We start from the raw sequence: 57,671 nt of genomic DNA on the forward strand, positions 1-57,671 counted from the left end.
CGATCACCCTCTCAGGTCGGCTACGCATCGTCGCCTTGGTGGGCCGTTACCCCGCCAACTAGCTAATGCGCCGCAGGCCCATCTGTAAGTCATAGGTTGCCCCATGTTTCATGATCTCTCCATGCGAAGAAACCAGCTATCCGGTCTTAGCTACCGTTTCCGGTAGTTATCCCGATCTTACAGGCAGGTTGCCTACGTGTTACTCACCCGTCCGCCGCTAACCTATTCCCGAAGGAACAGATCCGCTCGACTTGCATGTATTAGGCACGCCGCCAGCGTTCGTCCTGAGCCAGGATCAAACTCTCCATTAAGGGTAGTTCGACTTGCTCAAAATTTACTGCTAGCGAGAATTTTCATTCTCTATTTAACACTCACTCGTTGTTCAGTTTTCAAAGGGCAATTGGGGTCCGACAGACAACTGTAACACCCTGTCGTTCCTTGTCACCTCGTTTAGCGGCGACTTTTATAAGATACCACATTCACCTAGAACAATGCAAGCTTTTTTTCTTACCAATTTCACTTCTGCTTGAATTGCTTGCTACCGAAGGACAAGTCCTTCTCAGCGGCGAAGACTAATTTATCATATAGACGACACTAAAGTCAAGCATGTTTTCAAATAAAATTTACACCCATTAACCAAGGACCGGGAAGCATTCCGCTCCCGGCCCTTCCTCCATCACTATCGAAACCGCTATTCGATCATTCCTTCTTCAGGGCTGCTTGCCGAAGCATATCGCTTCTTGGCAATTCGGCCTGCCAGAAACCCTTTGCGCCCGGCCTCTACAGCCAGCTTGAACGCCTCAGCCATAAGCGCAGGCTGCCGAGCGCCGGCCACAGCAGTGTTCAACAGCACGCCGTCTGCTCCAAGCTCCATAGCCAGCGCGGCATCTGCCGGTCCGCCGATGCCTGCATCCACGATAATCGGCACTTTGGCTTCCTCGAGAATAAAACGCAAATTGCCCGGATTAACGATCCCCTGTCCTGAACCAATAGGAGAAGCCCCTGGCATAACGGCAGCTGCGCCCGCCTCCTGAAGCTTCCGGGCCAGGATCGGATCATCCGAAGTATAAGGAAGTACGATAAAGCCTTCTTCCACTAAAATCTTGGTCGCCTCAAGCGTTCCTACCGGGTCTGGAAGCAACGTTTTCGGATCGCCGATGACTTCAACTTTAATCATATCACATAACCCCGTCGCTTTGGCCAGACGAGCTATGCGCACCGCTTCTTCGACGGTATACGCTCCCGCGGTGTTAGGCAGCAGGGTGAATTTTTTCAGGTCGAGCGTTTCCAGAAAATTAGGCGCGTCCGGATTATCGATCGGCAACCGGCGGATGGCAAAGGTAAGCACTTCCGCCTCGGATACGCGAACAGCCTCTTCTTGGATATCGAGCGAGGAGAACTTGCCTGTGCCAAGCAGCAGCCGGGACTTGAATTCATATGGACCGATCTTTAAGATATCATTCATGGATAAAGTCTCCTTCACATTTAACTTAGCAGAACATTTCATTTGTAACATTCATATCTTTACATGAAAAACGACTAGCCCCCGCCCACGAAATGGACAATTTCCAATTGATCTCCCGTGTTCAGTTGCGTGCTTTCATACGCCTGACGATCTACGATCGACCGATTTAACTCGACGACCAAAATCTTTTGTTCCAGTTTATAAAACGCCAGCAGCTCGGCAACCGTTGTGACGCCGCTTACTTCCCGCGCTTCTCCGTTTACAATCAGCTCCATATTCGTCCCCCCTTTCAGCTGCGCTCTCCAAAGCTAAGTCATAGCACCCTTCCGGCGGCTGCAGCACCAATTAATCATTGCGGCACACGCAAAAAAAGCCAGCCTGCGCAGGCTGACTTCATGCTCGGTTACTTGTCAAGGCAATCGAGCACTTCGTCCACTTCCCTACGCTGGCATCATCCAGGACAAGCTTCGAGGCCATACATTCCCCAAGCCGTCAAACAGGTTCCAAGGGTCAAAGAAATGCTTCTTTATCTCAGCCCCGCATCATGGGGCTCCCCTAGTGGCTATGAAATTGTTCTTCTGAAATTATATCACACCGCTTCGCCTTTGACATCCCGGTAACGCAGCTCAAGCAGACTCAGATCGGGATCAGCCGTATGCACGACCTCGACGGCCAAAGCTTTCTTCACCAGCTTATTCAGCAGCAGAGGAAGCTCTGTCCCGATATGCGACAGTTGGGGCTGTCTTTGCAGCTCCTGAATGCTCCATGCTTCCTCCCGGCTTGCCAGAAGCGTCAGAAGCGGCTTGCAGCAACGCTCCATCTTGGACATGACGGAGAACTCACAGGCAAGCAGGACAAGCTGCACTCGCTGCTTCAATGTTTCGCTGCTGAGCGTCAGCTCTTCGTAGAGCTTGTACACGCCGGGATTGATTGTCTTCACCTGACTCCATACCGTAATCTCCGGGTGATAGCCGGCCTCCACAATGACGATCCGCGCCCAGTGCTGAAGCGCCTCGAGAATATTATTGTAAGCATCAAGCAGCTGCTCGCTGACCAGATAATCCTTACTTTGCAGATAGCTGCGGTGGAATTTGGAGAATTCGATCAGCAGCTTGTGCTCCCTCAGTTCTTCAGGAAACTCCAGCACCCGATGCCGAAGGCCCTCCAGATACATCTCGCGATCCAAAAGTATCTCCCCTTTTAAGATCCAATAAAGAACATTTCGTTGTTCGCCATGAACAACCTGATCGTTCAGCTGCTCCGGGGTTGTCCATCTTTCTTGTATACGCAGATGGTCTTTTATATAATGAATTTGTCGATTGGCTAGTTCGGCTTGACGACTGACGACCAATAACAGATAATCAAAGCCGTCAGTTACCGACGAGTAAATAGAAGGATTGTCAACCGCCAGTACGCCCAGCACGGCTTCGTCCCGCCGGAGCCTATTTACATGCTGTTGCTTCAAGGATTCCATGAATGAAAGTGCCCCCTGACCATGGAATGCGTAAGTTTTTATTTTCCGTAAGAACTATTTCTACACGCAGAAGCAGTTTCCTGCAATTATTTTGTGACTACACTCACAATTCTCGAATGAAAGAAGTGACAATCGTGCGATTTAAATCAAGCAAGGCAAACGAATTCAGACTTTGGGGCCTGCTGCTGACAATGGGCGGCATGCTGCTGATGATTTTGGGACTGGCCGGTATCGTATTCGAATGGGGAGCGGCCGGCAGACTGATTGCGGCAGTCGGCATGGTGATCGGAGCTATTCTCATGCTGGTCAGCATGGGCATCTATTTCGCTGCCGGCATGATGTCGACAAGCGCTGTCGTCGTCGTATGTCCGGAGTGCGGCAAGCCTACCAAAATTATCGGCAAGACGGACCGGTGCATGTTCTGTAAAACGATATTATCCATCGATCCGGCTCATGCGCCCCAGGATGGCGCCCGGCTCGCTCAGCCTTCGGAACCGGGCGGTCCTGTCGTCCAGGAAAGCTCCAATCCCCCGTCTTAAGCTTTCTTATCAAGGCTGGCCAAAGGAACAACTAGGCCAAGCAGGTACATGGCAAAAGCGGCATGTCCGGATTCCCGGAGCATGCCGCTTCTATTTTGTGCGGGATGCAGAAAAGCTCCCGCCCCACCATCGCTATTGCCGGCCTGTCAGCGCGCCGCCTTATTTGACCAGCTCTTCCTTTATCCAGCTCCACGCTTCGGGGAGTTCAAATCCTCTGCGCCATGAGGCGACCCCCGCAAGATCATATTTCTTTATAAGCGCTATCCGCGCGCGAACGCTGGTCTCATCTTCGATCCAAATTTTGTTCAGCTTGCCGTCTTCCTTGTACTCGATATAATGCTGCCCGGTTTCCTTCGAAAACTGGGGCTTCAGCTTCTGCTCGCGTATAATGCGCTGAGGCATCTCCATAAAGACCGCGCGGGAGCTGACGGCCGTTTTGCCGTCCTTCACAGTCTCCGTCCAGACCCGGGTATAAAACGGTATGCCCAGCACCAGCTTGGACGGCGGGATCTTGTCTTGCTCCAGCAATCCACGGACGGAAGCCTCCACCCAAGGCAGCGACGCGACCGAGCCAGCCTTGGGGCTGCTTGCCCAATGCTCGTCATAAGCCATCAGCATCATATAATCCACGGACTCAATCAATGCTTTGCGATCGTAAAACATCGACCACATCTCATTGGTCGACCGGGGCGTAACGTCCATCGAGACGACCAGGCCCTGCTCATGAAGCAGCGGCGTCAGCTCGCGGACAAATTGCACAAGATTCTGCTTGTCCGCAAGTTCCACATTTTCGAAGTCGATATTGATGCCCTCAAGCCCGTACATCTGCGAGAAAGCGAGCAGCTGCTTGATCATCTTCATCCGCTTGTCATAAGTTGATAAAGCGGCAGTCGTCCGCTTCGGATCAAACCCGTTGCTGAACAATCCCCAAATATGATAGCCGTTGTCTTTCGCCCATTTTACATACGCGGGATCGGCCAGGTTCTGCAGATTGCCTTCTCCATCCTGCAGATGGAACCAGGTCGGGCTCACTACGTTTACGCCGGGCATCGCGGAAATTTTGGAGGTGTCGGGATTTTTGCTGACAACATGCTCCCAGGTAAGATTAATCTTGCCTGTTATCGGCCGTTTCGGCTGAAAGCCCGGCTCGGTCTTGACCGGAATCTGCTCTTCCCTGTCAAATATGGCGTCGGCTTTGCGGACATATCCCATGTAACCATTCGTCAGCTGCACCCGGTACCAGTCCATCTCTTCGCCCCAAACCATGATGCTTTCGCCTTGCTTCAGATCAGCGAAAATGGGGGCTTTGATCGAAGGGTCGCGGCGCATCGCAATCGTCTTGTCCGGCTTGCCGGCATAGGTCACCGTACGCAGCCAGCGTATGCTGTCCCCTTCCCTGAACATCAGGACAGCCCCCGTTTCTTCGGATTCCCTAAGGTCAATACGATAGAAGCTGAGCAGGGGATCGATAGGAAGATAAAGCTTGCCCCCCGATTTCTCCAGCGGAAATTTTAATGTAAAAGGCTTCTCGTTTACGAGGCCGGTCAATTGGCTGGTTTGAAGACGAATGACTTTATTTTGCGTCGTAATAATCGTAGATTCCGTCGCCTGCTCGTAGATGACCGACGGATCGATTCTCTCCTGCACGGTATCGAAGGATAGCTTGAGCGACTCCTTCTTGCCGAGCGCCGGGTCCTGCAGCATGCCTCCTTTATAGAAAACAGGCTTCGGATTGCCCTGGAAAGTTGGCGGTTCGTGCTTGCTGCTCGGAACAAAGTTAATCCAGTAATAAATGGCTAGTATCGCAGCTGCCGCAAGGGCCAGAAACAGCAGAATTCCTCTCAGAACACGCCGTTTTCTCCGGCCATATGGATTCCTATTCATGAATTCACCTCGGTAAGCAATCGCTGGTTTGTTAGAATGTCATAAAAATAAGACGTATCCGATCCGCAAAATTCGCGCTACCGAACACGTCCATTTAACTCGGAATGGATTTATGAGAGCGTGCTGCTCATGCAGTCGGCACATACCCCGTATACTTCAACACGGTGGCTCTTCACCTGGAACCCTGTCAGCTCCCCCGCTGCCTGCTCCAGCTCATCAAGCGGCTTGTAGGCAAAGTCCACGAGCTTGCCGCATTCTTCACATAAGGCATGATAATGATCGGACATATCGGCATCGAACCTGCTGGCATGATCGCCATAAGTCATCTCGCGAACAAGACCCGATTCTATAAACACCTTCAAATTATTATACACGGTGGCTACGCTCATGCTAGGAAACTGAGGCGACAACGCTTTGTAGATGTCATCGGCCGTCGGATGGGACAACGTGTTCAGCAAATAGGCCAGTATGGCGTGGCGCTGCGGCGTCATCCTTACGCCCATCGTCTTCAGCTTGTTTAGCGACTGCTCCAGCGTATTCATGGTGTTCACCGCCTAACCGGAAAAAGTATATCACTTTATTCTACCCGGTCGGCGGAAAGAATGTCAATTCGCGCTTTGGATCTGCAAAGCGCCTTTGGTATGGGCGTAAACCCGGTAAGTCCCTTCGCCCATGGAGCCGGTTATCGATTTCTTGGCTACGGTTAGCGGAAGATTGCTCTGAATGCTGCCGAAGCCTCCCTCGCCTTCAACCGTATAGTTTCCGTCAGCAGGCAGGGTCAGATTAATTTTGCCATGCTCGCTACCGATATCCCAGTCTCCGCTTATCCGCGAGGCGGCAATCTGGACGGAAGCGCTGACACTCTGCGTGCGAACTTTGCCCAATTCCCCATCCACCCAGATGGAACCGTTGATCATCTCCATATCGATGTCACCGCTGTGTCTGGCAATAACCGTCTCGGCGTTCATGGCATTGAGCTTGGCAGAGCCGCGATGACCCGACACTTCAAGCGAACCGTTCGAGAGGTGAAGAGACAGCTGCCCTTCCGTATTCTCGGCTTTCACTTGGCCGTTGGTCGCTCTCAGTTCCACTGTGCCGGACAGCTCCTTGACGGAAATTTCGCCATTAACCGCCTTCGCAGCAAATGAACTTGAAAGCAGCTTCGAGGCTTCGATATGTCCGTTGGTCAGCTCGACATCCCAGGCAGCGCGGAAACCGGCAGGCACCGTAATGACCAGATCCATACGCGGCCTGCGCTTGCCTAACAATTGCGAGCCGTATTCCCTCGGAACAGTGCGGATCTCCAGCGTGTCACCGGCCACACTATGCTCCAGCCTGGACGCCTCGGCAACTTTGGCGGCATCGTCTTCGTTCTCTGTGTTGACATACACGGTAAGCGAAATTTCCATTCGTTCGACATCGCCCGGCTTAATCGTCATATTGCCGTTGGTGTTCACAAGCCGGACTTGGGCGATATCCGCCGTTACCGGAATTTCCGTCAGCTCCTTGTCGAATTTCTTGCCGTCGCTGAATGCCTCCACGATGCTGGCGATATTTGTGCCGCCCAATCCTTTGAATCCTTCCAATCCCTTCCAAATGCCAGGCACTTGAACGCTCACGATGACGATAGCCGCTATCATCACTGAGAAAATGATGCCTCCGAGATCCAGCCGCTGCGGACGTCCGTCTTGACTCTGGCGCTTGTTGCACCATATATATTCGAGTCCGAGCATAATAAAGAGTACCGGCCACCACTCAGCAAGTCCGGGAGTAAGCCTTGTGTCCGCAAGCTTATCGATCAATAAAGCTCCGCCAACAACGATGAGCACAAGGGCAGCCGTATATCGGCCTACCTTTAACATACGTAACACTCCCTATTTTTTCATCGATTCCTTGAAGAAAAGCAGCAGGCCGAGGGCGATTAGCAGAAGGGCCCCGAAGGTAGAGCTCAAAAAGTCAAAGATATGATCCAGCCACCCCGGTCTGCCGGCTGCCAGAAACAGCACGATGCCCGCTATGATCAGCAAGTAGCCGAAGGTAAAGCCTCTTTTGACTTTGCCGCGCGGACGCGCCGTATGCGGGGTCGCCTCGAATAGTATATTGCTGTCCGGATAATCAAGCGGTCCTCCGTAGCCGTTCACCCGGTCCGTCTGCTGCAGCGCATCGAAAATATTATAGAAATAAATGATCGGCGACAGCAGGCAAAATAAAACGATAAGCGGGATGCTTTGGCTGAGCGAAAAGTAGATGACAGCAAAGACATCCAGCATAAACAGCATCATAATGCCTAACCCTCGCTGCATCAATCCCAAATACAGCTGCCCGGTGCCCGGTATGAAAAAAGATAAAATACCGGCTACCCACTTGTTCTTGCGCAGCCGCATGGCCGTATATGGATCGGAAGGCCGTCCCGAGCTTTTTCCCCATCGCTCCAGTCTCTCCCGCAGAAATTCGTCCTCGAGCATGTCCTCCGACTTGTCCTTGGCATTAGTCTGATGATTCTCCATTGTGTCTTCCCTCCTTATGACAGCAGATGGCGAGAAACCGCCTCCACCGCTTGGGACAGCTGGGATGCGCCTAAGCGAACTCCGCTCTCCAATTCCTGTGTACTTAGTGAGCTGATCTTGCCGACAATACCGGAAGCGATAAACAGATAAGTGGCCGCAATAGCCAGCATCCCATTGGTCAATTCCCGCTTCCATCCGGGACCGGACACCGGAGAACCTGTAACAGGCCTTGCCTCTGTCCGCCCTGCTGAAGAAGCCCCATCCTCCGCAGGCGCTGCCTGCCCTCCGTTCAGATCGCGGAGCACGCGCCCGACCAGCTCATCCGGCGCCTTCAGCAGGGGGAGCTCTTCGAGAGCAAGCTCGATGTCGAGCAGGGCCGACAAACGGCGTCTGCAGAATGCGCATCCGCTCAGATGCGCCCGTATGCGGCGCGAATCCAGTTCGGAGCAGCGTCTATTCAAATCCATTAACAGTTCTTGATCGTTCGGATGCTTGCCAGCCATGCCCTGCCACCTCCAGCCACTTTTGTTTGAGCAGCGACTTTCCTCTGTACAGCCTGGTCTCGACCGTCTTGACCGGCAAGCCGGTCGCATCGGATATTTCCTGGTAAGTCAACTGCTTATAGTGATACAAATAAAGAATAAGCTTGTATTTATCGGGGAGTGCCGCTAGCAGCTCCTGAACCGTCCGCCGCTCTTCCCGCTCCAGCGCCAGAGCCTCCGGCTCCTCCTTGCGGTCGCCGAACCAGCCCTTCACTTTATCCAATATGGCTTCGTAAGGTCTTCGCTTGCAGGAACGCCGATAATCCAGGACAAGATTAACCGTCAGCCTGTAGATCCACGTCTTCAGCTGCGAGTCGCCGCGAAACCCACCGACAGCCCGAAACAGCTTGAGAAATACCTCTTGAGTCAAATCCTCGGCAGTTTCCCGATGTTCCACCATACGGTAAATCAGCGTATATACGTAATCCTGGTAACGCTCCATCAGGATGCGGTAGGCCGCCTCATCACCTTGACGGATCTGGTCGACCAACTGTTCATCCGTCATGCTTTCCATCGATTCACCGCCTTGGCTCCTTCTCTTATTAACTTAGACGCTGGCCAGCGCGCTTTCCCTTCAAATCTCGGCGAAAGACTTCCATTCTTTCGGCTAGTCCATGGATACGGCTCGAATCCCTTCAATCCCCAGCAGTTCCTCGATCGTCTGCGCCGCATGCGTTTTTTTGGTCAGCCTCAGATCCAGCGTAATCTGCATCATGCGGATGTCTCCGCCGTCACCGGGTATTTCCTCCACCGACCATTTTTTGATATCGCAGCCTTTGCCGGCCAGCAAATGAGAAACCCGGCCCAGCAGACTTGGGATATCGGCGGCTTCGATCCGCAGGCTGCGCGTTTTTTTGTGCGCCATATAACGTTTCTCCACCACATGCAAACCGAACAAGCTGATCAGGGCAAGCAAGCAGGCGAGGCCCGCCGCATAATAAAATCCCGCCCCAATGGCAAGTCCGATGGCCGCGACCACCCACAACGAGGCGGCCGTGGTGAGTCCCGTAATCGCTTTTCCTGTATAAAGAATTGTCCCCGCTCCCAAAAAGCCGATCCCGCTGATAACCTGCGCGGCCAGACGGGCAGGGTCTCTCTGCACATTAGCCAGTTTCGTAAATTCCGAGAAACCGTACATGGAGAGCAGCATAATTAATGTCGAGCCTAGGCATACGAGCATATGCGTACGCAAGCCCGCCGCCCGGCTGCTCTGCTCGCGCTCGAAGCCGATCAAACCGCCTAGCAGCATCGAAAGCAGCAGTCTTAAGGTGATATGAAATAAATCTATACTCCAGGGATCGTTCATAACTAAAAAGGCCTCCTTCTGAACCTGCTGAATGTGACCCTTATTTTATCACGAACTGCTGCTTTCTTTGCTTATTTTTCATAAAAAAAAGCCGCGGAGTCAGGACTCCGTCAGCTTGATAAATTGGGTCATCGTAATGCCGGGCGCAAGCAGGTGCATCCGGGATGGCTCGAACCCATGCTTTTCATATAAGGCTACCGCGGGAATATTGCCCGTCCCCGTCGAGACGATAATGGCTCCTCCCGGCGGGGCGAGGCTCTCCACATACTGCAGCAGCTTCCCTGCGATGCCCATCCGAAAGCAATCCGGATGCACCATCATCCGGCAGATCGTCAATTCCCTGGCGCTTTGCCTGCAGGATACGGCTCCCGTGAGCCTTGCGCCCGTATAGTGGCCGAAAAAAGTTTCGCCCGATTCCCGAAGCGTTTGCGGCGAATCCAGCAGCGGAGGGATTTCTTCGAAACCGATCAGCTCGGCTTCGATCCGATAAGCCAGCTGCTGCAGCTCCAGCAGGGGCAGCAGCTCGTGAAGATTTTCAAGATCGATTGGCCGGATCATCTGCGTCCCTCCCCCGTTCATCCGCACGGCATGGCTAACCGCCGATTCGCCCGCATCCGCATTGCTTTACCCTATTAACGGTTAAGGCGGTCTATAATTAGCTTGTTTACCAATCCCGGATTGGCCTTGCCTTTGGTTTCCTTCATGATCTGTCCGACCAGGAAGCCGATAGCCTTGTCCTTGCCGGCCTTGAAGTCGGCGACCGATTGCGGATTTTTCTCCACGACCTGATCGACGATTGCCGCTATCGCGCCTTCATCGCTGATCTGAACAAGACCTTGCTCCTCCACGATGGCCTGCGGGCTTTTGCCTGTTTCCATCATCGACTTGAAGACGGTTTTGGCGATTTTACTGCTAATCGTCCCTTTCTCGATCAGACCGATCATCTCGCCTAAGCCCTGGCCGGTGATGGGCACATCCGCCAGCTCCAGATTGTTCGCATTCAGGTAGCCGAGAAGATCGCCCATGATCCAGTTGGCGACAGCCTTCGCATCCTGCGTATAATTCAGGCTTTCCTCGAAGAAGTCAGCTACCTTCATGGAAGAGGTGATCACTCCCGCATCATAGCTCGGCAGGCTGTACTGCTCCATATAACGCTTCTTGCGGGCGTCCGGAAGCTCGGGGATGGAATCGCGCACCCGCGTCTTCCACTCCTCGTCGATATGCGCCGAAACCAGGTCCGGGTCCGGGAAATAGCGGTAATCATGCGCCTGCTCTTTGCTGCGCATCGTCAGCGTTTTGCCTTGAGCCTCGTCCCAGCGGCGCGTCTCCTGAACAACCTCTTCCCCGCTGTCCAGCACGTCGGCCTGCCGCCACTCCTCGTATTCCAGACCGCGCTGCACGCCCCGGAATGAGTTCATGTTTTTCAGCTCGGCCTTCGTGCCGAACTTCTCCTGGCCGAACGGGCGCAAGCTGATATTCGCATCGCAGCGCAGTGAGCCTTCCTCCATCTTCACGTCGGAGACATCGCAATATTGCATGATCGCTTTGATCTTCTCCAGATAAGCGCGCGCCTCCTCCGGCGAGCGCAAATCCGGCTCGGACACGATCTCGATCAGAGGCGTGCCGACCCGGTTGAAGTCGACGAGCGAGGCATAGCCGCCATCGACATGCGTGAGCTTCCCGGCGTCCTCTTCCAGATGGACGCGGGTGATGCCGATCCGCTTCGTAACGCCGCCGACCTCGATCTCGATCCAGCCATGCTCGCCTACCGGCTTGTCGTATTGCGAGATTTGATAAGCCTTGGGCGAATCGGGATAAAAGTAATTTTTGCGGTCGAACTTCGTATCGGTGGCGACCTGACAATTCAGCGCCATCGACGCTTTGATGGCGTACTCCAGCGCCTGCTTGTTAAGCACAGGCAGGACGCCGGGATGCCCGAGGCAGACCGGGCATGTATGGGTATTAGGCGGAGCTCCGAAAGAAGTGGAGCAGCCGCAGAAAATTTTTGATTGGGTGTGCAGCTCGACATGCACTTCAAGGCCGATGACGGTCTCATACTTTTTGGCCGATGCTTGTTGGTTACCAGTTGCCGCTGTCATATGGGGTTGCTCCTTTCCTTAAAGCTGCGGGCGCTGCTTGTGAAACTCCGTACGCTGTTCGAAGGCGTGAGCCGCGCGCAGCACCGTCGCTTCGTCAAGCGCCTTGCCGATAATTTGCAGACCGACCGGCAGGCCGTCGGCCATGCCGCACGGAACGCTGATCGCAGGAACCCCCGCCAGGTTGACCGGGATCGTCAAAATATCGTTCAAATACATCGTAAGCGGATCATTTGTCTGCGAACCGATCTTGAACGCCGGCGTCGGAGCCGTCGGGCCTATGACTACGTCATAGTTCTCGAACACCTGATCAAAATCCCGCTTGATCAGCGTGCGCACCTTCTGAGCCTTCAAGTAGTAAGCGTCGTAGTAGCCGGAGCTGAGCGCGTACGTGCCGAGCATGATCCGGCGCTTCACCTCGTCGCCGAAGCCTTCGCTGCGGCTTCTGAGATACAGGTCCAGCAAGTTTTTAGGGTTGTCCGCTCTGACCCCGTAACGAACACCGTCGAAGCGGGCCAGGTTGGAGGAAGCTTCGGAGGAAGCGAGGAGATAGTAGGTCGCAACCGCATATTCGGAATGGGGCAGCGACACTTCCTCGACGACGGCGCCAAGCCCTTCCAGCGTTTTCAACGCGGCCAGCACCGCTTCCTTGACCTTCGGATCAATCCCGGTTCCCAAGTATTCCTTCGGCACGGCTACCCGCAGTCCTTGCACATCGCCGGTCAGCGCGCTGAGATAGTCGGGCACCTCCGTGTTCAGCGAGGTCGAATCGGACGGATCATGTCCGGCGATCGCCTGAAGCAGGTAGGCGCTGTCCTCCACATTTTTCGTCAGCGGGCCGATCTGGTCCAGCGACGATGCGAAGGCGACCAAGCCATAACGCGACACGAGGCCATAGGTCGGCTTAAGTCCGACAACGCCGCAATAGGAAGCCGGCTGGCGGATCGAGCCGCCCGTATCCGAGCCCAGCGAGAAGAAAACCTCGCCAGCCGCGACGGAAGCTGCCGAACCGCCGCTGGAGCCACCCGGCACGTAGTCGGTGTTCCATGGGTTGTAGGTCGGGTGAAAGCTGGAATTTTCGTTGGAGCCGCCCATGGCGAACTCGTCCATGTTCAGCTTGCCGATCGTCACTGCATCCGCTTCCCGAAGCTTCTTCACTACCGTGGCATCATAGATAGGATTGTAATTGCGCAAAAATTGGCTGGCGCAAGTCGTCGTCAGCCCTTCGGTCACGATGTTGTCCTTGACTCCGATCGGCAGCCCGAACAGCAAGCCCCGGGATTCGTCCGAGCCCAGCTTCGCGTCAAGCTCCCCGGCTCTGGCGAGCGCGCGCTCCTCATCCAGCGTCAGAAATGCCCGGACCTTGCCGTCCACCTCGGCGATCCGCTTATACGATTCGTTCACCAGATCGGTGACGGTAATCTCTTTGGCATGCAGCTTGTTATGTACTTCCTGTAGTCGTAAGTTAAACAGAGACAAGCCTGAATCCTCCCTCCAAATGTTGCTTTCCTATTCCAGTACCGCCGGAACTTTGATCTGTCCGTCCTCTTCGTCCGGCGCATTTTGCAGCACCTTGTCCAAATTCAGAGAAGGCTTCACCACATCTTCGCGCATAACATTCACAAGAGGCATCGCATGACTGGTTGGCTCCACGCCTTCGGTATCGAGCTGTTCAAGCTGCTCCGCATACCCCAGAATCGCATTCAACTGCTCTGCGAACTTCTCTTTCTCCTCCTCGCTGAGCTCCAGACGGGCCAGTGCCGCCACATGCTCAACGTCCTTAACGGTAATACTCATATCCTGCACCTCGCTTGTTGGCTGATCATTCCTATTATTATAGCTCAGTTGCCGGGCTAACTCAATGGACAAGCCGCTCTCCTGCGGCGGGCCGCGGCGCTCCGGGCCGCGGTTCACGGTATGGTCCCAGGCATGTTCCTCGGCAGACGCTGCGCAGTGACTCTGCCTGAAACTTTTAAGAAAACCTGACCATCGGTCAGGTCCGTCAAGATCTCTGCGTACGTTTCCCCGCTTTTGGCGCGTGGGAAGGAATGAATATGGGATTCCAACCGCTCTTGAAGTCATGTCCCATTGGAACTGAGATATTGAAAAAAAGCCGGCCCCCCGCAAGGAAGGACCGGCCTCGGCAGCGCGCCGCCAGCGGCGGCTGATTATATCCAGGCTTTCAAGTGAATCTGACGGATAAAGTCCTGATTGGACTGCACCTCTTTGCTTGCTTCTGCCGGCGCTTCCTCGACTTCCCCGTTCATAATGCGGCGGAACAGCGCCGAATTTTTCGTGGCGAGCGCGAAGTCGATCAGCGCCTCCCGCTCGATCCGGTCGGCTTCCTGCCTCAGCAGCGTTTCTTCCAGCTCAACGTCGGCTCCCGGCACAAAATGATGTTTGTTGGTCTTCGGAACTCGTACGACGTAATCAAATACATTATCCGCATTGCGGTCGTAAGCAATGATATATCCGTACTCGCCGACAGGCAGGTTTTGCTCAAAGCTGTCTCCGACAATAATGACCTTCTGCCCTAAACGCAGCATGTTCGTTCCCCTTTCGCTTATCCGTTCCCTGCTTTGATTCATGCTAGTACCGGCGCGATTCCTGAATAGATGACTGGTGCGTAGACTTGTGTAGGAATAGATCATGAATCCGGCTTGCAACGTGTAAGTAGCTAAATTTATTTTTTAGCATATCATTTTTTGGTAGGGTAAGCAATGAAATCGATAGGAACGATGCCCTTATCCTTCGTCAGCCGACAACGGCGCTTCTTCCGTACGGCTCAGCCTGCGGAAATCCCGGGGCGACATGCCGCTCATTTTTTTGAACATCCGGTTGAAGGAGTTGATGTTCTGGTACCCCGACTCCTGCGCAATGTCCTGGATTTTCTTGCCCGGCTGCTCCAGCAGCATGCGCTTGGCCTTGTCGATCCGCACATTGTTGATGTAGTCGACGAAGTACTCGCCGGTTTTCTCTTTGAAATAGGTAGACAGGTAGCCGCCCGTAATATGAAGCTTCTCGGCGACAATATCCAGCGTGATATCTTTCTGGTAATGGGCTTGTACATATTCCGTGACGAAATCGATGATCGGATCGCCGTTTTTTTGTTTGCCGGCAATCTCTTCGCAGGCCGCTGCAAGCAGTTGACTGAAGAACATCCGGTACTGCCGGCTGGAATAAAAGCTTTGCAGCGAGCCAAGCTCCCCGATGACCGACTCGGTCGCCTGCTCGTCCAGACGAAGCGCGTGCAGCGTCTTGCGCACCTTCTGCACGATATCGATCGTGAACTCGCGATATTGGCGCACCGTTCCCTGCCTGCGCTCAAGCTGGGCGAGATGGCGGTCAAGCAGCTGCAGCAGCTCCTGGGCGTTGCCTGCTCGGAGGTTTGTATCGAACTGTCTCTCCTGGGCGGGCGCGAGCAGATGTGACCACTCGCGGCTCGCGCATTCCTTCACCACCTGGGTTTCCTCGTTAAGTATCCTCTCCTGCAGCAAACTGACGGTCTGCTCGTAGGCCGCCGTGTAGTCCGATGCCTCGGGAAACATCCGGGAGACGGCCACCGTGACGAAATAGCCGTCCGCGTCCTGCTTCATGGCCTCCAGCAGCCGGTGGAGGCATGCGTCCAGGCTCGCGTCGTCGATGTCATACACAACGGAGAATATCAACCGGCTCTCCGCCTGGAAAGTCAACGAACGGGGACATTCCAGAGAGAGCGCCTGGTTAATAAATTCACGGATGAAGTAAGTCAGCCTCTCCGGTCCCTGGCGCATTTCCTCCCAGAATCGGGCCCTGTAGCTGATCTCGAACACGATAAACCGGAATGCCTGCTGGCCTAATCCCTCCAAAGCGCCATGAGATCCGTTATATATATTTTTCAGCTTGTCCAGATACCGATACGCGCGCAATTGCGTCGTCTGGTGCATCAAATCCCGTTCGATCGCCGCATTCGCCTTCTGCATGTCGTCCAGCTTGCGGCCGATCAGCTGAAACTCGCGGATGCGGGTGCGCACCTGACCGACCGCCCCTTCGATCCCTTGAATCGAATTGATGATTTGCTTGACCGGATTATTGAAGCGCAGGCTGAACACGACCGAGACGAGCACGCTGACCAGCAGCGCCAGCGTCAGCAGGAGCAGCAGCGTCAGATTGAGCCGGGATACCTGCTCGGAGATGCTCTCGCCCGGCACCGCGCTCACGTAAGAAAGCCGGCTGGTCAAGTCTGTACGGTGAAAATAATACGTATTGTCAAACAAGCCGTAGGACTGGTCCGGCGGCATCATAGCCCGCAGATTCTCAGGTCCGGGACCGCCTGCCGAGAAAATCACGCGGTCGTCCTCATCCATGATCGTAAAGCTGGGGCTGGCGGAACGGTTAAAAGCGTTAAACAGCTTGCCCGCATCGAGCATAGCTACGATATAGAAGTCATCATTTTGCCAATGCTTGACGATATAGGGAATGAACGTGCCTTTGTCCGTGGGGGCGCCTGCCGGGTAGAACGGATACTCGACGAATCGCGAGGCAGGAAAAAGCTTGGAAGAATAAGGCTTGGCGAACTGCTCCTGCCAGAAGGACAGCGGGTAGTCCTCGCTTGCGTAAACCTTTTCGAAAAAGGTTGCCTTCTCATTCGTTCCCACCTTGCTCAGCACCTGCGGATCGTCCTTGAACACAAGCACCGCATTATCCACATACAGCAGCGGATTGCTGATGACCCGGGTCAGCTCCTGCTTCACAAGCTGATAAGCCTCGAATCTGGCATTGCCTGCGCTCCCGCGCAGCAAATCGACGTGGTCTTGGAAATAGAGCGCATACATCTGCTTCTGCACCAGCTCTACATGCTCCTCATACCTCTGGGAAGCAAACTGGATGTTCTGCTCGTTGTATCGGATAATTTCATTGCGAATATTCGTCTGAAAAAAAGAGAACGACCAAAAATTAAAGGAAACCAGCAGCAGGATGACGGTCAGAAATCCGAGCAGCAGCCGGATGAGCATACTTGACCCTTTGGTCTGCGAACCTGCAAACGGACGCATCCCCTTCCCCCTCCCCATCTCTTCTTTCCGAGTTTCTGTTAATGATACACGAGAGCCCTTCCCGTGAAAAGACATTCATGGGACCGCCAAGTACGCATATTTTCGAAAAATGTTCATATTTCCGGAATTTATAAATTTGGAAAAGAATACGGAATTGCTATCGTTCTCATTCCATCCCGCCCATGCTACGATAACCCCACAAACCGCCTGCACCAACGCTTGCCCAACCGAATCGCCCCGTCCCAGCCATGAGGCGATTCCAAAATAAGATGATGGAGGGATACGCGAGATGAAAAGCATAACAACGGCGTCCGGGCCGGAAGCACTCGCTCCGGCCAAACGACAAGCCGGCCGCACGCTATGGAAACGGGCCGTGCAGAGCAAATATCTGCTCATTATGTTCACTCCATGCCTGCTCTACTATTTGATCTTCAAGTATTTGCCGATGGGCGGCATCGTGATCTCCTTTAAGGATTACAGCCTGTACAAGGGCATCTGGGAGAGCAGCTGGGTCGGGCTCAAGTTTTACAACATGTTTTTCCAGAGTCCGGATTTTTGGACGCTGCTGCGCAATACGTTTCTGCTCGGCTTGTACAAACTGGTGTTTGGATTCCCCGCGCCGATTATTCTTGCCCTGCTGCTTAATGAAGTCAAAAACGCTTTTTTCAAGAGATTCGTGCAAACCGTCAGCTATCTGCCTCATTTCATATCCAATGTCGTCGTGGCCGGCATGGTCGTGATGTTCCTGTCGCCGACCAGCGGCATCGTCAACCGTTTCATCGAATCGCTTGGCTTTGACGCCATTCACTTCATGGTCCGTCCCGAGCTGTTCCGGACGATTTACGTAAGCTCGGAGATTTGGCAGCATATCGGGTGGGAGACGATCATTTATTTGGCCGCGCTCACGTCGATCGACCCGGCGCTGTACGAAGCGGCCGATATCGACGGCGCAAGCCGCTGGAACAAGCTGTGGAGCGTGACATTGCCCGGGATCGCGCCGGCCATCATCATTCTGTTCATTCTGAACGTCGGACGGGTGCTGGAGATTGGCTTCGAGAAGGTATTCCTGCTCTACAATCCGGCTACCTACAGTACGGCCGATATATTGAGCACATACGTATACCGGACCGGTCTCATCAACGGCAACTTCAGTTATGCCGCAGCCATCGATATGTTCACCGGCATCATCTGCCTGATCTTTATTTACGCAGCCAACACGCTCAGTCGGCGGCTGTCCGAAACCAGTCTGTGGTAGAAGGAGGCGAATTTCTGTGAAGAGAAAGCTGTCCCTGTTTGCATGCATCAATTCGCTTATCCTGCTGGGTGTCATCATGGTGACGTTATACCCGTTCATCCATATGGCCGCCGTATCGCTGAGCAGCAACGTCCATGTGCTTCGAGGCGAAGTCAGCTTGCTGCCCAAGGGCTTCACGTTCGATATGTACAAGGTCGTGCTGAACGACCCCCGCATCGGCAAGGCGTACTGGAACACCTTCGTTTATGTGACGCTCGGAACCGTCATCTCGCTGATCGTCACCTCCCTCGGCGCCTATGCGCTTGGGAAGAAAACGATGCTTTTCCACCGCGGCTTTACCTTACTGATCATCTTCACGATGTTTTTTAGCGGCGGCATGATCCCCACTTTTCTAATCGTCAAGGAGCTGGGCATTATGGACACCGTATGGGGAATGGTTTTGCCCGGCGCGGTCAGCACATGGAACCTGCTCATTATGCGCACTTTTTTTGCCAATGTTCCCGTGGAGCTTGAAGAATCCGGAAAAATGGACGGCTTGAACGATATCGGCGTATTCTTTCGTATTGTCGTTCCGGTGTCCCAGGCGGTATTCGCCACCATCGGCCTGTTCTACGCCGTCGCCATGTGGAATAACTTCATGCTGCCGCTGCTGTATCTGCGCAATCCGGACCTGTTCCCGCTGCAGGTCATTCTGCGCAATATCGTGCTCGCCGGCCAGTTAAACCAAGCCGATGCGGCCGCCGTCGGAGCCGACAGCGTCATCCTCGAAGAATCGCTCAAGTACGCTACCATTATGGTATCTACCGTTCCCATCCTCTTGGCTTACCCGTTCCTGCAGAAGTATTTCGTGAAAGGCGCGATGATCGGGGCGGTCAAGGGTTAGCTATATAGATCTTGAGGCATCGGGAATCTTCATTCATACCCAGCATCGCCTTCATCAAACACAAAAAGGAGAGGTTGAAACATGAAGAATTGGACTACCAGGCTTGGAAGCGTCGCCCTCTGCACATCTCTTGTCGCCGGTTGTTCGGGAACGGCATCCCCGCCGCCCAGCGCAAACGGCGAGACGCCGCAGGGCAGCGAAAAAACCAAAAACACGTTCACGATGCTGATGGTCGATCATCCGAACTGGCCTTACAACAAAGACTGGGTCGTCTGGAAATGGATCGAGGAAAAAACCGGCGCTACCTTCCAGGTGCAGCTGCCCTCCGGCGAGCTGAAGGATACGATCAACCTGAATGTCGCCTCCGGCAATATGCCCGATATCACCTTCTTCACCGGCCGGGCCGATGCGGACAAGTTTGGACAGCAGGGCGTACTCGCCAATATTCTCGATTACATCGACAGCATGCCGAATTTGAAAAAATGGCTGGAGAAATACCCGGGGATTGCCAAGTCCTCGCTGGCTGCGAACGGGGCCATGTATATGCTGCCCAATGAAGGATTCGGGGAAACAAACAGGCTGATCTGGATGTACCGCGAGGATGTGTTCAAGAAGCATAATCTGAACCCGCCCTCCAACTACGAGGAATTAATCGAGGTCTCGAAAAAGCTCAAGGAGCTGTATCCCGGCAGCTATCCGTTCTCTTTCCGCACCGGTCCCAGGCTCGCCATCCTGGACTACGCGTCCGCCCAGTTCGGCACGCATAGCGGCTTTTTCCTGGATGAGAAGACAGGTAAGCTGCGCTATGGCCCGACGGAAGACGGCTACAAGAAGATGGTCGAGATGTTCCACCGGTTCCATAAAGAAGGCATCATGCCTCCCGATTGGCTGACGGTGAATGTGCAGCAGTGGCAGAACATGGTGTCTACGGACAAATCCTTTATGATCTTTGACTATATCGGCCGCCTTGATCTGTTCAACATTCCGATGCAAAAAACGAATCCGGAATTCAAGCTGGCGTTCATGACGCCGCCGGAAGGGGTGCCCGGCTTCAAGGTCAATCCCTACATTCACTTTATCGAATCGGGCATGACGATCTCCGCCCGTTCCGGCAAAATCAAGGAAGCGCTGCAGGCCTACGACTGGTTCTATTCGGAGGAAGCGAAAACCTTGCTCAGCTGGGGCAAGGACAACGAGATTTATACGAACGAAAACGGACAACGGAAGCTGAAGCCGGACTATCTCGATGTAACTGATGTGCGCAAGAAAACCGGTCTCGCCACCAATGGCGCCTATACCTGGTTCGACTACGACGCTCACCTCGCGCCGGCCACGCCGGGGCAGCGCGAAGCGTACGATCAGGCGCGCAAGCACGACAGCGTCTTCCGCGTCAAGCCGCAGTACAACGAAAGCGAGCTGACGACCGTATCCATGCTTCAGTCGGCGGTCGACAAGCACCGCGAGGAGCAAATTACCCGCTTTATATTGGGCGAGCGCAGCCTCGACCAATGGGATCAATATGTGGCGGAAGCGAAAAAGCTCGGTCTCGACGAGCTGACCAAGCTGACGCAAACCGCTTATGACCGTCTTCGTTAATCCGGGCCGCAGCCCGAAAAAGACCGCTTCTGGGAGGATAAACGGATGAATCCGCTAACGCTTGGCCCTGTCGAACCGGATGGCGGCTGGTGCTTTTTCGCCGACCCCCGGGCCTTGTACTTTGCCGGCAAGCGCCGGAGCACCTATGTCGGCTGGTTATCGGCCGAAGGCGATGTGCGAGTCGGCCGGTACGATCACGCGCTCGACCAGTTTGAGTCCGTGCTGCTTCACGCGGGTCTGCATAAGGACGATCATGCGAACCCTGCGCTTTATATCGACGCCGAGGGCCGTATAACGGTATTTTATTCGGCCCATAACGGCCCCGAGATGCTATACCGCACGACAGAGCGCCCGGAGGACTTGTCCTCCTTCGGGCCTGAGCATTCGCTTCCGGTCAATACCGGTGGCGGCAAAGGGTATACGTACCCGAATCCGGTGTATTTGCGCAAGGAGCGGCAGCTGTATTTATTTTGGAGGGGCGGCAACTTCAAGCCGAACTTCAGCCGCTGTCCCGATCTTGGCGGCAACCGCTGGTCCGAAGCCGAAACGCTTATTCTCGACCACGGGCACCGGCCGTATATCCGCTTTGCGTCGGATGGAGAGGATACGATCCACTTCGCCTGCACCGACGGTCATCCGAATATCGAGCCGACCAACAGCATCTACTACGCGTGCTACCGAGGCGGTGCTCTGTACCGGGCCGACGGGGCAAGGATCAAAGCGGCGGAAGAGCTGCCGCTGACGCTCACGGAGGCGGAAACGGTATTCGACGGCCAGGCGGCCGGGCGCAACAGCTGGATTTGGGATATCGCCCTGGATGAGCGGGGCTGCCCGGTTATTGCTTACGTCGTGTTTGCCGCAACGAATGACCATCGTTACTGCTGCAGCCGCTGGAGCGGCGAAGCCTGGGTCCACAGCGAGCTTGCGGCCGGGGGCTCGTGGTTCCCGCAGACGCCGGAAGGCGAGACGGAGCGCGAGCCGTATTACTCCGGAGGCATGATTCTCGACCATGGCGACCCGTCTACGGTGTACGTCTCCCGGCCTGTTAACGGCATGTTCGAAATCGAGCGCTGGCATACGCCCGACCGAGGCGTGACCTGGTCCTCCGAAGCCGTTACGAGCGGCTCGCCGAGCAACCAGGTTCGCCCCTTCCTGACCCGCAGAAGCGCACCGTCCGCTGCTTCGCAGACGGGAGCCGGAGCGGCGGGCGCGCCGGGTCAAGCCGACCCGCTCCTGCTGTTCTGGATGAGCGGCGACTATCTGCACTACACGGATTACCGCACCGTGCTGAAAGCCGCTTCCGTCCGGGCTTAAGCTTGCGTGTCCCGGCTGCCCAACGCATCCGGCCCAGACGTCGCCGTCCGGGCCGGATGTTGGTTTGTGCGGATTCGAAGAGTCATTGGCCGGCCATCTGCTTGCGGTATTCTTTAGGGGAAACGCCCGCTATTTTGTTGAACATATGCGTGAAATAATTGGAATCGTTGAAGCCGGTGGCCTCGGATATTTCGAATATTTTCATATCCGTGCTTTTCAGCAGCAGCTTCGCTTTCTGTACGCGCAGGTTCTGGATATAGCCGGTTACGCTTTCTCCGGTTTCCTTTTTAAACAGATTGCTGAAGTAGCTGGGGTTGAGATGGACATGGGCGGCAACCTCGGCCAAGCCGCATACGCCCATGTAGGATTCTTCAATAAACCGGATAGCCTGCTTGACCGGATTATCGTTCTTGCTGGCAAGCCAGTTATTATGGGACTTCAGGAATTCATGGATGTATCCCTGCAGCCAGGCCGCAATATCTTCCGGCGTCGCACATTTGTAGACGGAATCCCACTCTATCGGGCGCACGGCCATCCGCCATTCGGGAAACTGGACTTGCACCAGCCGGAGTATGGCGGCAGCCAGCAGCAGCGCTTCGATCTTGGCCGTTTGCGGAGGCAAACGGACGATCCGGTCGACTTGCTCCTGCAGCTCCCGGCTCAGCCGGCTGTTATCCTCCGACATGAGCCAGGTTACAATTTCCTTCTCCTTCTCGTAAAGCGCCGTCTGATTGAGCAAGGAGGCATTGGCAGTGCCTTGGTCCCTGTCCCCTTCCTGGCAATACCGACTGTAGCCCTGGCGCAATTCCTCCGCGCTGGAGCATGGTCCTTGTCCGCTGCATGCCAGATCCAGCCTCAGATAGTGCCGGACCGAATCGGTAAGAATCTGCTGCCAGGAGGGGGCGGTATCGGGCCGGGACGCATCCCGGTCCACCAATAAAGCCCACTCCGATGCGTTCAAGGGAAACAGGCGAAAGCCGCCGGGAAACCATTTGTTCAAGTGCTCCCCGGCAATATTGGCGAAAGCAAACTGCAGCAGCGGCACATCCTGGGCGGAATAATGCTTCTCCGCGGGGAAATAGGTAGGTATCCGGAGAATATGCAGCTCACATTGCTTCATCCGCTTCAGCTGCGCCTCCACCTCTTCGTTGCTGCAGGGCATGCCCATAATGGCCGAGCGCAGCTCGTTGTCCTCATGCTGGCGTTTCCAGCCCTCCACCAGGAGCTGGGACTGGCTTTCCTCGATCAGCTGCACATAAGTCCGGTCGAGTACGCCTAATATATCCGTTTCGACACAAGGCTTCGTGATAAAGTCCAGCACACCGAACTTGACGGCAGACTGGGCATAGGAAAAATCCTTGAATCCGGTTATAATCACGATCTTCGTCAGCCAGCCGCGGCTTCTGATTTCTTCTGCCAGCTGCAGACCGTCTACATGGGGCATCCGGATATCGGTCAGCAAGAGATCCGGAACACATTGCTCCATCATGGCCAAAGCGTCCCGGCCATTGGCCGCTTCCCCCGTCACCACCCACTCGGCGGACCGCTTTCCCGCCAGCTTCAGCAGCCCCTTGCGGAAGTTGGGCTGATCTTCGGCAATAAACAGCTTGCCCTTCATCCTCTCCCCTCCTCATGACTTTCCAGTGTCCCGGATTTAATAGGAAGCGTCATGTGAACGACGGTTCCTTTCCCTTTGCTGCTTGTGATTTCCACGCCATATTCGGGTCCGTATACCAGTTGAATGCGTCGCAGCACGCTTTTGTAGCCGATTCCCGTCTTATTGCCGTCAGGCAGCCGAGCTTCCGCCTCTGTCAAGGTTCTCAAGGTTTCTATATCCATGCCGCATCCGTTGTCAGCCACCTCGATATGCAGCGCCTCTTGGAACAGGAACGCTTTAATCCGCAGCACCCGGTCTTTCTCCATATCGCGGAAAGCATGCACAAACACATTTTCCACCACCGGCAGCAGGAGAGAGCGCATCATCCGCAGATTCAACAGGGACTCCTCCGCTTGAATAATGGTTTCAATCTCGCCGGTGAACAGCTCTGTCTGGATCTTGATGTAATTGCGGATTTGATGCAGCTCTTCGCCAAGCGTCGTGTCGGTCTGGACAGATTTAAGTGAATATTTCAACATCTCCGAGATGGCGTTGATCAGAAGCGCAGCCTCCTCCTGATCGTCGCTGTACAGCTTCCAATACAGCTCATTGAACAGGTTATGCAAATAATGGGGATTCAGCTGAGCCTGGATGGCCTTCAGCTCCGATTCCCTCTGGCTGATCTGGGCCAAATATACTTTATTGATCAGCTCGCTCACTTGCTCCGCCATGCTGTTGAAGCTGTCTCCGATGTAGCCAAGCTCATCGCCGGAATCCACTTTGACACGGACCGTGAAATCGCCGGAACGCAGCGTGCGAAGTCCCTGCATCAGATGGGCCAGAGGAGTCAGGAGCGTCCGGGTGGAAATCGTAATAAGCAGCGCGCTGAGCAGAATCACGCCGATTCCGGCAAAGGCAAATACCTGAATGATGTCTTTATTTTTTCTCTGAATCTCCTGCAAGGAAGCCCCTCCGTACAAGGTAAAGCCAGCCGTAATCAGCTCGTGGCGGACAAACAGATAGGTGATGCCGTTCATTTCGACATAACGGGGATAAGTGGCCTCTGTCAGCTGCATGAGCTGCTCCCTCTCGCTCTGGTCGGTATTGGAGTAGAGCATGCCGCCCATAGGCTCGAGCAGCAGCACCTTGCCGCCGCCGTTCTCCGCAAGATCCCGCAGTACCTTGGATACGAGGCTTTCCTCCATGACCATTACCATGGTGCCGTACGGAATCAGCTTCTCATTGAGCATCCGCCGGGCCGCAACAAGCACCGTTCTGCGGCCGTCCGGATCGATGGTGCTGGCCGCCTCGGCCCGGCCCCAGACCATATTTCCCCGATGGGGCTTAAGCTTTTCCATCAATCTGGCCAAGTCATCCATTCTCGGCTCGCCCGACGCACCGATTTTGGAGAGAACCGTCATTTCCCCATTTTCATTGTACAGGAAAACGGAGCGGATGGACGGCGCATCCACCAGCAGCATATTGAGCTGCTCTTCCACATACTTGCGGTTCTTGAATTCGGTGTAGGAATCGCTTACGGGCCCATTGTTCTCCCTGAGGAACTGTTCGATGGACGGGTTCAGAATAATGGATTGCGACACCCGGTTGATTTCCTGGAAAGTCATCTCCAGCCTGGCCAAAGCCTGTTCGTTGGCGATAGAGAATTGCTTGCTGATTTCATCCTCCATAAGTTGGATATTTGACCGGTAAACCATCCAGCCTGCCAATGCAAAAGCAAGCGCTACCATACATGAGAGCAGCACGATCAGCTTGATCTTGAAGCTGCCCTTTATTTTTCCGGCTATATACCCGGGCCAGCTTGTCGGATGCAATCGGCTCTCCCCTTAAATTTCATCTTGTATTATAAAATGCTTCCTTCCAAGCAAACAAGGTTTCATTTTACCTGTCTGCGTAGGAAGGAAGCGCGTTACGTTACGTTCCGGTTTAGCTGTATTAATTTAAAGCCTCATACAAGGCAATAAGCGCAAGGGACTGTCCGTAGGCCATCGGCCTGATGGCAATGTTTTTATAATGGTCTTTATCCATGCCCATCCCGGTTCCGGCTGATACATTCAGCACGGTTCCATCCCCGTCAATATTTTGGCAAACCGCCTGAATGGCCTTGTCTGCAGCAGCCTGATAAGAGGAATCGAGAATGCCGGCCTTGATGCCCTTGAGGATACCTGCGGCAATGGCGGCCGATCCGGATACCTCTTCATAGCTGTCCGGGTCCTGCAGGACGGTGTGCCACAGACCGGAATCGGCCTGGAGCGGAACCAGAGCATTGACCTGAGCTGTATAGGTATCCACCAGAAATTGCCGGACGCCCGCGTTCATCGTACCCTGGCAAGTTTCCAGGTAATCGACGAGGCCGTAGGTGAACCAGGAATTGCCGCGGCACCAGAAGATGCTGCCGAAATTATCATTGCGCTCGAAGCTCCAGCCGTGGAAAAACAGTCCGGTATGTTTGTCGAACAAGTACTTGATATGGAGCAGAATCTGGTGTACCGCTTCTTGCTCCCACTCCGGCCGGTTGAACTTGCGCCCGGCCTGGTTCAGAAAAAGAACCGCCATAAAGAGCGTGTCAATCCATAACTGTCCATTATGCAGGTGGACGCCATCCCGGTTGCCGATGGCCGTGACCGTATGCTGGAAGCCGCCTTCTTTCGTTTTGGGCAGTTCATGAATGAGCCAGTCCGCATGATCCCGGCACAGCTCCTCCAGTTGGTCGGAAGGCTCAAGCTGATCCAGGAGCAGAACCAGAGCCAGATAAGGGGCGGTCGTATTAATGTTCTTGGACGGCAGACCCACCTCTAGATTGCGGGAATACCAGTTCTGAAAAAATGCCATATAACGATCGTCGCCATAATACTTCTGCAGCTTGTACAGACCGTAAAGGCCGACGCCTTGGGGCCAGTCCCATTCTTCAATGCCGAAATCCCGTTGGACAATCCCTTTTCTTGTATCGGCCGAGACTACGGTTTTATCCTTTTCATAGTCGCTGCCGCCCAGATTCATAAGCTTGTCTACGACCCGTCCGATATTTTGAAGCAGCATTTCATTTGTCATGATTCTTATACTCCTTCTCCTAATAAAATGTTTCGAAAGCGGACTTGGCCCGGCCTTTGCCGAACCAAGTCCGCTTTCATGTTATTCCAGGCTCTTAAGTCCTTACTTGTGTTGGGAGCGCACCAGCTCCAGGATATCCTTACCCAGGAAGGCTCTGTCTTTATTTTCCTTATACCAGGTATTCATGAACTCCTCGATCTGTTTGCCGCCGCCTCTCTCCCAGGCCGCTTTGGCATCTGCTACCGCCTGCTCAGGCGTATATTTGGCCCCGCCGATAATGCCTTTGGCAAAGATGTCCTTCATTTCCTTGTCGACATTCGTATTGATGACAACCAGCTCGCTCGGCAGGGTAGGCATATGCTCATAGTGACTGAGCGCGGGATACTGGGCCTCGGGATTAAGCAAGAACTCGTCGGCTTTCTTCATCATGTCCAGGCCGGCTTTCTGGTCAGGGTCACTGACGTCGAACGCCGCGGCGGAATTCAGAAGCGGGTTCTCAGGGATGGAGTAGAACATGGAGTAGTCCATAGCCCAATCCAGTTCCTTGGCGTTTTTCGCCGGATCGATGACTTTAGGGAAACCGTCCTCCCCTTTTTTCCAATGCTCGCCCTCTATTCCTTTTTTCAGAATCAGACCGTTCTCCGGCTTGAGGATGAAGTTAATATATTCCATAGCAGCCTTAGGATTTTTGGCAGCGGCATTGATTACCGTGGTCATTTGAACCGGATTGACTACATGATGAACGTATTGACCCATGGGGGACTTAGGCTGCGCCATCGGCGCAATCTCCGCTCCCGGAACAACCTTGCGAAGCGTTTTGACGTCCGTTACCGTATTCTCAAACCAGTTGGTGATAGCAGGAGGAAGATAAATGCCTATTTTTCCGTTCAGAAAATCCTGCTTGGCTTTGGCTCCATTTTTGTCCGCCAGATAATCCTTATCGATAAGCCCTTCCTCAAACAACCTTTTCTTGAATTTGAGCGACTCCAGCGTATTGTCCCAAGTCCGGACAATTTTGTCGTCACTGGAAATTTTCCAGCCGTACGAGCCGAACATGGAGTCCACCATGCCGTCCGAGGTGTAGCTCATATTGGTTCCGTACGTATCCTTCTTCCCGTTGCCGTCAGGGTCCTGCTCAACGAATGCTTTCAGGACGACGAGCATTTCCTCGGTGGTTTTCGGAACCTCCAGATTTAGCTTTTTCAGCCAATCCATCCGGATAAAAGCTACGCTTTGCAGATGGGGCTCATTCATTTTGCCGATTTCGTAAAGCTTGCCGTCCGGCTTGGTGCCTATTTTGCGCAGCTGGGGGTACTTTTCCAACAGCTTCTGGTATTCCGGCGCATATTGCAAGTAATCATCCAGCGGCATCAATTGCTTCTGCTGGTACAGGGAATTCCGGAACCCCGTATCAAAATCATTGACAATATCCGGCGCGCTGCCCGATGCGAACAGCACGTTCAGCTTCTTGACCGCCTCTGCCCGGGCTATCGGCACATAAATAGCCGTAACGGGAGAATGCTCGTTGATCCACTTGGTCCAGCGGTTGTCCTCCACTGTTCCTTCCGCTGCGGGAATGTTGCCTCTGTCATAATTGGAAACGGTAATGGTGGCTTTTCCTTCGGCTTTCCCCTGTGTCCCTTCTTCTTTTTGACTGCAGCCTGCCGCTCCTGCCGCCATAACCGCCGACAGTCCCAGTGCCAGCGTGACTTTCAGTTTTGGCGCGGATGTTTGTCCAAACATGCGGAATCCCCCTCAATCTATGATTAATTTTGTTGTTGCCGTTAACCCTTGATAGAGCCAAGCATGATGCCTTTGACAAAATATTTCTGCAGAAACGGGTATACCGCCAGCATGGGCGCAACCATGACCACAACCCCGACCGCTTTCAGCTTTTCGGATACCATTTCCTGCTGCTGCATCATATCCATGGCCGACATGTTGAAATTCCCTTGAATTTGCAGCATTCCCTGAACGATTACCGTAAGATTTTGCAAATTCGTCTTATTGATGTAAAGAATAACGCTCATGAACATGTTCCAGTAGCCCACCCCATAAAACAGCGTCAGCGTAGCCAGCATGGGAAGAGACAAAGGCAATACGATGCGCGTGAGCAGCTGAACCTCGCCGCAGCCGTCAATCTGGGCGGAATCGGCCACTTCTTGCGGGATGCTCTCGAAATAGCTTTTCATAATCAGCATATTATAGGTACTGATCAGCCCGCTAAACCAGAGGGACCAGTAAGTATTGGTCAGGTGCAGGCTATTCATGACCAGATAAGTAGGGATCATGCCTCCGCTGAAGAGCATGGTGAACAAGGCGGCCGTTGTAATCGGCTTGCGGGCGTAGAGGTAACGGCGGGACAAGGGATAGGCCGTCAGCACCGTGGCCAGCATGCTCAAGGCTGTTCCGCCTAAGGTAATGATCACGCTGTTGTTAAAGGCCCGCAAGGCCGGCGTATTCTCAAAAAAGTAGCGGTAAACGGTGAGATCAAGCCCTACCGGCCAGAACCAGACCTGACCCAAGTCAACCGCATGCCCCGAGCTTATGGACAGCGCAATCAGATGCAGGAAAGGCAGGATGCAGCTGAGCGAAATGACGATCAAAACCACGTGAATAAAGCTTACAAAAATTTTTCCGCCTGTAGATTCCTTCAAGAGAATTTCTCTCCTTTCCTCAGAACAATCCCTGATCGAATTTACGGGCCAATGCATTGGCCGACAGCACAAGCACCAGACCGACAAAGGATTCAAACAACCCCATGGCTGTCGTCAGACCAAACTGAGCCTGCTGCAGCCCCACTTTGTACACGTAAGTGCTGATGACCTCCGCTTTCTCCAATACAGTTTGATTCTGCAAATTGTAAACCTGGTCAAACCCTACTTCCATCAGCCGGCCCATGCCAAGAATCAGCAGCAGGATAATCGTAGGACGGATGCCCGGCAGGGTGATATGCCAAATCTGCCTCAGCTTGCCTGCGCCGTCCATCCCTGCGGATTCGTACAGGCTGGGATCAATGCCCGAGAGAGCCGCGAGATAGATGATGGCGCCGAAGCCCATCTCCTTCCACATGCCCGAGCCGATAAAAATGGCGACCCACGAGTCTGTGCGGTACAGGAATGGCACCGGCTCCATCCCCCATTGAGCCAGCAGCTTGTTGATGGTGCCGCCTTCGATAGAGAACAGGGTCAGGACGATCCCTGCCACGATAACCCAGGACAAGAAATGCGGCAAATAAATAACGGTTTGAATCCAGCGCTTCAGCCAGCTCTTCCGGACCTCATTCAAGGCGATGGCGATAATAATCGGCGCTGGGAACCCGAAGACCAGGTTCAGAACGCTCAGGGTAAGGGTATTCCAGATAATTTGCAGCGTGACTTTGGACTGGAATAAGATCTCGAAATATTTCCACCCCACCCACGGACTTGCCCATATGCCATCGTGAAAATTATAGTTTTTGAAAGCGATCACGAGACCGCCCATCGGCACGTAGCGGAAAATCAGATAATAAAGAATTCCCGGTATAAGCATGACAAGCAGCGGAATATTTTGCCGAAACCGCTTTGTCTGGTAAAAAGCCTCTTTGGCGGCAGGTGCTCTATCCGTTCCTGCGGCGGCAGGCGTTGTATTCATGGCTCCCCCTTCTTTCCTGCTGAAAGTTTTGTTCGATGTGTTGCTTATAATGTACCGCGGTTGGCCCATGCCGGGCCTTAAGAATCTTTAGGTGTTTCTGTACGATTTTTGTTTCTTCTACAAAGCCGACCGGCCGCGCGGGACGCAAAATAACCAAGGAGCCTGGCGGACGTTCCCGCCTGGCTCCTTGGTTATTTATTGCGCTCCGTCTGGCCGCTTCAGTTGCTGCGCCACGCTATAAAGCGCGCAAGCATGGCGGATACTTCAGCCCGGGTAACAGCGCCGGCAGGCTCCAGAAGGTTCCCCGGCTTGCCGGTAAGAATACCTGCCGATACAGCCCAATCGATGGCATCGTTGGCCCAGGCGGACACTTGGCCGCCGTCCGCAAAGCTTATGCCATTGCCGCTGGCGGCAGGCTGTTCGGCGTAACGGTGCAGGACAGTAATCAGCTGTTCCCGGGTCATGGAAGCTTCGGGATTACTGCCATCGCTGATCTCGGAGGCGACAGCCCAGTCTGCGGCCTTGCTGTACCAATACTCTCCGCCTTCGGTCTCAACGCCATGCACACGAGCCAGCACGGTAAACAGCATGGCGCGGCTCACGGATACACCCGGCGCGAAGGTTCCCGGCTCCGTTCCGAGCAGCCATTCGCGGCTTGCCGTGAAGGCAATCGCTTCTGCCGCCCAATGGCTGTCAGGCACATCCTGGAAAACAACCTTGTTGTCGATCAGCTTCACCGTCATATTTCCTTTGGCTGTAAAGCTCAATCCGGCTTCGGTGACAACCGTTCCGATCACTTCCTTCGTCCCGTTCTCCCGAACGGCAAAGGCTACCGTGGAAGCGGAAGCATTCTTGAACGGAACGGTAACCCGCGCTTGCGTTACGCCTTCAGGCAGATGGATGGCGGCAGTTACCGCCCCGAGAGCAGTCGTGACGGTCTCAACCTGGACCCCCTTCGCATCCGTGGTGACAGAGCGGCTGCTTCCATCTGGCTTGCTCACGGTCTCCCGCTTGCTGCCATCCTGCTTGGTGACGACCTCGGTAATGGTACCGTTGCGTTCTTTCGTTCTCACTTCACGATCGCCATTCGGCCACACCGTAGTCTCCGTTACCGTGCCGGTTGTCTGATCGGTGCTGCTCACGGTCGTGCTGCCATCCTTGTTTTTGACTTCCGTAGACGGTGCAGACGGTTTAGTCGGAACGGCGGGATCGCTGCCGCCGCTTGAGGTATCGCCGCCGCCGTTGTCGTTATTGTATACACTCACCGTTACAACGCAGGAAGCCGTGTAACCGCCGTCTTCAGTGGCTACCGTAATCACGGCTGAGCCTGCGGCATGAACCGTCACCAGACCGTGCTCATCCACGGTAGCTACAGCCGGATTGGAGCTGCTCCAGGTCACCGTCTTGTTGGCTGCGTCAGCGGGTTTCACGTCTGCTGTAAGCTGAACAGTCGAAGCCCCGTGATTGGTATACAGCTGGGCGGCGGTCTGATTCAGGCTCACACTCGTCACAAGCACCGGCGGCGTATAGACGGCAATGGTCAACGCTACATGGGGACTGGCTTTATGAGTATCCGTCTGTGCGTAACGAACCCAATAAGTTCCGGGAGAAAGATTGGCGATGGCGTCCCCTTCGACGCTCAACCAGGTGCTGCCGTTGTCGGAGGACCACTCCATGGAAGAATTAACCCCGGTGATGCGTCCGTCATTGGCTCCAACCGCCGTTTCATTGGTGTGATTGAGCCCCGTGGGCGCAGCCTTCGGTCCTCCGATCACCATCGCTTTGAAATCATCAAAGTCAATGGAGGCATTGGCATAGCCATCGACGCCGAACCGCTGGCCAGCCAGCTTCTCACCGCCTGTATGACGGAAATTGTAATCGGTGGCCACCTCAACATCGTTTATATAAACGGTATAAGTTTTGGCGTCCCAATTCGCCACCATTTTGATTTTGTACCAGGTATTGTACTGAAAGTCTTGGACCTTGACCTTCGTGGAAGGTCCATTCTGTACGATAATTTTACCCATATCAAAAGCCGTGACCAAGGAGTAATTGCCTGTGCCGCTGTCGTTGCGCACCATGGCGCCATTGGCGTACTGAAAATTGGTGTTTAGTCTGGCACGGTATTCGATGACGATGCGCTCATCCGCCTCAGCCCGTACCTCGCCTGCATACGGCAGGAACAGGTTGGCCTTGCCCGAGGTCGCCGTTGTGGTCACCCGGAGGAACCGATTCCCGGCCTCTTCCTGTACAGTGGCGGAAGCGCCATTGGTCAGATCCTCGGTCGTAATGCCATAAGGATACTTGCCAATCGTATCGCCGGAGAAATCCCGGTAAGCGTTATAGACAACGCCGTCCTGAACGCTGTTCAGCGAACCTAACAAAGCGGCTTCCGCTTGCGCAAGCTTATCCAGTTGCTCGTTAAACTGCTCTTTGCTCAAATCGGCGTTGCCGGCCAGCTCTTCCGCCTTGTTCACCTCGGCTGCGAAGGCATCATACTTGGATTGGCTGTAGTTGCCCAGCCCGTCACCCAAAGGATAAGAGAAATTGACCAGCTTGCTGCGGAGCTGATTCACAATCTCATCAAGGCCCCAGCCCGGAATAACGTTTACGGAAACGGTGGAAGGAAACTCACGGCCATCCAGCTTCAGGATGACAGGCAGCTGAACCGTGCCAAGGGAGTAGAAGTCAAGTCCCTCCGGCTCCCAGCTGACGACCTCTGCTTTCTTCGACTGGCTGTTGTAGACTACATCAACTACGCTCGGCAGCTTAGGGGCTACTCCGGAAGGCGTCTTCACTTGGGTAGCAACCTGAACCGCATCAGAAGCTGCGATCACGGCCAAGCTGAGCGCTGTCTTCTTGCCGTTGTATTCGGCTGTAATCGAAGCTGTGCCCGGCTTTACCGCATAGACCGCATGGGTCACAGAATCAATTCCGGCCACTTCCGGATCGCTGCTCGTGTACTGGGCAGCCGCTGTCACATTCTGAACCTCGTAATTGTTATAGTTGGCCATTACCTGCAAAGGCCCGCTGCTCTGTCCGCTGGTCAGGATGCGGTCCAGTCCGCCGACAGCAACGGACTGCACAGCTTTGGGCTCCGCCGCAACGGTAACTGTGGCTGTCGCCGTTTTCCCGTTATAGGTGGCGGTAATTGTAGCACTGCCCGCACCGACAGCCTTAACCCCGCCACCACCGTCAATAGCGGCGATCTTCGTATCGGAAGAGGTGAAGGTTGCTCCTGCCTCTACAGCGGTATAGGTCGTGCCTGTTACCGTATACAAAGGCAAGCTGTGGGTTTCACCCAATCCGAGCGTATACCCCGGGGCAGCGAATAGCATCTCCGTGGCATCCAGCTTAAATAGATCCAAGCTGTCGATTTCGGCGAGGTTATTTCCCTTCGAGAAGCGGAGAATATTGTCGCCTTCCTTCAGATAGACCTTCGCGGAGGATAGTCCCCAACGATTCACGCCGGAATACACGATGCTCAAATTGATGCCCGAGCTCCCGTTGATCGACAAAATATGAGAAGCATCGGCCGCATTGGGCGAGCCGTTGGCATTGCGCACGGCCAGCATATAAAATCCCGTCTCCGGCACATTGACGGTAAACTGGGCATAATCATCGGCGTTCTTGATGTTGGCAATCTTCATCCCGCCGGAAGCGGTGGCCTCCCGCCGGACAGCGGGAGAAGCTTCACCGCCCGGAGCTTTCACCAGCAGCGCGTTTTCCGCTTCATAACGCTTCCGCACCGGCTCGCCCGAAGGCGTGGCAATCGGGATGTTCGGATCGGCAGGCTCGCCCAGGTTCGGCGTATTGTCAGAATTCCAAGTGAATTTCTGCGTGTGGACTTTACGGGTCCATCCCGATCCCGGCCAGCGGGCGGCATGATAGATGATCCAGTCTTCTGTGCCGTCAGGAGACGTGACGATGCTGTGATGACCCGGGCCGTAAACGCCGTTGGCGCTGGAGAAGATCGGCTTGTCTTTTTTCACCCAGGAATCGGGATTCATCAAATCATCGCCGATCTTGGCTGTGATCAGCCCGAGGCAATAGCTGTCTGTCCAGCTTCCGTTTGCGGAATAGACCAGATTGATCGTGTCGCCTTTTACCGTGACTTGGGGGCCTTCATTAATTCGGGCCGGGGACGATTCCCAGTCATATTCAGACGTCGAAAGCAATACCCTCTCCGAGCTGATGGTCCGCGGATCACTCATCTCCGCAATATATAAGTTCTGGAAGCTTCCGTCCGTTTCTTCCCAGCCGGACCAGATGAAATAATGCTGCTCACCCACCGTCAGCACCGTGCCGTCGATCGCCCAACGATCGGAAGGATCGGTAATCTTCCCTTTGAACTCCCAGGTGCCGGTCAACGGATTGGCACTGGCGTTCTCCAGCACGTACATGCGGTGATTGGCATTGGTTCCGTTGTCGGCAGCGACATAAATATACCATTTGAATTGGCCGTCGGTATCCTTGAGATAGTGCATCTCCGGCGCCCAAATATTGGAGCTGTACATGGTGCCCTTGACCGGCGACCACGCCAGGCGCCTCTCGCCCGCCTCAAGACCGGAGATGGTCTTCGCCCTGCGGATCACGACGCCGCTGGCGTTCGCGAAGACGTTGTAGTAATAGCCGTCCGTGTGCTTGTAAACCCAAGGATCGGCTCCTGTCTGCATAATGACATTGTAGAAATCCGACACATTTTTCCCCTCCTGCGCAAACGAAGGTATGGCATCCGCCGAACCCGGCGACGGCTCCGCAGCCCCGACTAGTCCGCTCCATTGCGGCAGCATCAGCAGCACCGCGAGACAAAGCAGCAGATGTCTGAATTTATTCCTGACCATGTGCAATCCTCCTTGAAATGATGTCAGCCCTTCCAGTTCACGCTTCCTGCTTCTACTTTCTATAACTCAGCATGTTCAGCAGTACCCTGATCGCCTCCGCTCTTGTTGCTTGATCGCCCGGAGCAAACTGATTCCCTCCTTTGCCTTCCATAATGCCCCGCTTGCTCAAGACCGCGACGGCATCCTTGGCCCAGTCGGGAATAGCCGCGTCATCCGCAAAACCCGCGGTTGCAGCCCCCTCGCCTGACTGCCCCAGGGCGCTTGCGATCATCTTGGCCATCTCGCTGCGGGTCATCTCGGCATCCGGGCGGAAGGAACCGTCCTCGTAACCGGAAATAATCCCTGCCCGCACCGCCTGCTCCACGGCATCCATCGCCCAGGCGCCAATCTGTTCCTTATCGGTGAACGTCAGCGGTGCGCTTTCATGACGGTTCTCTTGCGGCTTAAGCGCATGGATGAGCATGACGGCAAACTCGGCCCGCGTTACCGTCCGATCCGGCTTGAACGTACCATCCGGATAACCGCTGACGATTCCCAGGTCAATCGCTTGCTTGACATCGGTCTCCGCCCAGTGCGCCGCCAGGTCGCTCAAGTTGACCGCCGGCTTCGGAGCGGGCGGGTTGGCCGCCTGATCGACGCCGAATACCGCAAACTTGGCAACGCTGCTCACCTTCACGGCAATGGAAGCGGCCCCGTTGATTTGTCCGCCTAATGCCCTCCAGTTTTTTTGCGCTTCGTCATAGGCAAATACAGCCGGCTGTTGACCCTTCTTGATGCGGGCCGGATCGAAAGCAAGCGTCAGCGTAATTTCCTTGTCGAAATCCCCGGGGAAATCCTTCCGAAGCTCGAACACCGGGCTGGCCGGCGCAGCTTGGCCTGCAAGCAGCTTTTGCGTATCCGTTATCTTGCTGATGCTAAGCTGGAATTCCTTTCGGGAAGCGCCCGCAGGAATCTCAATCTTGATCTCGTCCCCCAGGCCGTATTCACCCTTCTTGTCGGCCGGAACCGTAAATTGGCTGCTGCTGACCGAATTCATTTCTTTGCCCGCTGTTGCGGATGGCGAGCTGCCGCCGGATGAGTCCCCCTCATCCGAGCCTCCCCCAGAAGAACCGCCCGATTGTTTAGCCGTCCATTGCGCATACAGGGTCACATTCGCCCCGCCCATTGTGAATGTCTGACCTTCCGTGTAGCCGGCTCCGCTGCCGTCCGCCCGTACATTCCAGCCGGCAAATACATAACCAGGCTTCTCCAGATTGCCGGTATTGCCGTAGACCGATACCGTGACGCCTTGCTCATAGCTGCTGTTATCAACCGGTGCGTGACCGCTTGCCGCGCCGTTGCCGTTATAGGTCACGCCGTAGGACGGCGCTCCGAATATCGCCGTGATGGCCACCGCCTCGTCCGGCATGATGAAGGTGTTGTCGGTCACTCTCAGGCTGCCGGGACTGATCACCTTCCAGCCCTTGAAGAGCTGGCCCGGATCTGGCGTGGCGGTTAACGTAATCGCCGTATCCTTGACTGCCGAAGGTACATTGGCGCTGGCAATGCCATGCCCCTCGGCTGCCACCGTAATAAGATGGCTGGTCAAAGCAAAGCTGTCCACCACATTGACACTGAGCACAGCAGGGTTCCCTTGATTAAACTGGATAGAAAAGTCTACCGTATCGCCCTTCTGCAGCCCCCATGCGGCCATAGTCTCACGCTTGATAGTCAACATGTCCCCGCTGACCGTATAATCATCCGTTGTCAATGCGCCATTGTATACGGCGCCTGCTACTGTTGCCGCGTATACCACGCCGGTCACAGATTTGGCTTCATTCCATATGATGCCGGTGCTGACATCTCCCGGCACATAGAGATCGTAGGTTGCCTTTTCCGGACTAACATCCGCGTCCTTCTTGGAGACGGTGATGGTGAAGTCCTTGGAGTAGCTCACACCGGTATCGCTGCCTTCTTCAATCGTAGCGGTGACAATGACAGTTCCCGCTCTGGTGGCGGTCAGCACATTTCCGTCCAGGACAGCCCTTGTTTGCCCGGCATCCTTGATGCTCCAGGCGATGCTTTTGCGCGTGGCCCAATCCGGCGAGACTGTTCCGAAGAGAGTCAGCTCCTGCCCGGCCTGCGCCGTGTCCGGGACAGCCGAAATGTCCGACACCGCATAGAAGGTATTGTCATACAGATTGCGCAGCTCGATCTTAAACCGCTGGTGATCTTTCCCCTCGTCATCGGCCAGCCGTATAACCGCGTTGTTTCCTTTGGAAGCTTCATTGACCGTAATCACTTTGCCATTGCTTTTGTTGATGATTTTGTAGTAATCGCCATCCTTCTCCAAACGCCATTGTTCGCTATCGGAGGGGATGGGAGCTTCCTCCATAGTCTGATTGAGAATCAGCTCCTGGATGCCCGAATCAGGCTTGATATCGAGGAAACGTGCGCCGCGCATAATCAGAATCCGGTAATAGCCTGTTCCCAAATCCACGAAGCGCATCAATTGACTGTTGGTTTCGCCATTGGAAAATTGGATGACGGCCGCTCCCTGATTGTACTTCTCCCCTGCCACGCTCAGCGCCTTGCCGCTGTGCTTCGGCTGGATCTTCACCATCTTCTCGGGAGTCAGCTCCTTGGCCTTCGTGCTCATGAAGCCGCCGCTGAATTTATCCAGAGTCAGGCTGTCTATATTGAGCTGGCCCGTATCCCCTTCCTCACGGCGGAATTCAATGCTATTCTTCCCGGCCTGCAGATGGACTGTCTCGGTCGCGTCCATCCAGGTATCCCAATTCGCTGTCGGCGGCAAGGAAACTTGCTTAACCCGGTTGCCATTCACATACAGGGTCATGGTTCGATTCGTCGACTGTACGCCCGAATAACGCAAGGTTGACGTATAGGCCGCCGTATAGGGGACATTTACTTCGAAACGGACAGCATCCCCTTTTTTCTGGAATAAGCCGACATAACCGTTGCCTTCAAACCATAGACGGTCTCTGCCGATTCCCGGCGTGCCTGAGAGGGCTGCCGCTTCCGCCTGGTATTTCCAGGGCGTGCGTTTATTCAGATGAATATGATCGATCCGGATGACGCCTGAATCCCCGGCCGCGTTCTTATAGGCGATGCTGTTTTTCCCTTTGTTCAGGGGAACGGTCACCGTGTATTCCTTCCATATCCCGGCCCCTCCGGAGTGGGGAAGGACGATGTCCTGCACAGGCGCACCGTTCACCTCCAGCGACAATGTTTTGCCGCCCTGCTCCGTGGCGTATCGCAGCTTGAGATCATAGCTGGCCGCATACTCGGCATCCACAGAAAATTCCACGGACGAGTTCGCCTGGGACAGGCCGCTCACATAGCCGGTTCCCGTATTGCCATCCTGAGCCTGAACGATCCCAGCATCCGCTCCGCCTGTCGTATGGGCCGATTCCGCCTCGTACGTCCAGGTCGCCGCTTCGGTAACGGTGATATAATCGAGGTTCACATCCGCCGCATCGCCATTGTCATACTTATAGGTGATGACATTGCCGCCTTCTTTCAGGAATACGTTGTCATAGCGGTCGGCCCACTTATCCCATGCCTTCAGACCGAAGAAATTCGCTTGTTTGATCTTCACGCCATTCACATACATGGTCAAAGTTCCATCGTCCTCGCCTCCCGCGCCATAAGCCAGCTTGACCGAATAGCTGCCCGCGCGAGGTGCGTTTACGGTAAAGCTGACAGCCGCGTTCGGCTCCGTGAACCCGCTGGCATAGCCTGAACCGCTATAGCCCGCATGATTTTGAGCGACGACCGCGCCTCCTGACAGCTGCGCGCTCTCCGCTTCATACAAGACGCTTTTCTTGGCAATGATCGCGTCCAGCCCCAAGGCGCTTTTACCGGATAGACGCACGATGTTGCTTCCTTCATTCAGCCGGATGTTGTGAACCGTTTTCAAGTCGAAATTCAGCTTCTTCTCCGGTCCGGCATTGGACGGAAATACAAGCGCGGCCGGAGCCTCCTGGTTCACGCCCAGCGTCATGGTGATCGGCTCTGCCGTATTGTTGTTGTAACGGAAGTCCAGCGAGTAAATCCCGCCTGCCTGGGTGTCGACCGTAAACTCCACATAGTCGCTGTCAGCGCTATTGCTGTACCGGGCATATCGGCCGGACGAGGCATAGATGCTGTTCATCGTTGCTCTTACAGCCCCTGATAATTGCGCGTCCTCAGCTTCATAAACTTCGCTCTTCTCCTCGCCCGAAGGGCGGCTCAGCACCGTGCCCGGGTTGGACGGGATGCCCAGATTGATGAAGTCATTGTCGTCCCAATTGATCCGCTGGGCGCGAACTTCTCTGTTTTTGCCCCCTTGACTATGGGTCGGAATGCCATGGTATGTAATCCAATCCTCTGTGCCGTCCTCCGATTTCAGGAATAGCGGCGAGCCCGTCGAATAAGAGCCGTTTTCGTCCGAACGTTTCATGATCGGCTCGGGATGCTTATGCCATGCCGCTTCATTCTCCACGCTTTGCGCCAGATCGGCCCAGGACAAGCCGACAGCATAGTTATCATGCGTGTAGCTGCTTGCGGAATAAGCGAAAAAAACTTTACCGTTTCGCTCCACCACGGCCGCGCCTTCATTGACATTATCCACATACTTCTCCCAGTCGTAGGTCGGCCTGGCTAACGTGATTTCTTCCCCCTCCAATGTCCACGGATTTTTCATTTTGACAATTGTAGGGCACTCATCAAATCTCTCCTTTCCCGTCGTTGGATCTATAAAATAAAAATATTTGGTATACGTCATATACCTCTGCCCCTTGATGGTGACAAAGCCGGTAGGCAGTCCGTAGCTTTGCGTATTCAGCAGTCCCTTCTGGGGCGTAAGTCCGTCTCCATTGTCATAGGTTCCCTTCAGCTCCCAAGTCCCTTCAAATGGATCTGGCGAGCTGTTCTCCAGCACATAGGAGCTGGGATGCCCGTAAGCAAAACGCCCCGCTTCATCACTGACCTTCGGACCGGAGGCGAAATAGATGTACCATTTGCCGTCGATCCTGTGCGCATCGGGCCCCCATATAAATTCCAGGTCCTCGGGTAATTTCCATACTTCTTTACTCTTTGCGGTGGAAACGCCAAGAATGGTTTCATGCCGTTTCAAGACAACATTGCCATCGCCTGCCGCCGAATAATAATAGCCGTCGTCTTGCCGTTCAATGGTAGGATCTGCTCCTTTCATCAGCGGATTCAGATAATGGGATGACACATCCGCATGGGCGATATTGGACAGCATCGTTACGAGCAGTACCGCCAGGGACACAGCAAACAAACCAACTCTCCTCATTAAAAAAATTTCCTCCTCCTTGGGGAATTTGATGTGGAGCTTGTTGGCGGGCAGAAAATGATCGCTCGTAATAAACCGCTTTCATTCTCACTAGAAGCTTCGCTCCATGGATGTTTACACTGTACTGTGTTCCTTCCACCCCGGGCCTTAAAAATCTTTAGGTCTTTCTGTACGATTTTTGTTATTTACCTAAATTTCCCTCCTGCGGACTAAAGCCCCATCCATGCATTCAGCCCAGACGTCGCCGTCTGGGCTGAATGCTTATTTTTGTATAGGCCGCCTTCTCCATGAGAGGGCAGCAGCGGCGGATCATGCCGTCCGGCTCTTGACGGCGGGGTTTTACAGCCGGATCAACCCTTCCCGGGTTACGCTCAGCTTCTCAAATCCGTCTTCGGTGATGGCATAGCTATTTTCGATACCGACGACGCCGCGCCCGGGAAACGTAAATTTCGGTTCAATGGCCAGCACCATGCCCGGCCGAAGCGTATAGCGGAAGCTGCGAGCCAGCACAGGCCACTCGTCGATCTCCAGACCGATGCCATGTCCGAGAAACTTGACCTGATCGGCCCCATAGCCCATGAAATGCTCCGCGAGCCCCGCTTCGTCCGCGAGCCGCAGCGAGTCCGCATACAGCTGCTCGCAAACCTCCCCCGGCTTCAACGCGGCCTCGGTATGCCGCAGGATGGCCTCGGATTGCTCGTAGGCTTGCTCCAGCTCCTCGTCCAAACGGCCGATCACGACGGTCCGCGTCTGGTCGATCACATAACCTTCCACACAGCAGCCGATATCTATCAGGATCGGCTCGTCGCGTCCGACCGGGCGCAGGCTGACGCTCTGCGGACAGAAAGCCCCAAGGCCAAGACCGCCTGCGGGGCCGTCGAAGTAAGTAGGCGTGGCCGCAGCCTCCCCGGCTCCGATCATCCCCGTGATGACGGACTGGTTGAACCCGCGAAGCCGCATGACGCCGATATGCCCGCGCGAGCGCATATAAGCTTCGATCCGGCTCATGATGTCCAGCTCGCGAAGCCCGGGCCGGAGCCAGCCGAGCGCATCCTCGAACGCCTCGTTCACGAGCTGCGCCGCCTGGCGGATTTTCGCAAGCTCGCCCTCCGACTTGATCATGCGCACCTCGCGGATCAAGGCGGAGCCATCCTTCCATTGGACCGCAGGCAGCGCTTGCTGCAGCCGCTGAAACTGCTGCACCGGCAGCACATCGAATTCGGCGGCCAGCTGCAGCGTCCCGTTCCCTCCGGCAGTCGAGTCCGGACACAGCTGGCCGAGCTGCTGCCCCAGCTCACGAAGCGAGCCTAGGGGCACTACCGGCCAGGCCGACTCCTGCTGGGCCCGGGCGACGCTGCGCCGAACCATGAAGCGCGGCTCTCCCTTTGCCGGAACAAGCAAATAACCGGTTTGCATCGAGCCGGTCAAATAATACAAATCCACGTTCTGCGCAATAAGCATGCCGTCAAGCCCATTCTCCTGGAGCCCGCTCTGCAGGCGCTCTATCCGTCTTTCGTATTCGCTGCGGTTTATCATGATCGTACCACGCCTTTCGTTCCGTTCCCTGACGATAAGAGGGAAGCTTGTTTGTCTTAACATTACCGGGTGGCCCGCGAAAATGCAAAGGGCGAAGACCCCGCAGGTGCAAGAGCCTTCGCCTTTTCTTTTTTGCCTGCTCCAATATCCTGTTTCTTTCTCCGCTTCCCCTTTTGCTTCAAATCGCTTATCGGAAGCGTACGCTGGCTACACTGCTCAGCACGATCGGCTCTTCGCGGCCTCCTCCGAGCTGCGGGCTTGCAAGCTCGACGATCGCCAGCACCGAAGGGCCATAAATCGTCACCTGCACCCGACGTACCGTGTGCTTATCTCCGCCCTCATGCACCGTAATCGACCTCGTCAGCAGGTACGGGTAGGAAGGATGCTCCACAAACTCAAGCCGGTGAACGAACGGCGCCGCCGTGAGCGGGCTTCCGGCCAGCGGCGTCATATCGGGGGCCAGCCTGAAGTTAAGCCGGAGGTAGCGAAAGAAGTCATCCCTCCCCGCCTGTCCGTCCCAGACGATCCGTCCCAGCGCGGCCTCGGCCTTGTTCACGTTCATCGAAGCCGCCCGGGCTGCCTGATCCAGCAGCGGCTTCGACTTGGAGATCGTATGCGCGTGAAGCAGCCAACTCCAGGCGACGCCCCACAGCAAAACGGCCGGAATAATCGCCAGCAAAGCCGCCAGCAGCACATGCACCCCGCCCCGCTCGCTGCGAAAAGAGGCTCGCTTTGTCATGCGCAAGGTCTTCTCAGTTAGTCGAAAGCTATGATCAGTCATTTGAATTGCGCAACCCCTCATCCGAAAAACCGTTCGGCCATTTGGAAAGCACGATCAGTCATTCGTAAGCCTCGCTGCGGCCGTACAGCACGATATGGTAAAACCCTTCATGCTCCGAGCCTCCCCCTCCTCCGCGAATCGCCCGTACGATGCGGGTCAGATTGGGCGCCGGATAGATCAGCTCCAGCTTGACGGTCGGGTCTGGCGCATCCCGCAAAACCAGCGCTTCCGTGCTGCCTGTGAAGGAAGGGTACGTGACGCCGCCTGCCGCCACCGGGCCCATGCCAAGTGCGGCCAGCCGCCCGCCCAGCCTGCCGCGCACCTCTGTGCTGACATAACCGACAGCTTCGGCCTCCTTCAGCGCATGATTGGCGATCGTGTTCAGATGATTCGCCTTCATCGCATATACGAAAAACGGTACGATGGCAAAGGCCAAAAACAGCAGCACCGGCATAATCATCAGCGTGACCAGCACATTCGACATGCCCCTCTCGTCGCTGCGCAATGCCCCCGCACTCCGCCGGGCTCCAGCCGGATCTCCTTTCAATTGCTTATATAATCGAAGCTGCGGATTTTCTCGGTCATGGTGGCATGTCCTCCCCTCAGCTGCTCCTGGATTCCGCCGGCTCCCGGCCGGAATACAAACAGGCAAATGCCGAATACAATCACTACAAGCAAGCACATCGTAACCAGCTTGCTCATCGGCTACGGAGCGGTCGCCGTCACGCTGCCGTCCGTCTGGCTGACCGTCGCCGTCGAAATACTCGTGCCCAGCGAGGTTCCTTTCGTTCCGACCGCGGGACCGACTCGCGTTCCGGCTACAAACATGGCCGCTCCCCCCAGCAGCACGGTCAACAAGCATGCGATTACCAATTTCCCCACTTGGCCTCATCCTCTCGTTTTTTACTTCTGCGATTTTGAGTCTTCCATCTATCAGGTTTCATTCGTTTCATCACATTTCACTCGTTTCATCACATTTCATTCGTTTTCATTCGCTTCCTTCGCTTCATTCAAACGCATCCTGTATCCGCAGCTTCGTCTGATTGCCCGCCGTTCCCGCCGCAGGAGCCAGTTGGCCGCCCACGGTGTACAACGCAGCGCCGGCCACCAGCACCGTAAGCAATACGGCAATCACCAGCTTGGACATCCGCTCACACCCGCTTTCCCCATCATTAGCCTTCGAAGCTTGTCATCAGCTGCTCCGAGATCGTGATCAGCCAAGGGTATAGAAACAGCACGACGATCACGGCGAACGGCACCATCACATAGAAGCTGATCCATACCGGCGCGTTCTCCAACTGACGGTCGCGCTCCGCCCCAAGCGTTGTTTCGATTCCGGCCGTCTGCTCCTTCAGCACCTTGGCAATTTCATGCGAATCCGCCCGGCTGATAGCTTCCAGCGCATTGACCAGAGGAAATGCCTCCGGGACCCCCACCCGCTCGCGGAATCTGCAGATCGCCAGGCTGCGGTCCTTGCCCCACATCACCGCCAGCTCCTGAAGCGCCGGCTTCAACAGCTCCAGCGGCCGTCCGGCCCGGATGATCAGCTCCCTCATGTCGGCCCGCTCACTAACGCATACGGACAAGCGGTGCGACAGCTTGGCGATCTCCATCAGCAGCTTGGCCCTCCGGCCGCGGATGGCTGCCGTCAGCCACAAGCGAGGCAGCGTCCACCCGGCTAACCCGGCCAGCGCCGGCTTCAGCCAGCTTCCCGCGGCTCCAGCAGCGCCGCCGCCTGGATAGCCCGGTCCCGGGACGGCAAGCAGCCCTTGGGAAAGCAGGCCCAAAGCCAGCAAAGTCAGGGCCGACAGCAGCTGAGCCTGGGCAAATCGGCTGCGCGTCCAGTAGGGAGACAACCCGGCCAGCCGCGCCCTCTCGCTGTGGGCCCTCTCCTCCCGTTCCTGTCTCAGCGGCGGCCGCTGGCGTACAGCAAGCCTTCCGGCGGATAAACGCCGCTTCCACTGCTCCCGCAGCAGGTAGATCCGGCCTCCGTCCAAACTGCGAAGCCAGCCGGCGCAGGCATAGGCCAGCAAAACGCTGCCGACGGCGAATACAGCAAGCCAAGCGTACCCGGAAAGCCCCGCGGCTAAGCCGGCGGCCAGGCCGGCGTCTTGAGTCGGCGCTTCGATCAGCGCCCGCAGACTGGCAGCTTCCGCGGCTGCGGTGGCGGCAATCGGCAATGGTTCCACCTCCTCTATAAGGCACCTGAGGCCGGTTCGGCTAATAAGCCCGCCTGCCCGTTCTTATAACCAGCACCATCGATACGAACATAACCGCGAATGCAAGCAGCAGCAGCTTTTTCCCCCCGGGCTCGACAAAATAACGGGTGTAGTTGACCGGGTCCGCATAGATATTGAAGCCGATGATGAAGAATGCGAATGCCACCATGAACGTCGTACCGATCCGGTATACCGTAATCATCGCCAGCCGGTTTTCCTCGTGGCGCTTGGAAGCCTGCATTTTGTTGACCAGCTGGTGCAGCGACTCCGTCATATCGGTCCCGTATTGGGCCCCGATCAGCAGCAGGTCGGTCAAGTCATGCGCCCACTCATTGTCCACCCGTCGGGCAAATTCATACAGCGCCTGATCGATCGATTTCATGTGCAGTCCAAGCTCCAGCCGCCTCCACTCCGCGCGCACCTCCTCCGGCATCGTATCCGCGCTGCTGACAATCATATCGGCCAGCGTCAAACGCGGGCGGTAATGGCCGATCAAATTTTGCACCAGCATAATCATGCGTCTGGCAATCCCCTCCCGCTTGCGCATCACGCGAAAACGGATGAGGAAATAGGGAATGGAGCCGGTCAATACGCCGATCATCGCGCTCAAGGGCCAAATATGTCCCTCCTGCAGAGGCATCGCTCCGATGGACATGGTGCGGGACAAGCCTTGAAGCAGGACATCCGAGCCGAAAAAACCGACGAGCGCCAGCACGCCCATCCCCATCAGCACAGGTTCCGCGCCGAAGCGGAGCTCCGCCAGATCCAGCTCTTCGCGCAGGTGCTTGATCGGCCGGGCAGCAAGCCTTCCCAGGCTGCGCCGCCTCCTCCCGCGACCTGCATAGCCGTACAGCGAAGGATGGCGGCGGCGGTACGTCCAGACCGAAACGAGCAGCCGGGCTGCCAGCAGGGACAAGCCCAGCGAGCCGATGACCCACATGCCCAGAAGGATAGGCTGTACGGCGTCCATCCAAGCGAGCGAATCCGCGGTTAATCGCCCAAGCATGCATCCCAAACCCCCAGCTTCGCAAAATCGCGGCCATCCGCCCCGTTAGCCAGCAGATGGTCGGTCAGGGAGCGGCTTAGCGTATTTCCGGTGAAGCTCCACGTCTGCTTCGCATAGCTCCATTCAACGAGCGGCTTCACCGAAACACGCTGCTCTTCATCGACGGAAAGCTCCGTAATTTCCGTCACCACCCGCCGCGGTCTGCCCTCCACCTGTACCAGCCTCAGAAATATCAATATATTGAAGGCTCTTGCGACCCGCCGCATCGTATCCCCGGTATCATGCTGCCGCCCGTCCTGCTTGATCATATCCACAACATCGCTCAGGAAGGAATCCCGGTATTTCGTATGCATCGTTCCCATCATATCGTGACCGCGCAGCGCCCCCTGCACCATCTGGGCGACCTCCGAGCCTTTGGCCTCGCCGACAATGACCCAGTGGGGACTCATCACCAGCAGCGGCTTGAACGATTCTTCCATCGACAGCCGGATGTCCTCAACCTCGCGCACCGCCAAAATATTTCTCGTTCCCCGCAGCCTCTCCCGCAGCGCAACCTCAAACTCCTTCTCCAGCGTCCTGATCCGCTCGTGCTCGGGAATTTCGGCGGCCAGCGCGAACAGAAACGTCGTCTTGCCCGTAGCCGTCCCGCCGCCGATCAGCATGCTGGCGTGATGACGCACGAGGAGCCGCAGCAGCTGCGCCATCCGCTCGTTGATCGTTCCCAGCCCCGTAAGCTGGCCGAGCGTCACATCCTTGACGATAAAATTCCGGATGTGAATGCTCGGCACATCCGAATAAGGCGGACGCGTCATGACCAGCCGGGAGCGGTTCCACATATAGGACTGAACGAAGGGCTGCCGTTCGTTGATCGGCTTCTTTCCGCATAGCGCAAGCCTGTCCTGAAGCCTTAGCACATCCTCCAGCGACCCGAACATGCGGGTATGACGTTCCATCCGGCCGCCCTTCAGCAGGAAAATATGCCGGCCGATCACCTGCACCTCCTCCACGTCATCCAGCCGGTACAAATCCTCGATCAAGCCTGTACCGCAGGTTTCGGCAAATATGCTGTCCGCCTGGGAGAGCGGATGAATGAGCGTGGCCGGCTCTACCTGAATCCGGTATTCGACCAGCAGCGTTTCGATGACGGCCTTCATTCGCCATTGGGCCAGCGGTTCGCCGAGTCCCGCTTGAATAATATCCTCGTACAACGCCTGATCCGACTTGGAGCGCTCGGTCAGATGCTCGTACAGCATCGACGCGGCCTCGGACAACGGCAGACGGCGTTCTCCATGCTCCGCCCCTTTCGTGCGGACCGGCTGATGGCTTCGCACAAATGGCGTCCCTGCTTGGGCCAGGTCCTTCACATAACGTACCGCATCAAAGCGCAGGCGCGGCCGCAAGCGGGTGTCATCTGCAAGCTCCGGTGCTCGTATCTGCATCGTCTCTGCCTCCTCTCTGCCTTCCTTCAACCGAAGCGCGTCGTCAACCGGTCGAGCCAGCCCGGCCTGCCTGCCCTGGCTGGCGGCGCGACCCACCCGGGCAGCGCCGACTCCTCGGGATCAAGACGAGCCGCGAGCCGGTCGATCTGCTCCGAGAACGCCGCCGCCTCCGGGCGGCCGTACAACGGGACGCCCTCGTCGGACGCGCGAAGACCGAGGCCGCCAGGCATATTGGGCAAGGCGGCCGCCAGGCGCATGCCCAAGTAATCGGCGATGCGCTCCGGCCGCTCCGTCTGGGAGATGCGGTTGACGATCAGCGATACTTCCTGGGGCGACAGCCCGCAGTAAGACCAGAAGCAGGCGAACCACTCTCCCCATGCCCTCCGGTAGGAAGCGTATCTGTTCTGCACGACCAGCCAGCGCTCGTCAGCCTCCCTCACCGCGCTGATGGTGGCGGCGTTATCGGGACAACCGCTTACATCGATGATCGTGATGTCGAAGGCGCTGCGCGCGACCCCGATCAGATGCTCCATCATCTCCGGCGTCATATCCCCGGCCGTATCCCGGCGCGGAGAGCCGGGCAGCACATGAAGCGATCCGCGCTGCTTGTACAGCCTGCATGCCCCGAGCAATTCTTCCGGCGTCAATCTTCGCGTCTGGAGCTTGGCGCGCAGCGCAAAAGCCGCCGCCCCGTCTGGCTCCATGCGAAAGCCGGCATGGATCTCGGGATTGCGCAGATTGGCATCCACGAGGCCGACACTTCGCCGCCCCCGGGCTGCCAAGGCGAGCGCCGTGTTGACGGCTGCCGTCGTCGCGCCGTCCTTGGCCGCGGCCGACCAGACGACCGCCACCGTCCCGGGTCCGCCCGGCCTGGGGGCGCCTCCTGCTCCCAGCAGGGAGAGGTTCTCCCAAGCCTCCCCTCCTGCCGCAAACCGCCGGAAAGCCTGCAGCACTTTACTCCGGCTTGCTCCGGCTGGCAGCACCCGGATATCAAGCGACTCTCCCAGGCGGCAGACGGCTTCCATCATGAAGGAATCGTAAACCGACTCGTCTTGCGCAACCAGCAATCTGGCATACGGCTGCTTGCGGCGAAGCAGAGGCATCCATTCCCACGGATAACGGTCATACCAGATACCGGCATGGACGGCTACGGCCTCCAGCGGCTCATCCAGCCGGTCCAGCAGCCCTGCAGCGGTGCTGACAAGCTTTGCATCGGCTTCCCCGCTCCGCTCGTCGGCGGCAGTCAGATCGCTGTCCCGGTCGCCCGGTACGGCCAGCAAGAATGTCATTTTCTCTCCTCCTTCCTCCAGCTTTTCTCCGTCGCATCCGTGTCCGCCTTGGCCTTCACAGGCTTCCCCTCCTGAAGCTCTGCCGAATCGGCAGCATCCGCCCGCTTGGCTTGGGAAGCGGGGAGGTCAGAGCCTATCCGCACCGGTTCTTTCTTCGAGGAGAAAGCGTCGGCGGCCTGGAGCAGCCTGAACAGCTCCGTAACCTTGCCTGCACCGTCCTTGCCCTCCGATGAAGTCAGGTCCGGCAATGCCAGCTTCACGCTGCCGGCCAGCTTGCCAAGCACGAAGGCCTCGTACACCTCATCGCTCATGATGTAAGTATTGGTCTCCGGCTTCCCGTTCGGGCGGGAGCGGGCTTCCTGCAGCGCTATTTTATCCGGCGCCACGATCGCCTCCATCGTCCCCGTATCGACAACCTCCGCTCCTTCCGCCGTTTTGACGCTCGTAACGGGCAGCTGCTCGATAATTTTCACGGCCCCGATCCCGGGCGGCTGCGGTGATCCGGTATCGATCAGCTTGGGCTGGTCGAATTCGACCCATACATCCACCCGATCTCCCCGCCGGACCATATTATTCACATTCATCACGGCATCCGTTTTGAAGCTGAAGTAGCGCTCCGCCGGCAGCGGCGTGACGCGAATATCGGCAAGCTTCCAGTCGCTCAGCTCCTCCTCGCTGGAGATGGGAACCGCTACCCTCCGCCCGATCAAGCGCCGAGGGTCCGTGACGGCCCGCGGATCATGAGCGGCTTGGGCAATGCGCACGATCCGCAGCATGGAAGCGTCAATCGCCTCTCCGCTATGCAGCAGCCGGACCGGCTTGACCGTTTCCATCGTATGAAGCGACACCTCCATATGCTTCATGAAATACCAGTAGCCCGCGACAGAGCCGGTCATCAGCAGCGTGCCTATCGCACCGACGATCCATGGCTTATGCAGCAACGCAACCTCCCCCTCTTCTTTTGACCGTCAACATCATCAAGCCGGCGTATACCGATATGGAAGCCTGTAGGCTTTGAGCAAGCTTCTCACCATCTTTCTCAACCGAAGTCGGCAGCGATAGATCATGGCAGCTCTTCCCTCCTTTCCTTTTTTCGTGTCGGCCTCAGCCAGTCCAGCAGCCTTCGATAGAGCCGGGCTCCGTTTGCTTTCTCTAAAGCTGCCGCACTCGTTTCTATCGGAAAATAGCGGCTTACCCACGCATGTACGTGATAGCGAACATCCTGCCAGACGATCGGATGCTCGGTCGGCAGACGCCCTCTCCAGGCGGCCTCGGCCAGCAGACTGCTATCCAGAGCGGGAAGAACACAGCCGGGAGACTCCGGCAAAAGCTCAAGCCAAGGCGCGCGGCCGCCGGCGCATTTGTTGGCGACCGCATGCCGCCGGCAGCCCGGCTTCAGCTCATCCAGCAGCAGCCGGAGCCGGCGTTCGACGGCTGCCGTCTGCAGCTTATGGACCATCGGATCGGCCACATATACGACATCCGTGACCGTCTCCAGCAGAGCGGCCGTCTCCGGCTCTTCCCAGCGGCTGCCGATATCGACGATCGTCACCGGCCTGCGCAGCGTATGAATCAGCTTAAACCAGGCACCGGCCTGCGCAAACGAAGGAGCCTGCAGTCCCCCGCTTTCGTCCGGCGGCTGCCGTCCGGAACCGCCGGAGCGGAGAAACGCCTGTCTCCAGTCGTCCGAAGCAGGCAGCCACAGCGTCCGTCCCCTCTCCCACCGCACATCGCCTCCGTGCGCCGCTCCCGGCTCCCTCATCGCTGCATCATAATACCGGTAATGCGGCGGTTCGTTCTTCATGGCGAACAACAGCGCGGCCAGCTCCGGGCTTGGCGATGGAGGTTCGATCACCGCATGCGGCACCCTGCATTCCTCCAGTGCCTGAGCCAGCGCCAGCGCTACAAAAGTCGCTCCCGCCCCGGCATACAGCGAGCCGACGGCGATGACCAGCGGCGGCGTCCAGTCAGCGCCCGTCAGCTGCCCGGCATCGACCGCGCCATGCAGGGCAGCCCGGCTTCCGGCGCGCAGCCAGCCCCCCAGCTCCGCCGCCGTCTCCCGCGCCGTCGCATAACGCTCGGCCGGACTTGCCTTCAACAGCTTGAGCACGATCGGCTCAAGCGCAGGCGGCAGCTGCCGCCGCCCGCCCGGCGGCTCGGCCAAGCCGTAATGCGCACCTCCGCTGAGCAGGTAATACATCAGCGCGCCAAGTCCGTACAGATCGGTGCGCGGATCGCTTTGTCTGCCGTCATACTGCTCCGGAGCGGCGAAGCCGACCGTGCCGAGATTGACCGTGTCTCCCTCTCCTCCCGGCTTGAAGCGGCGGGCGGTGCCGAAGTCGATCAGCCGGACCCGGCCCTCGGCGTCAATCATCAGGTTCGAGGGCTTCAGATCGCGGTGGATCACGGGCTGAGGGCCCGAGGTGTGCAAATAATCAAGCAGTCCGCACAACTGCAGCGCCAGCCCGGCTACCGTCTCCGCCGGCATCTTTCCTTCCAGCCTCTCGAATCGTTCCTGCAAGGTTTCCCCGTCGATATACTCCATGACCAGGTACATAAAGCCCTGATCGTTCAGGGGCACGACGTCCACAATATCCGGCAAGCTCGGATGCGTCAGCCTGCTCATCGTCTCCGCTTCTTCCAGCATCGCCTGCCGTCTGCCCGCACCGCCCGGCTCGGCATCCTCCCCTTTCCTAGGCGGCACGCTGGGCATCACAGCCATATCGGCATACAGCTCCTTCACCGCCCAACGCTTGCCCGGCAGCTTCTTATCCTCGGCCAGCAGCACCCGGCTCGTCCCTCCGCTCCCCAGCGAAGCGACGATCCTGTACCGGCCAGCAAGCAATTCCCCTAACCGAATCCCGTGCGGCGAATCCCGCATCGTTTTCTGTTCACTCCCTTTCATGTACAGCACAAAAAACCGCCCGATCATGCCCCAAGCAGGCATGATGCAGGCGGTTCCTCCGCACATCGTTAGTTCATCGTCACAGAAAGCCGGCCATGTCAACCGCTTACCGCAATACGATGGATTTTGTTAATAAATTATCATAATATTCCCAAATGCGCAAGACTTATTTTATAAACTTTGGACTTCCTCCGGGTGAAAATAAGTTCAGGCTTTAATTATGGCCTAGGTCTTCCTTTCGAGAACTCAGCCCTTCGTGCAGAAGTAGCAAACAGGGACTAGGCTGTGCGTTTCAGCAACCAGACCTATTGATACGATATTTCGTATAAATTTCATGCTTTTGACCGCGAGCGGGGCGTTATTATACGATATTCCGCACAACTTCCATATTTGTGACCGCCAGCAGGAAGCAGGTATACGTTTTTCCGCACAAAATCCTACACATGTCCGCCCATCCGGCAATTTTATACGGTTTTTCGGTTACTGCTAAAAGCGACTATTCCGCGCTCCTGTCTACCGTCTGCGATCCTGTCCACCATCTGCGCTCCTGTCCACCATCTGCGCTCCTGTCCACCGTCCGCGCTCCTGTCCACCGTCCGCGCTCCTGTCCACCGTCTGCGCTCCCATCTACCGTCTGCGCGCCCGCGCAAGCGCCTGCTCCTGAATTTCGATCGCCCGCTCGATGCGCAAAGCCTTTAATTGGCTGACGAAGCCGTCAAAAGCCGACATCGGCTCGACGCCCAATATCAACTTCAGTGACATCTCATCCACCAGAGTCGTCACATCGTTCATGATCGCAGAAAACTCGGCGCTCTCCAGCTCGGTCTTGGGCAACTGCGGCAGCATATGCTGATCGGCCTCCGTATCGGCCCAGAGCTTGGCCGCCCTCCGCTGCTGCGGCAGCGTGTAGAACTGCTCAAGATAGCGTACGTCCTGCACGAAAGGGCCGAAATAGCTGGCTCTGCTGTACATGGCAATCGCCTGGGCCGGAGCCAGCTTGTCGGGATTGCGCAGGATCAGGTCCGTATATTTCGGGTACCCGTTCTCCAGCGTATAACTGACCCCCTCCACGCCAAAGTTAAACAGCATATGCCCTTCCGGGCCGTAGCCGTAATCCAGCAGACGGGCGGCTTCCTCGGGATGCTTGCTCTTGCTCGATATCGCCACCCCGCCGGTTCCTTCATAGGCGTAGCTGCGCTGGCCGAACTTGGGCCTCTCCCCTTTGTTCAACACCGGATATGGCGCAGGCTCGAACAGCGCTCCCGGGTCCTTCTCCTGCACAAGCGGCTGCCACTTGCCGATACCGGCGCCTGCATTCCATAGGGTGGCGCCGCTTCGGCCCATAATCATATTGGAATCCATCGTCTTGGTGTCGACGGTCGCGATATTCCGGTCGATCAGCCCCTCCTCATACCACTGGCGGAACGTCGTCAGAAACTGCTTGTAGCCCTCTTCCATCGCTCCGAACTTTACGCGTCCCCGGTCCATATAGAAGCCTTTCTTGATGCCGAAGGCGCCGACAAAGCCGCCTCCCTCGATACCGAACAGCGCGTGCGGAACCCCAAGGAACGTCAGCGGCGCCTCCGCTCCCTTTTTCTCCTTGAAAGCCTTAAGCACTGTATACCATTCATCGATCGTCTCCGGGGTCTGAAGATTCAGCTCGTTCAGCCAATCCTTGCGGATAATCGGCCCTTGATAGGTGCGCAGCAGATCGTCCCCGCGGATGAACGGAAATACATAATAGCTGCCGTCATCCGTTTTCACCTGCCTGTCGATCTCGGGATGCTGGCTCAAATATTTCTTCAGGTTCGGAGCATGGTTGTCGATCAGGTCATTCAGCCGGATAATATATCCGTCCTTGACAGCCTTGACCGGTCCCCCCGGGAATTGGCTCCACTCGAATTCGATCAGATCCGGCAGCTCGCCTGAGGCTAGCAGCACATTGAGCGCTTCTTTGGCCTGATTGGACGGCGGCTGAATGAACTTAAGCTGTACGCCCGTTCTCTTCTGCCATTCCTGGAAAAACGGCACCTCCTGAAAGGTCGGCCTCACGCTCCCCGCATTGCCGTTAAGCTCGGCCCAATAAGACAAGGCTATGCCTCCCGGCTCCGGCTCCGCCGCCACGCCGTTTCCGGACGGGGATGAGCAGGAAGTGAGCGCGCTTATCGCCAGCATCAGGGAGAAAAAAAGCATCATGCCCGTAAACGTTGTTCTGCTCCGCATCCTCTGAACCTCCGCAGCTTATGTCCTCTCCGTTCTCAGCTCAATTCCTTGAACTTGCCCGGTGTGATGCCTTCGTATTTCTTAAAAACACGTATGAAGGTAGCCACTTCGTTATACCCTACCACCTTGGCGATATCCGAGATCGAGTCCTGCTTGTTGCCCATCATAAGCTTGGCCTGCTTGATGCGGAATTTGGTGATGTAATCCAGCAGCCCTTCGCCCGTCTGCTCCTTGAACAGCTTTGAGACGTAGCTGCCCTTCAGCCCGAAGCGTTCGCCGATCGTGTTCACGTTCAAATTGGCGTCATGGTAATGGTCCTCGATATGCTTCATGACTCGGGAGATTAAGTCGCGCAGCGTCTCGGCGCGTTCCCGGGACAGATTCGACTCGACCTTGGCCGCAGCAAACGCGCAAACCTCCTTGAGCAGGGCTTGAAGCTCCTGCTGCATCTCGAGCAGCGTATCGCAGGCAATAATTTTGTCCATCCATAAAGGATTGTCGCCCAGAATCCGGCTGTCCCCGTCTCCAAGCTCGGTCATCGCCTTCACCATCGTGCCGACCAGATTGAACATCAGACATTTGGCGAGCGTCAAGGATACAAACGGCTTGTCGAAGTTCCGTTCGGTGATGTCGTGCATAAAGCCGGCGGCCTGCTCATAATCGCCCGCCTTGATCAGATTGATCAGCTGCTGCTCGACCTGCAGCGGGTAATAATACCCGAGCTGAAGCTTATCCGCCGGATCGGGCCGGATGTCGTCGTATTGAATAATTTCCCGCTTGCCGACGACCATCTTGTATTCCATCGCGTCCATGGCTTCCTGATAAGCCTCCGACACCCCGGCCAGCGAGGCGTGCACGCCCCCGATCGACACGGTCAGATCCATCCGGAACCGCAGCAGAAACCGCTGGGCCTCCGCCGCAATCCAGTTCAGATCCTCCTTCGGATTAACGTCCGCCCTCTCGGAGAAATTGACCAGACAAGCCATCATATCGTCCAGCTCGGTGACATAACCGGCGTGATGGCGCTGCCCGACCAGTTCCTCCACGACATTGGTGATGATGAATTGAATGAGCCGCCGCCGATCGTTCCGATCCGTCCCGGGCAGCGTCGTATCGACGCTTTCATGGTTTTCCACGGCAAATAGGATGACGCCGAACCGGTTGGAGCTTAGTTCGATGTGAAAGGACTTGAAGGCTTCTTCATACGGAATGAGCGTATCCAGCTTCCCCTTCAACAGCCGGTTCAGCATATTGGAGCGCAGCACATGATGATGCGACTGCAGCTGCAGGGCGATTTTTTCTTTCTCGCTGCGGGTGTTGGTGATCGCCTTCCGGATAAAATTCAATTCATTCCAGTCGGTCCTCTCTTCCGGCGAACTTTTATCCGAGAGAGACTGTACCAGCTGCCGGATCGGCGAGTAGTTGCGGCGCAGGAAAAACCAGGTCAGGACGCCCGCCCCCATCAGGCTGATCAAGATGCTGATATACGTAAATTTGCGCACGTATTCCGCCTTCTGCCAGTACATATTGCTCGGAATAACCAATACGTATTTCAAATCCGATACGGCCGACTGAATATAAAAAAGCTCCGTGTCCCCGTTCCCCGACGGCATATGCATCACATGCTCCCCGTCCGGCAGCTGCTCCCGAATAAGGCTTTCATGGCCCGTCACAGGCAAATTGGACATAAGAACCTGATTGTCTGGATTAAGGATTAAAAGCTGTCCTCCGTTAAACCACGAGATGCTTTCCATCGCCTTCTGAAACCGCTCCAGATCGGCCATGACGACGACCGTACCGGTTTGTTTGCCGTTCAGATCCCTGGGCAGATGCGTAACATAGGCGATCGAGGTTTGCGGGCTGGACGAATCCACGCGAGGCAAGAGAAGAAAGGCATTGCCCGGCGCATGGTCGATCGTCTCGAGCCACTGCTCGTACCGCATCGCGCCCGTGTGATGGATCGTATCGAAGGCCGTCTCTCTGTCCCTGATATTGCCGGGACGCAGCACCGCCGATTGCTGATCCCACGTCACATAAAACTCGTCGATGGTCGCGTAGGACGTTTGATACATCCGAAGCTCTTTCGCCAGCTGATACGCCAGAAACTGGGCTTCGCTCTCCGGCTTGGTGGAATACATCAAGGATTGCAGCTTGGCATTCCAGGAAATTTCCATGTTCAGCCGCTTCATCAAGTCAATCTGGGTGTCTATCGAATACCGGACCTGCTTCAGCAAGGAATCGTTGGCCCGCTGTATTTCACTTTTCAGCGCTTCGCTGGACTGTGAATAAATGATCATGCTCATCATCATCGGAATGACCAGCACGGCGCTGTAGGAGATCAGCCACGTAAAAATGATGCTTTTTCGCTTCTGCCAAAGAAATCTGAATCGAAACCGGAGTCTCAAGGGATCTCCTCCCAATGCATGATCGGATACCCTCATTATACCAATGAAATTAAGGGGAGGAATGAACAAAAAGAAAAATCGGATGGATAAAAGCTGCATTGGCGGCCAAATAAAGCCGTTTCTGCAGCTTGAGGATACGGATTCCGCCCTTACCCTTTGAGGGAACCGACCATAACGCCTTTGACAAAAAATCGCTGAACAAACGGATAAATGCACAGCACGGGGACCGTTGCCACGATAATCGTCGCATACTTGATCGTCTCCGCGATTTGATAGCGGTCCCCCGCATCGGTGCCGGCCGACATGCTGTCCGTCGAATTGGAGATCAGAATCTCGCGCAGCACGAGCTGCAAGGGAAACAGCTCCCGGCTTTTGATAAAGACGGACGCATAGAACCAGCCGTTCCACTTATCGACCGCGTAATACAAGATCATGACGGCGATGACGGGCATGGACAGCGGTACGATGATGCGGAACAGGATCGTGAAATGATTCGCGCCGTCGATCTTGGCCGATTCCTCCAGACTGTCGGGAATGCCCATAAACGCTGTCCGCATAATGATCAGGTTAAAGGTGCTGACTGCAAACGGAATGACCGTCGACCAGAGCGAGTCCAGCAAGCCTACGTTTTTCACGATCAGATACAGCGGGATGAGTCCGCCATGGAAAAACATCGTAAATACGATGACCAGCATGAACCATTTGTTCCACAGCACATTTTTCCTGGAGAGCACATAAGCGCCAAGCGCCGTCATGACCAGGTTCACGCATACGCCGGCGATCAGAATAAACAGCGTGTTGCGGTAGCCCGTCAGAATGCCCGGATTGCTCATCACGCTCCGGTAGGCTTCCAGGCTGAAGCCCATCGGCTTGTATAAAATCCCTTTATAAGCCACCAGCTGGCCGGCGTCGCTGAAGGAGGCCAGCACGACGTACAGCAGCGGGTACAACGTCACGGCCACGAGTGCCAGCAGAACCGTGTAGATGCCGAGATCGAACAGCTTTTCCAGGATGCCCGTTTTTTGTTTCATGCCTCTCACCTCACCATAAGCTGCTTTCGTTGACTTTCCGGCTCACATAGTTGGCCGTAATCAGGAGAATAAGATTGATGACGGAATTGAACAAGCCTACCGCGGAGCTATAGCTCCAGCCGAATTCCAGCAAGCCTTTGCGGTACACGAACGAAGAAATCACGTCCGCCGTCTCGTAAGTGATCGGGTTATAGAGCAGAATGATCTTCTCGAAGCCGACATTGAGCAGATTGCCCATCCGCAAAATAAACATGATCGCAATCGTCGGCATGATGCCCGGCAGCGTAATGTGCACAATCTGCTTCCATCGGCTCGCCCCGTCCATCCGCGCCGCTTCATACTGCTCCTGATCGATGCTCATCAAGGCCGCGATATATATGATCGATTCCCAGCCGATCCGCTGCCAAATCTCGGACAAAATATAAATCGGCCGGAACAAATGAGGCTTTTGCAGCATCGCCTGTCCATCGTAGCCCAGCCACGTAAAGATCGTGTTGATGA

45 protein-coding genes, 1 rRNA gene and 1 riboswitch (1 of these 47 running past the window's edge) are annotated in these 57,671 nt (G+C 55.8%); of the genes, 5 read left to right on the forward strand and 41 right to left on the reverse strand.

Annotated features, from left to right (window positions below; all coding sequences use genetic code 11):
- From BLR08_RS26675 to BLR08_RS26690, 4 genes are all read right to left on the reverse strand, one after another.
- Positions 1 to 311: ribosomal RNA gene (locus BLR08_RS26675) — 16S ribosomal RNA — on the reverse strand; the annotation flags it as partial.
- A gap of 380 nt (positions 312 to 691) precedes the next feature.
- On the reverse strand, positions 692 to 1,465 hold the full coding sequence (locus tag BLR08_RS26680) for a thiazole synthase (RefSeq protein ID WP_072337375.1): 774 nt from the start codon (positions 1,463 to 1,465) through the stop codon (positions 692 to 694).
- A gap of 74 nt (positions 1,466 to 1,539) precedes the next feature.
- Complete coding sequence (thiS, locus tag BLR08_RS26685) at positions 1,540 to 1,740, reverse strand: sulfur carrier protein ThiS (protein WP_072337378.1); 201 nt, start codon at positions 1,738 to 1,740, stop codon at positions 1,540 to 1,542.
- A gap of 145 nt (positions 1,741 to 1,885) precedes the next feature.
- Positions 1,886 to 2,032, reverse strand: a riboswitch (TPP riboswitch).
- 22 nt (positions 2,033 to 2,054) lie between these two features.
- Complete coding sequence (locus tag BLR08_RS26690; RefSeq protein WP_072337380.1) at positions 2,055 to 2,939, reverse strand: nucleotidyltransferase-like protein; 885 nt, start codon at positions 2,937 to 2,939, stop codon at positions 2,055 to 2,057.
- 134 nt (positions 2,940 to 3,073) lie between these two features.
- Between BLR08_RS26690 and BLR08_RS26695 the strand changes: the two genes are divergently transcribed.
- Entirely contained in the window at positions 3,074 to 3,478 is a 405-nt protein-coding gene (locus tag BLR08_RS26695; protein ID WP_090586546.1) for a DUF2614 family zinc ribbon-containing protein, read from the forward strand.
- Between the two features lie 159 nt (positions 3,479 to 3,637).
- Here the strand turns inward: BLR08_RS26695 and BLR08_RS26700 are convergent, their stop codons facing one another.
- The 13 genes from BLR08_RS26700 to BLR08_RS26760 all read right to left on the reverse strand — a co-directional run bounded on the left by BLR08_RS26700 (position 3,638) and on the right by BLR08_RS26760 (position 16,846).
- On the reverse strand, positions 3,638 to 5,362 hold the full coding sequence (locus BLR08_RS26700) for a glycosyl hydrolase family 18 protein (protein WP_072337384.1): 1,725 nt from the start codon (positions 5,360 to 5,362) through the stop codon (positions 3,638 to 3,640).
- A 110-nt stretch (positions 5,363 to 5,472) separates the two neighbouring features.
- Positions 5,473 to 5,904: a peroxide-responsive transcriptional repressor PerR gene (perR, locus tag BLR08_RS26705; protein WP_072337386.1), complete on the reverse strand. Its 432-nt coding sequence runs from the start codon at positions 5,902 to 5,904 to the stop codon at positions 5,473 to 5,475.
- Positions 5,905 to 5,967: 63 nt separating this feature from the next.
- Positions 5,968 to 7,224, reverse strand: a complete 1,257-nt coding sequence (locus BLR08_RS26710; RefSeq protein ID WP_072337388.1) for a DUF4097 family beta strand repeat-containing protein — start codon at positions 7,222 to 7,224, stop codon at positions 5,968 to 5,970.
- 12 nt (positions 7,225 to 7,236) lie between these two features.
- Positions 7,237 to 7,869 carry a hypothetical protein gene (locus BLR08_RS26715; protein WP_072337390.1) on the reverse strand — a complete coding sequence of 211 codons (633 nt, stop codon included), beginning with the start codon at positions 7,867 to 7,869 and terminating at the stop codon, positions 7,237 to 7,239.
- Between the two features lie 14 nt (positions 7,870 to 7,883).
- Complete coding sequence (locus BLR08_RS31310) at positions 7,884 to 8,372, reverse strand: hypothetical protein (RefSeq protein ID WP_072337392.1); 489 nt, start codon at positions 8,370 to 8,372, stop codon at positions 7,884 to 7,886.
- Positions 8,323 to 8,925: an RNA polymerase sigma factor gene (locus tag BLR08_RS26725; RefSeq protein WP_072337394.1), complete on the reverse strand. Its 603-nt coding sequence runs from the start codon at positions 8,923 to 8,925 to the stop codon at positions 8,323 to 8,325. Before BLR08_RS26725 ends, BLR08_RS31310 begins: the two co-directional genes overlap by 50 nt.
- 93 nt (positions 8,926 to 9,018) lie before the next feature.
- Complete coding sequence (locus BLR08_RS26730) at positions 9,019 to 9,717, reverse strand: MgtC/SapB family protein (protein ID WP_072337396.1); 699 nt, start codon at positions 9,715 to 9,717, stop codon at positions 9,019 to 9,021.
- Positions 9,718 to 9,816: 99 nt separating this feature from the next.
- Positions 9,817 to 10,275 carry a GNAT family N-acetyltransferase gene (locus BLR08_RS26735; RefSeq protein ID WP_072337398.1) on the reverse strand — a complete coding sequence of 153 codons (459 nt, stop codon included), beginning with the start codon at positions 10,273 to 10,275 and terminating at the stop codon, positions 9,817 to 9,819.
- Between the two features lie 74 nt (positions 10,276 to 10,349).
- On the reverse strand, positions 10,350 to 11,816 hold the full coding sequence (gene gatB, locus BLR08_RS26740; RefSeq protein WP_072337400.1) for an Asp-tRNA(Asn)/Glu-tRNA(Gln) amidotransferase subunit GatB: 1,467 nt from the start codon (positions 11,814 to 11,816) through the stop codon (positions 10,350 to 10,352).
- 18 nt (positions 11,817 to 11,834) lie between these two features.
- Entirely contained in the window at positions 11,835 to 13,292 is a 1,458-nt protein-coding gene (gatA, locus tag BLR08_RS26745) for an Asp-tRNA(Asn)/Glu-tRNA(Gln) amidotransferase subunit GatA (RefSeq protein WP_072337403.1), read from the reverse strand.
- A gap of 30 nt (positions 13,293 to 13,322) precedes the next feature.
- Complete coding sequence (gene gatC, locus BLR08_RS26750) at positions 13,323 to 13,610, reverse strand: Asp-tRNA(Asn)/Glu-tRNA(Gln) amidotransferase subunit GatC (RefSeq protein ID WP_072337508.1); 288 nt, start codon at positions 13,608 to 13,610, stop codon at positions 13,323 to 13,325.
- Positions 13,611 to 13,981: 371 nt separating this feature from the next.
- The gene (locus BLR08_RS26755; protein WP_072337406.1) at positions 13,982 to 14,359 is read right to left on the reverse strand and encodes an ATPase; all 378 of its coding nucleotides are present in this window, start codon (positions 14,357 to 14,359) and stop codon (positions 13,982 to 13,984) included.
- Between the two features lie 198 nt (positions 14,360 to 14,557).
- A complete protein-coding gene (locus BLR08_RS26760; protein WP_072337408.1) occupies positions 14,558 to 16,846 on the reverse strand; it encodes an AraC family transcriptional regulator in 2,289 nt (762 codons plus the stop codon).
- Positions 16,847 to 17,243: 397 nt separating this feature from the next.
- Here BLR08_RS26760 and BLR08_RS26765 point away from each other — a divergent pair, with 397 nt between their 5' ends.
- The 4 genes from BLR08_RS26765 to BLR08_RS26780 all read left to right on the forward strand — a co-directional run bounded on the left by BLR08_RS26765 (position 17,244) and on the right by BLR08_RS26780 (position 21,894).
- A complete protein-coding gene (locus BLR08_RS26765; RefSeq protein ID WP_256257802.1) occupies positions 17,244 to 18,101 on the forward strand; it encodes an ABC transporter permease in 858 nt (285 codons plus the stop codon).
- 16 nt (positions 18,102 to 18,117) lie between these two features.
- Positions 18,118 to 18,984 (forward strand): carbohydrate ABC transporter permease, encoded by an 867-nt coding sequence (locus tag BLR08_RS26770; RefSeq protein WP_072337412.1) that lies wholly within the window; start codon positions 18,118 to 18,120, stop codon positions 18,982 to 18,984.
- An 81-nt stretch (positions 18,985 to 19,065) separates the two neighbouring features.
- The gene (locus tag BLR08_RS26775) at positions 19,066 to 20,580 is read left to right on the forward strand and encodes an extracellular solute-binding protein (RefSeq protein WP_072337414.1); all 1,515 of its coding nucleotides are present in this window, start codon (positions 19,066 to 19,068) and stop codon (positions 20,578 to 20,580) included.
- Positions 20,581 to 20,625: 45 nt separating this feature from the next.
- Complete coding sequence (locus tag BLR08_RS26780) at positions 20,626 to 21,894, forward strand: BNR-4 repeat-containing protein (protein WP_072337416.1); 1,269 nt, start codon at positions 20,626 to 20,628, stop codon at positions 21,892 to 21,894.
- 82 nt (positions 21,895 to 21,976) lie between these two features.
- On the opposite strand, the gene BLR08_RS26785 is transcribed toward BLR08_RS26780, so the two are convergent.
- From BLR08_RS26785 to BLR08_RS26885, 24 genes are all read right to left on the reverse strand, one after another.
- A complete protein-coding gene (locus tag BLR08_RS26785; protein ID WP_072337418.1) occupies positions 21,977 to 23,512 on the reverse strand; it encodes a response regulator transcription factor in 1,536 nt (511 codons plus the stop codon).
- Complete coding sequence (locus BLR08_RS26790) at positions 23,509 to 25,323, reverse strand: cache domain-containing sensor histidine kinase (RefSeq protein WP_072337420.1); 1,815 nt, start codon at positions 25,321 to 25,323, stop codon at positions 23,509 to 23,511. The genes BLR08_RS26785 and BLR08_RS26790 overlap by 4 nt, the downstream gene beginning before the upstream one ends.
- Before the next feature lie 121 nt (positions 25,324 to 25,444).
- A complete protein-coding gene (locus BLR08_RS26795; RefSeq protein ID WP_072337422.1) occupies positions 25,445 to 26,560 on the reverse strand; it encodes a glycoside hydrolase family 88/105 protein in 1,116 nt (371 codons plus the stop codon).
- 102 nt (positions 26,561 to 26,662) lie between these two features.
- Entirely contained in the window at positions 26,663 to 28,303 is a 1,641-nt protein-coding gene (locus tag BLR08_RS26800; protein ID WP_072337424.1) for an extracellular solute-binding protein, read from the reverse strand.
- Between the two features lie 41 nt (positions 28,304 to 28,344).
- Entirely contained in the window at positions 28,345 to 29,217 is an 873-nt protein-coding gene (locus BLR08_RS26805) for a carbohydrate ABC transporter permease (protein ID WP_072337426.1), read from the reverse strand.
- 19 nt (positions 29,218 to 29,236) lie between these two features.
- Positions 29,237 to 30,193, reverse strand: coding sequence for an ABC transporter permease (locus tag BLR08_RS26810; RefSeq protein ID WP_072337428.1), 957 nt, complete (start codon positions 30,191 to 30,193; stop codon positions 29,237 to 29,239).
- A 218-nt stretch (positions 30,194 to 30,411) separates the two neighbouring features.
- The gene (locus BLR08_RS26815; protein ID WP_072337430.1) at positions 30,412 to 35,037 is read right to left on the reverse strand and encodes a family 43 glycosylhydrolase; all 4,626 of its coding nucleotides are present in this window, start codon (positions 35,035 to 35,037) and stop codon (positions 30,412 to 30,414) included.
- Between the two features lie 52 nt (positions 35,038 to 35,089).
- Positions 35,090 to 40,336 carry an S-layer homology domain-containing protein gene (locus tag BLR08_RS26820; protein WP_083537510.1) on the reverse strand — a complete coding sequence of 1,749 codons (5,247 nt, stop codon included), beginning with the start codon at positions 40,334 to 40,336 and terminating at the stop codon, positions 35,090 to 35,092.
- A 339-nt stretch (positions 40,337 to 40,675) separates the two neighbouring features.
- Positions 40,676 to 41,872, reverse strand: a complete 1,197-nt coding sequence (locus BLR08_RS26825) for a M24 family metallopeptidase (protein WP_072337434.1) — start codon at positions 41,870 to 41,872, stop codon at positions 40,676 to 40,678.
- A 187-nt stretch (positions 41,873 to 42,059) separates the two neighbouring features.
- Positions 42,060 to 42,611: a hypothetical protein gene (locus BLR08_RS26830; RefSeq protein WP_083537511.1), complete on the reverse strand. Its 552-nt coding sequence runs from the start codon at positions 42,609 to 42,611 to the stop codon at positions 42,060 to 42,062.
- A 100-nt stretch (positions 42,612 to 42,711) separates the two neighbouring features.
- A complete protein-coding gene (locus tag BLR08_RS26835; RefSeq protein WP_256328369.1) occupies positions 42,712 to 43,158 on the reverse strand; it encodes a hypothetical protein in 447 nt (148 codons plus the stop codon).
- 38 nt (positions 43,159 to 43,196) lie between these two features.
- Positions 43,197 to 43,355: a hypothetical protein gene (locus BLR08_RS31315; protein WP_176835616.1), complete on the reverse strand. Its 159-nt coding sequence runs from the start codon at positions 43,353 to 43,355 to the stop codon at positions 43,197 to 43,199.
- Between the two features lie 3 nt (positions 43,356 to 43,358).
- Entirely contained in the window at positions 43,359 to 43,535 is a 177-nt protein-coding gene (locus tag BLR08_RS31320) for a hypothetical protein (RefSeq protein ID WP_176835617.1), read from the reverse strand.
- A gap of 124 nt (positions 43,536 to 43,659) precedes the next feature.
- Positions 43,660 to 43,800, reverse strand: coding sequence for a hypothetical protein (locus tag BLR08_RS31325; protein ID WP_176835618.1), 141 nt, complete (start codon positions 43,798 to 43,800; stop codon positions 43,660 to 43,662).
- A 25-nt stretch (positions 43,801 to 43,825) separates the two neighbouring features.
- On the reverse strand, positions 43,826 to 44,833 hold the full coding sequence (locus BLR08_RS31910) for a hypothetical protein (protein ID WP_256257795.1): 1,008 nt from the start codon (positions 44,831 to 44,833) through the stop codon (positions 43,826 to 43,828).
- 40 nt (positions 44,834 to 44,873) lie between these two features.
- Entirely contained in the window at positions 44,874 to 45,878 is a 1,005-nt protein-coding gene (locus BLR08_RS26845) for a type II secretion system F family protein (protein ID WP_256257796.1), read from the reverse strand.
- Positions 45,863 to 47,317, reverse strand: a complete 1,455-nt coding sequence (locus BLR08_RS26850; RefSeq protein WP_072337438.1) for an ATPase, T2SS/T4P/T4SS family — start codon at positions 47,315 to 47,317, stop codon at positions 45,863 to 45,865. Before BLR08_RS26850 ends, BLR08_RS26845 begins: the two co-directional genes overlap by 16 nt.
- A 26-nt stretch (positions 47,318 to 47,343) precedes the next feature.
- Positions 47,344 to 48,606, reverse strand: a complete 1,263-nt coding sequence (locus BLR08_RS26855) for a CpaE/TadZ family protein (RefSeq protein WP_072337440.1) — start codon at positions 48,604 to 48,606, stop codon at positions 47,344 to 47,346.
- Positions 48,603 to 49,547: a CpaB family protein gene (locus BLR08_RS26860; RefSeq protein WP_072337442.1), complete on the reverse strand. Its 945-nt coding sequence runs from the start codon at positions 49,545 to 49,547 to the stop codon at positions 48,603 to 48,605. The genes BLR08_RS26855 and BLR08_RS26860 overlap by 4 nt, the downstream gene beginning before the upstream one ends.
- Before the next feature lie 122 nt (positions 49,548 to 49,669).
- Complete coding sequence (locus BLR08_RS26865; RefSeq protein WP_072337444.1) at positions 49,670 to 51,553, reverse strand: serine/threonine-protein kinase; 1,884 nt, start codon at positions 51,551 to 51,553, stop codon at positions 49,670 to 49,672.
- A 585-nt stretch (positions 51,554 to 52,138) separates the two neighbouring features.
- Positions 52,139 to 53,734: an extracellular solute-binding protein gene (locus BLR08_RS26870; protein ID WP_083537512.1), complete on the reverse strand. Its 1,596-nt coding sequence runs from the start codon at positions 53,732 to 53,734 to the stop codon at positions 52,139 to 52,141.
- Positions 53,735 to 53,769: 35 nt separating this feature from the next.
- Positions 53,770 to 56,139, reverse strand: a complete 2,370-nt coding sequence (locus BLR08_RS26875; RefSeq protein ID WP_256257797.1) for a helix-turn-helix domain-containing protein — start codon at positions 56,137 to 56,139, stop codon at positions 53,770 to 53,772.
- Between the two features lie 149 nt (positions 56,140 to 56,288).
- Positions 56,289 to 57,170: a carbohydrate ABC transporter permease gene (locus tag BLR08_RS26880; protein WP_072337448.1), complete on the reverse strand. Its 882-nt coding sequence runs from the start codon at positions 57,168 to 57,170 to the stop codon at positions 56,289 to 56,291.
- 10 nt (positions 57,171 to 57,180) lie between these two features.
- A protein-coding gene (locus BLR08_RS26885; RefSeq protein ID WP_072337450.1) for an ABC transporter permease crosses the window boundary here: on the reverse strand, positions 57,181 to 57,671 show its 3' portion. It continues 469 nt past the right edge of the window; the window shows 491 of its 960 coding nt (coding positions 470-960); its start codon lies off the right edge, out of view — the gene reads right to left on this strand; its stop codon occupies positions 57,181 to 57,183.

It is taken from the genome of Paenibacillus sp. cl123, from assembly GCF_900101595.1.
Taxonomy (GTDB): Bacteria; Bacillota; Bacilli; order Paenibacillales; family NBRC-103111; genus Paenibacillus_G.

Bases quoted from the DNA above. Each gene is read 5' to 3' on its own strand.
- BLR08_RS26800 (WP_072337424.1), bottom strand. From the start codon at position 28,303: ATGTTTGGACAAACATCCGCGCCAAAACTGAAAGTCACGCTGGCACTG.
- BLR08_RS26755 (WP_072337406.1), bottom strand. From the start codon at position 14,359: ATGCTGCGTTTAGGGCAGAAGGTCATTATTGTCGGAGACAGCTTTGAG.
- BLR08_RS26765 (WP_256257802.1), top strand. From the start codon at position 17,244: ATGTTCACTCCATGCCTGCTCTACTATTTGATCTTCAAGTATTTGCCG.
- BLR08_RS26870 (WP_083537512.1), bottom strand. From the start codon at position 53,734: ATGCGGAGCAGAACAACGTTTACGGGCATGATGCTTTTTTTCTCCCTG.
- BLR08_RS26780 (WP_072337416.1), top strand. From the start codon at position 20,626: ATGAATCCGCTAACGCTTGGCCCTGTCGAACCGGATGGCGGCTGGTGC.
- BLR08_RS26680 (WP_072337375.1), bottom strand. From the start codon at position 1,465: ATGAATGATATCTTAAAGATCGGTCCATATGAATTCAAGTCCCGGCTG.
- BLR08_RS26855 (WP_072337440.1), bottom strand. From the start codon at position 48,606: ATGACATTCTTGCTGGCCGTACCGGGCGACCGGGACAGCGATCTGACT.
- BLR08_RS26775 (WP_072337414.1), top strand. From the start codon at position 19,066: ATGAAGAATTGGACTACCAGGCTTGGAAGCGTCGCCCTCTGCACATCT.
- perR (WP_072337386.1), bottom strand. From the start codon at position 5,904: ATGAATACGCTGGAGCAGTCGCTAAACAAGCTGAAGACGATGGGCGTA.
- BLR08_RS26810 (WP_072337428.1), bottom strand. From the start codon at position 30,193: ATGAATACAACGCCTGCCGCCGCAGGAACGGATAGAGCACCTGCCGCC.
- BLR08_RS26845 (WP_256257796.1), bottom strand. From the start codon at position 45,878: ATGCTTGGGCGATTAACCGCGGATTCGCTCGCTTGGATGGACGCCGTA.
- BLR08_RS26830 (WP_083537511.1), bottom strand. From the start codon at position 42,611: ATGACAAAGCGAGCCTCTTTTCGCAGCGAGCGGGGCGGGGTGCATGTG.
- BLR08_RS26700 (WP_072337384.1), bottom strand. From the start codon at position 5,362: ATGAATAGGAATCCATATGGCCGGAGAAAACGGCGTGTTCTGAGAGGA.
- BLR08_RS26710 (WP_072337388.1), bottom strand. From the start codon at position 7,224: ATGTTAAAGGTAGGCCGATATACGGCTGCCCTTGTGCTCATCGTTGTT.
- BLR08_RS26815 (WP_072337430.1), bottom strand. From the start codon at position 35,037: ATGGTCAGGAATAAATTCAGACATCTGCTGCTTTGTCTCGCGGTGCTG.
- BLR08_RS26880 (WP_072337448.1), bottom strand. From the start codon at position 57,170: ATGAAACAAAAAACGGGCATCCTGGAAAAGCTGTTCGATCTCGGCATC.
- gatB (WP_072337400.1), bottom strand. From the start codon at position 11,816: ATGACAGCGGCAACTGGTAACCAACAAGCATCGGCCAAAAAGTATGAG.
- BLR08_RS26690 (WP_072337380.1), bottom strand. From the start codon at position 2,939: ATGGAATCCTTGAAGCAACAGCATGTAAATAGGCTCCGGCGGGACGAA.
- BLR08_RS26725 (WP_072337394.1), bottom strand. From the start codon at position 8,925: ATGGAAAGCATGACGGATGAACAGTTGGTCGACCAGATCCGTCAAGGT.
- BLR08_RS26760 (WP_072337408.1), bottom strand. From the start codon at position 16,846: ATGCGTCCGTTTGCAGGTTCGCAGACCAAAGGGTCAAGTATGCTCATC.
- BLR08_RS26825 (WP_072337434.1), bottom strand. From the start codon at position 41,872: ATGATAAACCGCAGCGAATACGAAAGACGGATAGAGCGCCTGCAGAGC.
- BLR08_RS31315 (WP_176835616.1), bottom strand. From the start codon at position 43,355: ATGAGCAAGCTGGTTACGATGTGCTTGCTTGTAGTGATTGTATTCGGC.
- BLR08_RS26785 (WP_072337418.1), bottom strand. From the start codon at position 23,512: ATGAAGGGCAAGCTGTTTATTGCCGAAGATCAGCCCAACTTCCGCAAG.
- BLR08_RS26820 (WP_083537510.1), bottom strand. From the start codon at position 40,336: ATGAGGAGAGTTGGTTTGTTTGCTGTGTCCCTGGCGGTACTGCTCGTA.
- BLR08_RS26730 (WP_072337396.1), bottom strand. From the start codon at position 9,717: ATGAACGATCCCTGGAGTATAGATTTATTTCATATCACCTTAAGACTG.
- BLR08_RS26850 (WP_072337438.1), bottom strand. From the start codon at position 47,317: ATGCAGATACGAGCACCGGAGCTTGCAGATGACACCCGCTTGCGGCCG.
- BLR08_RS31325 (WP_176835618.1), bottom strand. From the start codon at position 43,800: ATGTCCAAGCTGGTGATTGCCGTATTGCTTACGGTGCTGGTGGCCGGC.
- BLR08_RS26715 (WP_072337390.1), bottom strand. From the start codon at position 7,869: ATGGAGAATCATCAGACTAATGCCAAGGACAAGTCGGAGGACATGCTC.
- BLR08_RS31310 (WP_072337392.1), bottom strand. From the start codon at position 8,372: ATGGCTGGCAAGCATCCGAACGATCAAGAACTGTTAATGGATTTGAAT.
- gatC (WP_072337508.1), bottom strand. From the start codon at position 13,610: ATGAGTATTACCGTTAAGGACGTTGAGCATGTGGCGGCACTGGCCCGT.
- thiS (WP_072337378.1), bottom strand. From the start codon at position 1,740: ATGGAGCTGATTGTAAACGGAGAAGCGCGGGAAGTAAGCGGCGTCACA.
- BLR08_RS26795 (WP_072337422.1), bottom strand. From the start codon at position 26,560: ATGACAAATGAAATGCTGCTTCAAAATATCGGACGGGTCGTAGACAAG.
- BLR08_RS26865 (WP_072337444.1), bottom strand. From the start codon at position 51,553: ATGCCTGCTTGGGGCATGATCGGGCGGTTTTTTGTGCTGTACATGAAA.
- BLR08_RS26735 (WP_072337398.1), bottom strand. From the start codon at position 10,275: ATGATCCGGCCAATCGATCTTGAAAATCTTCACGAGCTGCTGCCCCTG.